Origin of the sequence: Rhizobium sp. R339 (assembly GCF_002211395.1) — a bacterium.
GTDB lineage: Bacteria > Pseudomonadota > Alphaproteobacteria > Rhizobiales > Rhizobiaceae > Rhizobium.
The window spans coordinates 505,836-562,797 of the sequence record NZ_LOKV01000001.1; the positions used below are offsets into that span (position 1 = coordinate 505,836).

Annotated in this window: 51 protein-coding genes and 1 pseudogene (1 of these 52 running past the window's edge); 29 read left to right on the forward strand and 23 right to left on the reverse strand. The window is 62.1% G+C overall.

All coding sequences use genetic code 11. The features are described from left to right. The 8 genes from ATY76_RS02460 to ATY76_RS02495 all read left to right on the forward strand — a co-directional run. Positions 1–545: the final stretch of a PotD/PotF family extracellular solute-binding protein gene (locus ATY76_RS02460; RefSeq protein ID WP_088673175.1), read on the forward strand. Its footprint begins 754 nt before the window's first position; only the last 545 of its 1,299 coding nucleotides appear in the window; its start codon lies beyond the left edge, outside the window; it ends in the stop codon at positions 543–545. A 271-nt stretch (positions 546–816) separates the two neighbouring features. After that, positions 817–1,722: an ABC transporter permease gene (locus tag ATY76_RS02465; protein WP_088673176.1), complete on the forward strand. Its 906-nt coding sequence runs from the start codon at positions 817–819 to the stop codon at positions 1,720–1,722. A 1-nt stretch (position 1,723) separates the two neighbouring features. After that, entirely contained in the window at positions 1,724–2,545 is an 822-nt protein-coding gene (locus tag ATY76_RS02470; RefSeq protein WP_088673177.1) for an ABC transporter permease, read from the forward strand. A 1-nt stretch (position 2,546) separates the two neighbouring features. Next, positions 2,547–3,290, forward strand: coding sequence for an aspartate/glutamate racemase family protein (locus ATY76_RS02475; RefSeq protein ID WP_088673178.1), 744 nt, complete (start codon positions 2,547–2,549; stop codon positions 3,288–3,290). Between the two features lie 2 nt (positions 3,291–3,292). Next, the gene (locus ATY76_RS02480) at positions 3,293–3,904 is read left to right on the forward strand and encodes a flavin reductase family protein (RefSeq protein WP_088673179.1); all 612 of its coding nucleotides are present in this window, start codon (positions 3,293–3,295) and stop codon (positions 3,902–3,904) included. Positions 3,905–3,981: 77 nt separating this feature from the next. Next, positions 3,982–4,476: a heme-degrading domain-containing protein gene (locus ATY76_RS02485; protein ID WP_088673180.1), complete on the forward strand. Its 495-nt coding sequence runs from the start codon at positions 3,982–3,984 to the stop codon at positions 4,474–4,476. A gap of 124 nt (positions 4,477–4,600) precedes the next feature. Next, entirely contained in the window at positions 4,601–5,224 is a 624-nt protein-coding gene (locus tag ATY76_RS02490) for a DUF2799 domain-containing protein (RefSeq protein ID WP_088673181.1), read from the forward strand. Positions 5,225–5,402: 178 nt separating this feature from the next. Further along, the gene (locus ATY76_RS02495) at positions 5,403–5,999 is read left to right on the forward strand and encodes a DUF2799 domain-containing protein (RefSeq protein ID WP_088673182.1); all 597 of its coding nucleotides are present in this window, start codon (positions 5,403–5,405) and stop codon (positions 5,997–5,999) included. Between the two features lie 36 nt (positions 6,000–6,035). Here ATY76_RS02495 and ATY76_RS02500 read toward each other — a convergent pair whose 3' ends face one another. After that, positions 6,036–7,295 carry an AGE family epimerase/isomerase gene (locus tag ATY76_RS02500; protein WP_088673183.1) on the reverse strand — a complete coding sequence of 420 codons (1,260 nt, stop codon included), beginning with the start codon at positions 7,293–7,295 and terminating at the stop codon, positions 6,036–6,038. A 204-nt stretch (positions 7,296–7,499) separates the two neighbouring features. Here ATY76_RS02500 and metH point away from each other — a divergent pair, with 204 nt between their 5' ends. Both metH and ATY76_RS02510 read left to right on the forward strand, forming a co-directional pair. Beyond that, positions 7,500–11,273 (forward strand): methionine synthase, encoded by a 3,774-nt coding sequence (gene metH / locus ATY76_RS02505; protein WP_088673184.1) that lies wholly within the window; start codon positions 7,500–7,502, stop codon positions 11,271–11,273. A gap of 340 nt (positions 11,274–11,613) precedes the next feature. Beyond that, positions 11,614–11,847 carry a type II toxin-antitoxin system prevent-host-death family antitoxin gene (locus ATY76_RS02510; RefSeq protein ID WP_088673185.1) on the forward strand — a complete coding sequence of 78 codons (234 nt, stop codon included), beginning with the start codon at positions 11,614–11,616 and terminating at the stop codon, positions 11,845–11,847. A gap of 27 nt (positions 11,848–11,874) precedes the next feature. On the opposite strand, the pseudogene ATY76_RS34505 reads toward ATY76_RS02510, so the two are convergent. The 3 genes and pseudogenes from ATY76_RS34505 to ATY76_RS02525 form a co-directional block, all read right to left on the reverse strand. Further along, positions 11,875–12,073: pseudogene (locus ATY76_RS34505) on the reverse strand (type II toxin-antitoxin system prevent-host-death family antitoxin). 57 nt (positions 12,074–12,130) lie between these two features. Further along, entirely contained in the window at positions 12,131–12,895 is a 765-nt protein-coding gene (locus tag ATY76_RS02520) for a GntR family transcriptional regulator (RefSeq protein WP_088673186.1), read from the reverse strand. After that, positions 12,892–13,776 (reverse strand): N-acetylglucosamine kinase, encoded by an 885-nt coding sequence (locus tag ATY76_RS02525; protein ID WP_088673187.1) that lies wholly within the window; start codon positions 13,774–13,776, stop codon positions 12,892–12,894. The genes ATY76_RS02520 and ATY76_RS02525 overlap by 4 nt, the downstream gene beginning before the upstream one ends. Positions 13,777–14,304: 528 nt before the next feature. Between ATY76_RS02525 and ATY76_RS02530 the strand changes: the two genes are divergently transcribed. From ATY76_RS02530 to ATY76_RS02550, 5 genes are all read left to right on the forward strand, one after another. Then, a complete protein-coding gene (locus tag ATY76_RS02530; RefSeq protein WP_088673188.1) occupies positions 14,305–15,564 on the forward strand; it encodes an ABC transporter substrate-binding protein in 1,260 nt (419 codons plus the stop codon). A 273-nt stretch (positions 15,565–15,837) separates the two neighbouring features. Further along, positions 15,838–16,785, forward strand: a complete 948-nt coding sequence (locus tag ATY76_RS02535; RefSeq protein ID WP_088673189.1) for a sugar ABC transporter permease — start codon at positions 15,838–15,840, stop codon at positions 16,783–16,785. A gap of 9 nt (positions 16,786–16,794) precedes the next feature. Beyond that, positions 16,795–17,634 carry a carbohydrate ABC transporter permease gene (locus ATY76_RS02540; protein ID WP_088673190.1) on the forward strand — a complete coding sequence of 280 codons (840 nt, stop codon included), beginning with the start codon at positions 16,795–16,797 and terminating at the stop codon, positions 17,632–17,634. After that, positions 17,631–18,692 (forward strand): Gfo/Idh/MocA family oxidoreductase, encoded by a 1,062-nt coding sequence (locus ATY76_RS02545; RefSeq protein WP_088673191.1) that lies wholly within the window; start codon positions 17,631–17,633, stop codon positions 18,690–18,692. Before ATY76_RS02540 ends, ATY76_RS02545 begins: the two co-directional genes overlap by 4 nt. Positions 18,693–18,702: 10 nt before the next feature. After that, complete coding sequence (locus tag ATY76_RS02550) at positions 18,703–19,704, forward strand: ABC transporter ATP-binding protein (RefSeq protein ID WP_088673192.1); 1,002 nt, start codon at positions 18,703–18,705, stop codon at positions 19,702–19,704. A 209-nt stretch (positions 19,705–19,913) separates the two neighbouring features. Here the strand turns inward: ATY76_RS02550 and ATY76_RS02555 are convergent, their stop codons facing one another. The 6 genes from ATY76_RS02555 to ATY76_RS02580 all read right to left on the reverse strand — a co-directional run bounded on the left by ATY76_RS02555 (position 19,914) and on the right by ATY76_RS02580 (position 25,468). After that, positions 19,914–20,294 (reverse strand): pentapeptide repeat-containing protein, encoded by a 381-nt coding sequence (locus ATY76_RS02555; RefSeq protein ID WP_088673193.1) that lies wholly within the window; start codon positions 20,292–20,294, stop codon positions 19,914–19,916. 183 nt (positions 20,295–20,477) lie between these two features. Beyond that, positions 20,478–21,539, reverse strand: coding sequence for an ABC transporter ATP-binding protein (locus ATY76_RS02560; protein WP_088673194.1), 1,062 nt, complete (start codon positions 21,537–21,539; stop codon positions 20,478–20,480). A gap of 12 nt (positions 21,540–21,551) precedes the next feature. Next, entirely contained in the window at positions 21,552–22,340 is a 789-nt protein-coding gene (locus tag ATY76_RS02565; RefSeq protein ID WP_088673195.1) for an ABC transporter permease, read from the reverse strand. Continuing rightward, positions 22,337–23,230 carry an ABC transporter permease subunit gene (locus tag ATY76_RS02570; protein ID WP_088673196.1) on the reverse strand — a complete coding sequence of 298 codons (894 nt, stop codon included), beginning with the start codon at positions 23,228–23,230 and terminating at the stop codon, positions 22,337–22,339. The genes ATY76_RS02565 and ATY76_RS02570 overlap by 4 nt, the downstream gene beginning before the upstream one ends. 72 nt (positions 23,231–23,302) lie before the next feature. Beyond that, complete coding sequence (locus ATY76_RS02575; protein WP_088673197.1) at positions 23,303–24,406, reverse strand: ABC transporter substrate-binding protein; 1,104 nt, start codon at positions 24,404–24,406, stop codon at positions 23,303–23,305. A gap of 189 nt (positions 24,407–24,595) precedes the next feature. Continuing rightward, positions 24,596–25,468 (reverse strand): MurR/RpiR family transcriptional regulator, encoded by an 873-nt coding sequence (locus ATY76_RS02580; RefSeq protein ID WP_088673198.1) that lies wholly within the window; start codon positions 25,466–25,468, stop codon positions 24,596–24,598. 176 nt (positions 25,469–25,644) lie between these two features. Between ATY76_RS02580 and ATY76_RS02585 the strand changes: the two genes are divergently transcribed. The 6 genes from ATY76_RS02585 (at position 25,645) to ATY76_RS02610 (ending at position 33,308) form a co-directional block, all read left to right on the forward strand. Next, entirely contained in the window at positions 25,645–26,415 is a 771-nt protein-coding gene (locus tag ATY76_RS02585; RefSeq protein WP_088673199.1) for an N-formylglutamate amidohydrolase, read from the forward strand. 120 nt (positions 26,416–26,535) lie between these two features. Continuing rightward, positions 26,536–28,092, forward strand: coding sequence for an amino acid permease (locus tag ATY76_RS02590; protein ID WP_088673200.1), 1,557 nt, complete (start codon positions 26,536–26,538; stop codon positions 28,090–28,092). Positions 28,093–28,236: 144 nt separating this feature from the next. After that, positions 28,237–29,604, forward strand: coding sequence for a glutamine synthetase family protein (locus tag ATY76_RS02595; RefSeq protein WP_088673201.1), 1,368 nt, complete (start codon positions 28,237–28,239; stop codon positions 29,602–29,604). A 242-nt stretch (positions 29,605–29,846) separates the two neighbouring features. Beyond that, positions 29,847–31,232 (forward strand): aldehyde dehydrogenase family protein, encoded by a 1,386-nt coding sequence (locus ATY76_RS02600; RefSeq protein ID WP_088673202.1) that lies wholly within the window; start codon positions 29,847–29,849, stop codon positions 31,230–31,232. Further along, positions 31,229–32,383, forward strand: a complete 1,155-nt coding sequence (locus ATY76_RS02605) for an iron-containing alcohol dehydrogenase (protein ID WP_088673203.1) — start codon at positions 31,229–31,231, stop codon at positions 32,381–32,383. The genes ATY76_RS02600 and ATY76_RS02605 overlap by 4 nt, the downstream gene beginning before the upstream one ends. A gap of 226 nt (positions 32,384–32,609) precedes the next feature. After that, the gene (locus ATY76_RS02610) at positions 32,610–33,308 is read left to right on the forward strand and encodes a ParA family protein (protein ID WP_088673204.1); all 699 of its coding nucleotides are present in this window, start codon (positions 32,610–32,612) and stop codon (positions 33,306–33,308) included. 71 nt (positions 33,309–33,379) lie between these two features. Here the strand turns inward: ATY76_RS02610 and ATY76_RS02615 are convergent, their stop codons facing one another. After that, positions 33,380–34,780, reverse strand: coding sequence for a L,D-transpeptidase (locus ATY76_RS02615; protein WP_088673205.1), 1,401 nt, complete (start codon positions 34,778–34,780; stop codon positions 33,380–33,382). Between the two features lie 255 nt (positions 34,781–35,035). On the opposite strand from ATY76_RS02615, the gene ATY76_RS02620 reads away from it, so the two are divergent. The 3 genes from ATY76_RS02620 (at position 35,036) to ATY76_RS02630 (ending at position 36,703) form a co-directional block, all read left to right on the forward strand. Further along, on the forward strand, positions 35,036–35,875 hold the full coding sequence (locus ATY76_RS02620; RefSeq protein ID WP_088673206.1) for a DUF4432 family protein: 840 nt from the start codon (positions 35,036–35,038) through the stop codon (positions 35,873–35,875). Positions 35,876–35,948: 73 nt separating this feature from the next. Beyond that, positions 35,949–36,287, forward strand: a complete 339-nt coding sequence (locus tag ATY76_RS02625; RefSeq protein WP_088673207.1) for a TIGR01244 family sulfur transferase — start codon at positions 35,949–35,951, stop codon at positions 36,285–36,287. Between the two features lie 71 nt (positions 36,288–36,358). Next, on the forward strand, positions 36,359–36,703 hold the full coding sequence (locus ATY76_RS02630; RefSeq protein ID WP_088673208.1) for a RidA family protein: 345 nt from the start codon (positions 36,359–36,361) through the stop codon (positions 36,701–36,703). Positions 36,704–36,772: 69 nt separating this feature from the next. Here ATY76_RS02630 and ATY76_RS02635 read toward each other — a convergent pair whose 3' ends face one another. Genes ATY76_RS02635 through ATY76_RS02650 form a run of 4 tightly spaced genes read right to left on the reverse strand, consistent with a single transcriptional unit; the run spans position 36,773 to position 41,566 of the window. Next, the gene (locus tag ATY76_RS02635) at positions 36,773–38,431 is read right to left on the reverse strand and encodes a thiamine pyrophosphate-binding protein (RefSeq protein WP_088673209.1); all 1,659 of its coding nucleotides are present in this window, start codon (positions 38,429–38,431) and stop codon (positions 36,773–36,775) included. Continuing rightward, complete coding sequence (locus ATY76_RS02640; protein ID WP_088673210.1) at positions 38,428–39,630, reverse strand: CaiB/BaiF CoA-transferase family protein; 1,203 nt, start codon at positions 39,628–39,630, stop codon at positions 38,428–38,430. The genes ATY76_RS02635 and ATY76_RS02640 overlap by 4 nt, the downstream gene beginning before the upstream one ends. A gap of 17 nt (positions 39,631–39,647) precedes the next feature. Then, complete coding sequence (locus ATY76_RS02645) at positions 39,648–40,604, reverse strand: DMT family transporter (protein ID WP_088673211.1); 957 nt, start codon at positions 40,602–40,604, stop codon at positions 39,648–39,650. Between the two features lie 17 nt (positions 40,605–40,621). Then, positions 40,622–41,566 carry an alpha/beta hydrolase gene (locus ATY76_RS02650; protein ID WP_088673212.1) on the reverse strand — a complete coding sequence of 315 codons (945 nt, stop codon included), beginning with the start codon at positions 41,564–41,566 and terminating at the stop codon, positions 40,622–40,624. A gap of 158 nt (positions 41,567–41,724) precedes the next feature. Here ATY76_RS02650 and ATY76_RS02655 point away from each other — a divergent pair, with 158 nt between their 5' ends. From ATY76_RS02655 to metF, 4 genes are all read left to right on the forward strand, one after another. Beyond that, positions 41,725–42,465: a ribonuclease gene (locus ATY76_RS02655; RefSeq protein ID WP_088673213.1), complete on the forward strand. Its 741-nt coding sequence runs from the start codon at positions 41,725–41,727 to the stop codon at positions 42,463–42,465. Positions 42,466–42,563: 98 nt separating this feature from the next. Further along, positions 42,564–44,213: an energy-dependent translational throttle protein EttA gene (ettA, locus tag ATY76_RS02660; protein ID WP_088673214.1), complete on the forward strand. Its 1,650-nt coding sequence runs from the start codon at positions 42,564–42,566 to the stop codon at positions 44,211–44,213. A 398-nt stretch (positions 44,214–44,611) separates the two neighbouring features. Further along, on the forward strand, positions 44,612–45,637 hold the full coding sequence (locus ATY76_RS02665) for a metalloregulator ArsR/SmtB family transcription factor (RefSeq protein ID WP_088673215.1): 1,026 nt from the start codon (positions 44,612–44,614) through the stop codon (positions 45,635–45,637). A gap of 1 nt (position 45,638) precedes the next feature. Further along, positions 45,639–46,541: a methylenetetrahydrofolate reductase [NAD(P)H] gene (metF, locus tag ATY76_RS02670; protein ID WP_088673216.1), complete on the forward strand. Its 903-nt coding sequence runs from the start codon at positions 45,639–45,641 to the stop codon at positions 46,539–46,541. A 457-nt stretch (positions 46,542–46,998) separates the two neighbouring features. Here the strand turns inward: metF and ATY76_RS02675 are convergent, their stop codons facing one another. The 5 genes from ATY76_RS02675 to ATY76_RS02695 form a co-directional block, all read right to left on the reverse strand. Continuing rightward, the gene (locus ATY76_RS02675) at positions 46,999–47,904 is read right to left on the reverse strand and encodes a DMT family transporter (RefSeq protein ID WP_088673217.1); all 906 of its coding nucleotides are present in this window, start codon (positions 47,902–47,904) and stop codon (positions 46,999–47,001) included. 97 nt (positions 47,905–48,001) lie between these two features. After that, complete coding sequence (locus ATY76_RS02680) at positions 48,002–49,225, reverse strand: lytic murein transglycosylase (RefSeq protein ID WP_088673218.1); 1,224 nt, start codon at positions 49,223–49,225, stop codon at positions 48,002–48,004. 88 nt (positions 49,226–49,313) lie between these two features. After that, positions 49,314–50,111, reverse strand: a complete 798-nt coding sequence (locus tag ATY76_RS02685; protein ID WP_088673219.1) for a GH25 family lysozyme — start codon at positions 50,109–50,111, stop codon at positions 49,314–49,316. 127 nt (positions 50,112–50,238) lie between these two features. Next, complete coding sequence (locus ATY76_RS02690; protein ID WP_088673220.1) at positions 50,239–50,913, reverse strand: class I SAM-dependent methyltransferase; 675 nt, start codon at positions 50,911–50,913, stop codon at positions 50,239–50,241. Further along, on the reverse strand, positions 50,910–52,154 hold the full coding sequence (locus tag ATY76_RS02695; protein WP_088673221.1) for a DUF3419 family protein: 1,245 nt from the start codon (positions 52,152–52,154) through the stop codon (positions 50,910–50,912). Before ATY76_RS02695 ends, ATY76_RS02690 begins: the two co-directional genes overlap by 4 nt. 193 nt (positions 52,155–52,347) lie before the next feature. On the opposite strand from ATY76_RS02695, the gene ATY76_RS02700 reads away from it, so the two are divergent. After that, positions 52,348–53,772 (forward strand): serine hydrolase, encoded by a 1,425-nt coding sequence (locus ATY76_RS02700; protein WP_088673222.1) that lies wholly within the window; start codon positions 52,348–52,350, stop codon positions 53,770–53,772. Positions 53,773–53,800: 28 nt separating this feature from the next. On the opposite strand, the gene ATY76_RS02705 is transcribed toward ATY76_RS02700, so the two are convergent. The 3 genes from ATY76_RS02705 to ATY76_RS02715 all read right to left on the reverse strand — a co-directional run bounded on the left by ATY76_RS02705 (position 53,801) and on the right by ATY76_RS02715 (position 56,768). Then, positions 53,801–54,748: a lytic transglycosylase domain-containing protein gene (locus tag ATY76_RS02705; protein ID WP_088673223.1), complete on the reverse strand. Its 948-nt coding sequence runs from the start codon at positions 54,746–54,748 to the stop codon at positions 53,801–53,803. 115 nt (positions 54,749–54,863) lie between these two features. Next, positions 54,864–55,499, reverse strand: a complete 636-nt coding sequence (locus tag ATY76_RS02710; protein ID WP_088673224.1) for a LysE family translocator — start codon at positions 55,497–55,499, stop codon at positions 54,864–54,866. A gap of 57 nt (positions 55,500–55,556) precedes the next feature. After that, positions 55,557–56,768, reverse strand: coding sequence for a pyrophosphate--fructose-6-phosphate 1-phosphotransferase (locus ATY76_RS02715; RefSeq protein ID WP_088673225.1), 1,212 nt, complete (start codon positions 56,766–56,768; stop codon positions 55,557–55,559). Between the last annotated feature and the right edge of the window lie 194 nt (positions 56,769–56,962).

The following is a 56,962-nucleotide window of genomic DNA, read 5'->3' on the forward strand; positions in this document are numbered from 1 at the left end:
TCCTGATCAAGGCCAAGGGCGACGGCCAGTTCCGCGCCTTCTGGAAGAGCTTCGACGAGTCGGTCAACCTGATGGCCTCGGGCGAAGTCGTCATCCAGTCCATGTGGTCGCCGGCTGTGGCCGCCGTCCGCTCCAAGGGCATCGCCTGCAAATATCAGCCGCTCAAGGAAGGCTACCGCGCCTGGGGCGGCGGCCTCGGCCTTGCCTCGCACCTCAAGGGCGCTGAGCTCGACGCGGCCTATGAATATATCAACTGGTACACGTCGGGCTGGGTCGGCGGCTACCTCAACCGCCAGGGCTACTATTCCGCCTGCATGGAGACGGCGAAGAACTTCATGACGGCAGACGAATGGGGCTACTGGATCGAAGGCAAGCCAGCCGCCGGCGATATCCTCTCGCCGGAAGGCAAGGTCATGGAGAAGGCCGGTGCAGTGCGCGACGGCGGCTCCTTCGAAGCCCGCATGGGCGCCGTCGCCTGCTGGAACTCGGTGATGGACGAAGACCGCTACATGGTTCGCCGCTGGAACGAGTTCATCGCGGCGTAAGGCAAAGTCGGCGATTGCCGCTTTTCCCCTCCCCAACCCTCCCCACAAGGGGGAGGGAGTCCGGCGAGGGCGCGGCAAAAAACTCCCTCCCCCTTGTGGGGAGGGTTGGGGAGGGGTCTTTTTTGCCCCTCCCTGTTCGAAAACAAGGTTCGCGGTGGCCGAGACGTTGCTGCGATTCCTCTTCTCCCCAGCGGGGAGAAGGTGCCGGCAGGCGGATGAAGGGGCTGCATGCGCCTTCGTTCACTGACGTAATCAGAACGGAGAACGGGATATGGCAACGATCGCAGTAGACACGGAAGAGGGTGCCCGCCGCAGCCGCGCGTTGCGTCTCTCTCCCTCGGCCATCTCCTATCTCCAGGCGACGCCGCTGATCGGCATCCTCGGCTTCTTCTTCCTGCTGCCGATCGCCATGATCGCGGTCGTCAGCTTCTGGGACTACGACTTCGCCGGCCTCTATCCCGATTTCCTGACGATGAACTACACCGATACGCTCGGTTCGTGGGTGACGTGGAAGACCTATCTCAACACGCTGAAATTCACGGCTCTCGTCTGGGGCCTGACGCTCGTCATCGGTTTCTGGGTCGCCTATTTCCTGGCCTTCCACATCCGCAAGACCTCGACGCAGATGATCCTCTTTCTCGTCTGCACCGTGCCGTTCATGACCTCGAACATCATCCGCATGATCTCGTGGATCCCGGTGCTCGGGCGCAACGGCCTCGTCAATTCGACACTGATCGAGATGGGCGTCATTCCGCAGCCGATCGAATGGCTGCTCTATTCCGATTTCGCCGTCGTGCTCGCGATGGTGCATCTCTACACGCTGTTCATGGTGACGCCGATCTTCAACACGCTGATGCGCATCGACCGGTCGCTGTTCGAGGCGGCGCGCGATGCCGGCGCGTCGGGCTGGCAGGTGCTGTGGAATGTCGTCATTCCGCTTGCCAAACCCGGCATGGCGATCGGCACGATCTTCGTCGTCACCCTGGTCATGGCCGATTTCTCCACGGTGCAGGTGATGTCCGGCGGCCAGAGCGCCTCGGTGGCGCTGATGATGAAGAACCAGATGTCGCTGCTGCAATATCCGGCCGCTGCCGCCAATGCGGTGGTGCTGCTGGCCGTCGTGCTGCTGATGGTCGCGGCGATCCTGCGCGTCGTCGACATCCGCAAGGAGCTTTGAGATGAACCACGAAAAACGCGGCCTGGAATTCTATATTCTGGCGATCGTCTTCGCCGTCTTCGTGCTCTTCCTCTACGGTCCGCTCTCGGCGATCCTGATCCTCTCCTTCCAGGGACCGGACGGCGGCCTGACCTTCCCGATGAACGGGGTTTCCACGCACTGGTTCTTCAACCTGTTCGAAAAGCAGGCGGTCGGCGATTTCGGCGCCTCCTTCCGGCGCTCTTTCTCGCTCGGGCTGATGGTGATGATCGTGACCGTCGTCGTGTCGCTGCTTGCCGGCCTTGCATTCCGCCGCCGCTTCCGCGGTTCGACGGTGCTGTTCTATGCGACGGTCGCGAGCCTCGTCGTGCCGTCGATCATCGTCTCGCTAGGCATCGGCGTCGTCTTCCAGGAGGGAGGGCTGAAGCCCGCCTGGTATTCCTCGGCCTTCGGCGCACATCTCACCTGGACGCTGCCCTTCGGCGTGCTGATCATGTTTGCCGTCTTCAATCGTTTCTCGCCGGCCTATGAAGAGGCGGCGCGCGACCTCGGCGCCACTTCCTGGCAGACGTTCCGCCATGTCGTGCTGCCGATGATTGCGCCGAGCTTGATCGGTGTCGGCCTGTTCGGCTTCACGCTGTCCTATGACGAGTTCGCCCGGACGTTGATGACGTCGGGCACTTACAATACGCTGCCGCTCGAAATCTACGGCATGACGACGAATGTCACGACTCCGGTGCTCTATGCGCTCGGCACGGTCACGACACTGTTTTCCTTCACCATCATTCTCATTGCGCTCGGCATCATGACCATGCTCAGCCGGCGACAGGCAAAGATCAACTGACATGCGCATTCTCATCGTCAATCCCAATACCACCGCCTCCATGACCGAGAAGGTGGCGACCGCCGCGCGTGCGGTGGCCGCGCCCGGCACGGAAATCATCGCCGCCACTTCGCAGATGGGGCCTGTCTCCATCGAAGGCCATTATGACGGGGCGCTCGCCATCCCCGGCCTGCTTTCAGAGCTTAAGGCGCGGCAGGGGGAGGGCTATGACGCTGCTGTCATCGCCTGCTTCGACGATACCGGGCTTGAAGCGGCGCGAAGCTTCGCCGATGTGCCGATCCTCGGGCTTTGCGAATCCGCAGTGGCGACGGCGGGCTTTTTGGCGCAGCGCTTCACCGTGGTGACGACGCTGGAGCGGTCGCGGGTGCTGATCGACAATCTGGTGCGGCGCTACGGCATGGGCGAGCGGGCCAAGGTGCGCGCCTCCGATATTCCGGTGCTGGAGCTGGAAGATGCGGCATCAGGTGCGATCGGCAAGCTCAGGGCCGAGATCGAGCGGGCGCTTGAAGAAGACGGCGCCGAGGCGATCGTGCTCGGCTGCGCCGGCATGACGGATCTCGCACGGGAATTGCAGGCGATCTACGGCGTGCCTGTGGTCGATGGCGTTGCGGCCGCCGTCAAGCAGGCCGAGGCGCTGGTGTCGCTCGGTCTTTCCACCAGCAAGCGCGGCTCCTACGCCTCGCCGCTGCCGAAGCCCTTCGCCGGCGCGATGAGCGCCTTCTCGCCGATCCGTTCGGACGGTTGATCATGCCGATCTGCTTCGATTTCAAAGAACTCGGCGAGCGCGAGCGCTACAAGCTGATGATCGGCACGATCATTCCGCGGCCGATCGCGCTGGTAACGACGGTCGACGAACACGGCCGGATCAACGCGGCGCCCTTCAGCTTCTTCAACTGCCTTTCGGCCGATCCGCCTATCCTGGCGATCGGGGTGGAGAATCATCCCGACATGTCGTTCAAGGACACCGGCCACAACATCCGCATGACGGAGGTCTTCACGGTCAACATCGTCTCCTTCGCCATCGCCGAGGCCATGCATGTCTGCGGCGCCAAATATCCGCGCGGCGTCGACGAATTGAAGGAGGCGGGCTTGACGGCGGTGCCGGGTGAGAAGGTGGCCTCTCCCTTCATCGCCGAGGCGCCGGCGGCCTTCGAATGCAAGCGGCATGTGACGCTCGAACTCGGCCGTTCGCGGCAGATCATCATGGGCGAGATCGTCTATGCGCACTACCGGGACGGCGTCGTCGACCCGGAAAGGCTGCATGTCGATCCGGCCGCGGTCGACGCCATTGCGCGGCTCGGCGGCGATAGCTGCGCCACAACACGCGACCGTTTCGAGATGCTGACGCCGAAGCTCTGACATCAAGTTTCTGCTTTACTTTTTTGCCTTCCGCGAGAATGGTCTGCGGCGGTTCAATGCGGCAGGAGGGCTTAGCCATGACAATCGAGAACGATCTCAGCCGGATCGCGGAGCAGGAGGAGGCGCTGAGCTTCGACGCTTTCGACCTGACGACGGCATGGCAGCTCGGCAAGCTTCTGCAGGAACTCGGCACCGAACGCGGCCTCGGCATCGCGATCGACGTGACCTTGCATTCGATGCCGGTCTTCTACGCGGCGCTTCCAGGTGTGACGCCCGATAACGTCAACTGGGTTCGCCGCAAGCGCAACATGGTGCTGCGCTATTTCCGCAGCAGCTATGCCTCCGGTTTGAAGCTGAAGAAGGACGGCAAAACGGTCGAAGACAACGGGCTTCCCGGCGACGACTATGCGCCGCATGGCGGCAGTTTCCCGATCAATGTCAGAGGCACCGGCTGCATCGGCGCGGTCACCGTTTCCGGCCTGCCGCAGCGCGACGATCACAATCTGGTGGTCGAGGCCCTGGCGCTGATGCTGGCGAAGGACCTGGACACGCTGCGGCTCGCCCCGCTCTGACTTGCGCCCCAATTTTGACAGAAAAAAGCCATGAAAAGTGCAAAATCGCGCCGCTGCTCCGGTGACGCGGCTTTGTTCGGTGGTTAAGGTGCGGCATTGCCCTCCTTAACCTTCCCGGGACGCCATGATCCGCCTCTTCTCCGCGCTTGCCGCCACCATCGGTTTCGGTCTTTTCCTTGCCTCCTGCAACACGCTCTCCAAGGAAGAATGCGTCGCCGCCGACTGGCGGGTGATCGGCGAGAGTGACGGTGCCGCCGGCCACGAGCCGCAGCAGCGCTTTGCGGCGCATGCGAAGTCCTGCGAGCGGGTCAAGATCGTGCCCGACCAGACGATCTGGTTCCAGGGATATCAGGCAGGTCTCGTGCGCTACTGCACGCCGCTCAGCGGGCTGGCGCGCGGCCAGGCGGGCAGCGGCTACGCCAATGTCTGCCCGCCGGAAACAGCGCCGGGCTTCCTGCGCGGCTTCAACCTCGGAGCCAAGCAGCATGGGCTGCAGCAACGCCTCACCTCGATGCAGAACGACTACAGCTTCAAGGAGGCAAGCATCGACGAGCTTTCCGACAAGCTGAGAGACGCCAAGGACGAGGAGAGATCCGACTTGCGCCGGCGGATCGAGGATCTGGAAGACGACATGCACGACATCCGCCGCGACCAGCGCGATGTGCAGGACGAGCTCGACCGCGTCAACGAGGATGTCGAGTGGTTCGAGCGGAATCCGAATGTCGCATTGCCCGCGCCGGGTCACTGACTCGGCCTCGAAGCTTCCCGCTGGTTTCAAGGATACGTCGCTCCGTTCTGTCCGGTGCCGCGGCCGGAGCGGCTGTTTCCTGGCCTGAAAATAAAACGCTGGCATTGCCGCGTGGCAGTAGACGGATAGATGCGGAAATGGTATTGCGTTCTTGTTTTGTTCTAAATTCGAGAGCGTCATGCTGCGTTTGTTTTGTATCTTTTCCGCCCTCGGCATCAGTCTGTTTCTGACCTCCTGTTACACGATCTCCAAGAAGGATTGCCTTGCTGGTGACTGGAAGGGAATTGGTTTCACCGACGGGTTCAACGGTTATCTGCCGAAAGAACGGTTTGAAGGGCATACCAAGTCTTGCAAGCGAGTGAAGGTCGTGCCGGACCTCACTCTTTGGAAACAAGGCTATAAGAAGGGTCTGCTACGCTATTGCACCGCAGGGAGCGGCCTGTGGGAAGGACAGCATGGGCACAGCTATAACGGTCTGTGCCCGCCTCAGACGGAAGCTGAGTTTCTGCGCGGCCACGTGATTGGTTATCGCCAGTATGCGCTTAGATCGAAACTGGAGCGGCTTGAAGATAATTACAAACGTAAAGAAGAGGAGCTTGAAGAATTACAGGAGAAAATGAAGAAAGATCGTAATGAAGAGTATTCCCTTTTGAACTACTGGAAGGTTAAAGATCTCAAAGAGGATCTTAGCGATATAAGGGACGAAGAGGATCGTGTGCGAGACGACCTCAGCGAGGCAGATCAACAGGTGCGTCTGTTCGAGAGCCAGCTGTAAACGCAAAATCGGCGCAGCGCTGCTGAGGTTCTCGCCTCAGAGCCTGCCGCCGGCCTCCAGGATGCCTTTCGTCAGGCTGCCCGTCGCCGGGAAGAGCGGGATGAGGCAGGCCTGCAGGGCGTGGTAGATGTCGCCCTTGCCGGGGAAGAGCGAGTGCGAGGGGACGAGATCCTCCGTCAGTTCCTCGTGCCAGCCGCCGTTCTTGTGGTCGATGAAGGCGCGCTCGATGACGTTCCAGATCTTGCGGTAGCATTCCTCGTGATAGTCGCTCGGCAGGTGCTCGTTGAGGAAGTGTGCGGCGGCAGCACCTTCGCAGGCCGGCCACCAGAGCTTGTTGCGCTTGGCGGGCTTATCGTCCCAATCGAGCGTATAGAAGAAGCCGCCCTTGTCGTTGTCCCAGCCGAGGACCATGGACTGCTCGAAAAGGGCTTTCGCCGCATCCGGCATCCATTCGATGCGTTTGCCGCCGAGGGCCCAGAGCTGCAGCATGAGGCGAGCCCATTCCAGCCAATGGCCGGGCGTCGTGCCGGCCGGGCGGAACATTTCGTTCGGATGATAGTAATCCTTATCGAGGTTCCATTCGGCATCGAAATGTTCGGCGACGCGCCAGTCGACCGAACCGGCCGAACGGCGGATGACGAGATCGGCGATGCTTTCGGCCTTGGTCAGGTATTGCCTGTCGCCGGTGGCTTCGAAGGCGGCCATCAGCGCTTCGGTCAGGTGCATGTTGGAATTCTGGCCGCGATAGGCGCCGCCGTCGAGCGGCTGCCAGTCGGCGGTGAATTCCTCGGCGATCGCGCCATGGCGCGGTTCCCAGAATTTCGAGTTCAGGATCTCGGTGATGTCGGCGAGCATGCCGTCGGCAAGCGGATGGCCGATTGTCTTGGCGGATGAAGCGGCGAGCAGCACGAAAGCATGGCCATAACCCTGCTTGTTGGAATCGACCGGGCCTTTATTGTCGAGCGACCAGAAATAGCCGCCATTCTTGCGGTCGCGATGATGGTTCCAGATATAGTTCATGCCGTGGTCGACGACGTCGGAGGCACCGGGACGGCCGAGCAGGGCGCCGATCGAGAAGCAATGCACCGCGCGCGCCGCGATATGGATGCCGCGAACCTGGCCCTCGGCATCGAGCGGCCCGCCGGTATCGTCGAGATCGTAGAAGCCGCCCTTGGGATTGACCGAATTGTGCTGGAAGAAATCGAAGAGGCCGTTTGCCTGGTTGAGCAGCCAGCCGCGATGATAGGCGCGGCTCGTCCAGTTTCCGAGTGCGGCGGTGCCGGTTGCCAGTGCCATGATGCTCCTCCGATTTCCTGCGCAATGCTGTTGAATTGCCTATATAGAGGCCATGCGAGTCTGTCATCCCTGCAGCGCCCGGCGTCTGAAAAGACGGTCGGCGCTGCCGGCTTGCAAACCATGAAATCGACAGGCATATATTGACATAAAGATATCTTTATGTGATTTGGACTGTCTGGTCTTACGACGTCAAGGAGCCCTCCCGTGTTTGACAATCTCTTTGGTCCCGAAGGGGGCAAGCGTGACGGCAGTGAAGTCTTTGCAGCGCTGAAGAAGGCTGCGAGCGAACGTATCCTTGTTCTTGACGGTGCGATGGGCACGCAGATCCAGGGGCTCGGCTATGACGAAGACCAGTTTCGCGGCACGCGATTCATCGGCTGCGCCTGCCATCAGAAGGGCAATAACGACCTTCTGATCCTGACCCAGCCGGATGCGATCGAAGAGATCCATTACAAATACGCCAAGGCCGGCGCCGATATTCTCGAGACCAACACCTTCTCCTCGACCCGCATCGCGCAGGCCGATTACCAGATGGAAGGCGAGGTCTATGCGCTGAACAAGGAAGGCGCGGAAATCGTGCGCCGCGCGGCGATCCGCGCCGAACGCGAGGATGGCCGCCGCCGCTTCGTCGCCGGGGCCATCGGCCCGACCAACCGCACCGCCTCGATCTCGCCCGATGTCAACAATCCCGGCTTCCGCGCCGTCACCTTCGACGACCTGCGCGCCGCCTATGGCGAGCAGATCGACGGTCTGATCGACGGCGGCGCCGACATCATCCTCATCGAGACGATCTTCGATACGCTGAACGCCAAGGCGGCGATCTTCGCCTGCGAGGAGCGTTTCGAGGCCAAGGGCGTGCGCCTGCCGGTGATGATCTCGGGCACGATCACCGACCTTTCCGGCCGCACGCTGTCCGGCCAGACGCCGACCGCTTTCTGGAACTCGGTGCGCCATGCCAATCCCTTCACGATCGGCCTCAACTGCGCGCTCGGCGCCAATGCGATGCGCCCGCACCTGCAGGAGCTTTCCGGCGCCGCCGACACCTTCATCTGCGCCTATCCGAATGCCGGCCTGCCGAACGAATTCGGCCAGTATGACGAAACGCCGGAACTGATGGCGGCGCAGATCGACAGCTTCGCCCGCGAGGGCCTCGTCAACATCGTCGGCGGCTGCTGCGGCTCGACGCCCGAACATATTCGGGCAATCGCCGAGACCGTGGCGAAATATAAGCCGCGTCCGATACCCGAGCATCGTCCCTTCATGTCGCTGTCGGGCCTCGAACCCTTCGAGCTCACCAAGGACATTCCCTTCGTCAATGTCGGCGAGCGCACCAACGTCACCGGTTCGGCGAAGTTCCGCAAGCTGATCACCAATGCCGACTACACGGCGGCGCTCGATGTGGCGCGCGACCAGGTCGAGAACGGCGCGCAGGTGATCGACATCAACATGGACGAGGGCCTGATCGATTCCGAAAAGGCGATGGTCGAGTTCCTCAACCTGATCGCCGCCGAACCCGACATCGCCCGCGTGCCCGTGATGATCGACAGTTCGAAATTCTCGATCATCGAATCCGGCCTGAAGCGCGTCCAGGGCAAGCCGATCGTCAATTCGATCTCGCTGAAGGAAGGGGAGGAGAATTTCCTCGCCCAGGCGCGGCTCCTGCATAATTATGGTGCTGCCGTCGTCGTCATGGCCTTCGACGAGACGGGGCAGGCCGACAATTACGACCGCAAGGTCGAGATCTGCACGCGCGCCTACAAGCTGTTGACCGAAAAGATCGGCTTCCCGCCTGAAGACATCATCTTCGACCCGAACATCTTCGCGGTCGCGACCGGCATCGAAGAGCACAATAATTACGGCGTTGACTTCATCGAGGCAACGCGGACGATCCGCGAGCGCATGCCGCTCGTTCATATCTCCGGCGGCGTCTCCAACCTCTCATTCTCCTTCCGCGGCAACGAGCCGGTGCGCGAGGCGATGCATGCCGTGTTCCTCTACCACGCCATCCAGGCGGGCATGGACATGGGCATCGTCAATGCCGGCCAGCTTGCCGTCTACGACAACATCGACCCCGAGCTGCGCGAGGCCTGCGAGGACGTGGTGCTGAACCGCCGCCCCGACAGCACCGAGCGGCTGCTTGAAGTGGCCGAGCGCTTCCGTGGCGCGGGTGCAAGGGAAGGCCGCGTCCAGGATCTTTCCTGGCGCGAATGGAGCGTCGAGAAGCGCCTTGAACATGCGCTGGTCAACGGCATCACCGAATATATCGAAGCCGATACCGAGGAGGCGCGCCAGCAGGCCGCACGACCGCTGCATGTCATCGAGGGGCCGCTGATGGCCGGCATGAACGTCGTCGGTGATCTCTTCGGCTCGGGCAAGATGTTCCTGCCGCAGGTGGTCAAGTCGGCGCGCGTCATGAAGCAGGCTGTTGCCGTTCTTCTTCCTTATATGGAAGAGGAAAAACGCCTCACCGGCGGCGACGACCGGCAATCGGCCGGCAAGATCCTGATGGCGACGGTCAAGGGCGACGTGCACGATATCGGCAAGAACATCGTCGGCGTCGTGCTCGCCTGCAACAATTACGAGATCGTCGATCTCGGCGTCATGGTGCCGGCGACGAAGATCCTGGAAACGGCGATCGCCGAGAAGGTCGATGTCATCGGCCTTTCCGGCCTGATCACGCCGTCTCTCGACGAGATGGTACATGTCGCGGCCGAAATGGAGCGGCAGGGCTTCGAGATCCCGCTCTTGATCGGCGGGGCGACGACCAGCCGCGTGCACACGGCGGTGAAGATCCACCCCGGCTACAACAAGGGTCAGGCGATCTACGTCACCGATGCGAGCCGCGCCGTCGGCGTCGTCTCGGCGCTGCTCTCGCCGGAAACACGGCAGGGTTATGTCGATGATGTCAGGGCCGAATATGCCAAGGTAGCGGCCGCTCATGCCCGCAGCGAAGCCGAGAAGGTGCGTCTGCCGCTGCCGCGGGCTCGCGAAAATGCCCATAAGGTCGACTGGTCCGCCTACAAGCCGACGAAGCCGCAATTCTTCGGCACCCGGGTGTTCGAGGATCACGATCTGGCCGAGCTTGCGAAGTACGTCGACTGGACGCCGTTCTTCCAGACCTGGGAACTGCGCGGCCGCTACCCCGCCATTCTCGAGGACGAGAAACAGGGCGAGGCGGCGCGTGCGCTCTGGGCCGACGCCCAGGCCATGCTCAAGAAGATCATCGACGAGAAGTGGTTCCGCCCGCGCGCCGTCATCGGCTTCTGGCCGGCCGGCGCCGTCGGCGACGATATCCGCCTGTTTACCGACGAGAGCCGCAGCCAGGAGCTTGCCACCTTCTACACCCTGCGCCAGCAGCTGTCGAAGCGGGACGGGCGGGCGAATGTGGCGCTTTCCGACTTCGTCGCGCCTGTGGCAAGCGGCGTGCAGGATTATGTCGGCGGCTTCGTGGTAACGGCCGGCATCGAGGAGGTCGCCATCGCCGAGCGCTTCGAGCGGGCGAACGACGACTATTCCTCGATCCTCGTCAAGGCGCTGGCCGACCGCTTCGCCGAAGCCTTCGCCGAGCGCATGCACGAGCAGGTGCGGCGCGAATACTGGGGCTATGCGAGGGATGAGCAGCTCAGCAACGAGGATCTCATCGGCGAAGCCTATGCCGGCATCCGTCCGGCGCCCGGTTATCCCGCGCAGCCGGATCACACCGAGAAGAAGACGCTCTTCAAGCTGCTCGATGCAGAATATACAGCAGGCGTGAAGCTGACGGAGAGCTACGCGATGTGGCCCGGCTCCTCCGTCTCGGGTCTCTATATCGGCCACCCCGACTCCTATTATTTCGGCGTCGCCAAGGTGGAGCGCGATCAGGTGGAAGACTATGCCAAGCGCAAGGGCATGGAGGTTTCCGAAGTCGAGCGCTGGCTCGGACCGGTGCTGAATTACGTGCCGCGCAAGGCGGATGAGGATATCGAGGACGCGGCATAATTGCCGAGTCTTCGCAGTCGCTTGAGGCGCCGTATTCAGAGATCGATTGAATGAATGGCAAGCCGAGAAGTGTTCACTTCCCGGCGCAGTTTGATGAAAAATCTCGTTACTCGGCGTCATCCTCGGCCTTGTGCCGAGGATCTGCTGCCCTATCGACCGGAGGCAGATGCTCGGGACAAGCCCGAGCATGACGAAGGAGAAGTTGGCGGACTTTGTCAGCAGTTTCCGGCATCATGCTTTTGATACGGCTCGATAATTGCCGCGGTCAGGCTGTTTGAATTCGATAGCGGAAATGACGATGGGATGGCATTCTTAAGCCAAGTTTGCAAATGAGGCCGCAATGCAAGTGACCATCCGGGCGGCAAAGGCCAATCTATCGAAATTGATCGATGCCGCTCTTTCCGGTGAGGACGTGGTGATCGCCAAGGGGCGCAAGCCCGTGGTGAAGATCATTCCGATTGGACGGTCTCCCTTCAAAGTCGGCCTGCTCAAGGGGCAAGTTACTGGAAATGGGCCGGACTTTTTCGCGCCTATGAACGAGGGCGAACTCGCGGTCTGGAAAGGGAGGGAGTGAACCGCTTCTGCTCGACAACGCTTTATGTCAGCAGCTTGCAGCATCCATCTCAGCTTTCTCGATGGCATCGATGACGACGGGCAAGGCGTCGGCGGTTTTAGTGCTCGGCCGACATCAGCACGAATTCGCATCGGCCATGACAGGTGATCTCGACGGGCTCACGCTGCGCCTGACGCTGAAATTCGCTGAATTTTCGCTGAAATTCCAGAGACGTGGTCCGAGCCATGATAGGTTTCCAGCCTTCGATATCCGGATATACGTATAATTGGATAAGCTCAAGCCGCTATGTCACCCCGATCGTCAGCTCGGCGACGAAATCATAGGCGTCGCCGCGATAGAGCGAGCGGGTGAATTCGACCGCGCGGCCGGAGCCGAGATAGGAGATGCGCTCGATCGACAGGCCGGCGGCGCCGACGGGGACGCCGAGAAGCTGGGCGTCGGCTTCCTTCATGTTGGTCGCCGAAATGCGCTGTACGGCGCGTACCGGGCGGACGTGCAGGCGTTCGAGCTCGGCGTAGAGCGAATTGGTAACGGCCGCGGGATCGGGGAGGAATTCGCCGGAGACGCTGGCGTTCTCGATCGCCAGCGGCTGGTCGTCGGCGATGCGCAGGCGCGAGAGGCGCGACACCTTCACGTCGGTGCCGAGGCCGAGAATCATCATCTCGTCGGGTGAGGGCGTGTGGACGCCCTTGTGCAGCCATTCGGAGCGGGAGGACATGCCGCGGCGCGCCATGTCCTCGGTGAAGGAGGTGAGCTGCGACAGGCGCTGCTCGACTTTCGAGACCGGCTTGGCGACGAAGGTGCCGGAGCCGTGGCGGCGCACCAGCAGGCCGTCGGCGACGAGTTCATCGATCGCCTTGCGCACGGTGACGCGGCTGACGGCGGCAAATTCGGCGATGTCGCGTTCCGGCGGCAGCGCATCGCCGTGGCCGAGCGTGCCGGTGCGCACCGCCTCTTCGAGCGTGCGGCGCAGCTTGACATAGAGCGGGCCGGTGCCGGCGGCCTGCAGGCGCTGCAGGGAAAGGAGAGTGGCGAGGTCGTCGGTCATGCCGCACCTCTCTGCCTGTCGTTGAGGAGCTTGACCGCAAGCTCCACCGCGCCTTGCTGGGCATCGTTCTTGGGCCGGGCAAGCCGCGACCTATAGCGTTCGGAAAGCCAGGGCTCATAGGCTTCGGCAAGACCGCCGAGCAGGCAGATGGAGGGGCATTCGGGCCAGAGCAGCGCCTCGAGGCTTTCGCCGATCGCTGCTGCCGCATCGCTGATGATGCCGGCGGCGACCACATCGCCCCTTGTCGCATGTTCGAAAACAATCGGCGCGTAGCGGGCAAAATCCTTGGGCCGTGCCGTATGGGCGAATTCGACGACGCGCTCGGGGTCGTTGCCATATTCGGCCAGGATCGCTTCGGTGATCGGCGAAGCCGGGCGCACGCCGTCATGGGCGAGCAGCGACCGCTCCATGAGATCGCGACCGAGGCGGGCGCCGCTTGCCTGGTCGCCGACGACGAAGCCCCAGCCGCCGATGCCGCGCAGGCGGCCGTCCCGCCGGGCATTGTAGACCGAGCCGGTGCCGAAGGCGCCGACAATGCCGTCGCCATCGCCAAGCGCGCCCTGAAGGGAGATCAAGGCATCGGTAACGACGCGGCCTTCGGCAAAGGGCAGGGCTCTTTCGATTCGCTCACCGTAATCCATGACATTGGCGCCGGCGACGCCGACGACGGCCGAGACGGAGGAAACGTCTTCAGTGTCGAGGCCGGCGTCGCCGAGCGCCTGCCGGGCGGATTCGACGATGTTGAGAAGAGAGTTTTCCAGATCGGACAGGATGTTGGCGGGGCCGGATTTGCCGCGGCCGATGACATTGCCGTTTCTATCCGCGACCGCCGCCCGGCAGCTCGTTCCGCCGCCATCTATGCCGATTGCAAGCTCCGTCATCGGGCCTCCGATACGCCGTTCCTTTTGGTTTTTTTATACAATACCAAAAAAATACCATTTACCAAGCGGAAAAGGTCGAGAAAATTCATCTTTTTATCATATTGATTTTGCTTGATAAAATTTTTTTAGAGGATTTTCTCGGTTCCAAAAGTTAAAATCGGCTGGACAATTGGTATTTTTTTGGCATTAATTTGGTAAAAGGGAACAGCGTTGCGAGGCCCACGAAAACCGGCAGCTACGCAAGCCGGAGCCGCTTCGAGGATAACCATGAGAGCGACCCATGGCCCGTGAGGCTGATGGCAAGTTCGGGCGTCTATCAGCTTTCCCATCCATTTGCCGCGGCCGGTGCACATTGCCGGGACGGGGCGCAGTCGGCCGCAGGCGATCCGCCTTCGCGTCCATCGAGCTTTCGGGACCGGCAGCCGCTGGCGGTCCTCCAAGGGGCGTTGGGTGTTTCCTCAAGCACACCAACTGCTTGTTTCAGATCGAAAACGGCGCCTTGCGGCGCTTAAAACACAGGAGAGGGAAATGAAAAACACTGCTCTGAAAAGCCTGCTGCTTGCCTCCAGCCTGCTGACATCGGCCGGTCTCGTCCATGCCGCCGACGTCACGCTGACGGTCGAAAGCTGGCGTAACGACGACCTGCAGATCTGGCAGGAGAAGATCATTCCGGCCTTCGAAGCGAAGAACCCGGGCATCAAGATCGTCTTCTCGCCGACTGCGCCGACGGAATACAACGCTTCGCTCAACGCCAAGCTCGATGCCGGTTCCGCAGGCGACATCATCACCTGCCGTCCGTTCGACGCCTCGCTCGAGCTTTTCAACAAGAGGCAGCTCGTCGACCTCACCAGCCTGCCCGGCATGGAGAACTTCTCGCCGGTCGCCAAGGCCGCCTGGACCACCGACGACGGCAAGTCGACCTTCTGCGTGCCGATGGCTTCGGTCATCCATGGTTTCATTTACAACAAGGATGCCTTCGACAAGCTCGGCATCTCCGTGCCGAAGACCCAGGACGAGTTCTACGCAGCGCTCGACAAGATCAAGGCCGACGGCACCTACATCCCGCTTGCCATGGGCACGAAGGACCTCTGGGAAGCTGCCACCATGGGCTACCAGAACATCGGCCCGAACTACTGGAAGGGTGAAGAGGGCCGCGAAGCCCTGATTGCGGGCAAGCAGAAGCTGACCGATCCGGAATGGGTCAAACCCTACGAGGAGCTTGCCAAGTGGAAGCCCTATCTCGGTGACGGTTTCGAAGCCCAGACCTATTCGGACAGCCAGAACCTCTTCACGCTCGGCCGCGCCGCGATCTATCCGGCCGGCTCCTGGGAAATCGCGCTCTTCAACACGCAGGCGCAGTTCAAGATGGGCGCCTTCCCGCCGCCGGTTCCGAAGGCCGGCGACACCGGCTACATCTCCGACCATCCCGATATCGGCGTCGCCTTGAACGCGAAGAGCACGCATGCAGAGGAAGCCAAGAAGTTCCTCAGCTGGGTCGCTTCGCCCGAATTCGCCGATATCTACGCCAACGCGTTGCCGGGCTTCTTCAGCCTGAACTCCAACCCGGTGAAGATGTCCGATCCGCTCGCTCAGGAATTCGTTTCCTGGCGCGGCCCGTACAAGTCGACCGTGCGCTCGACCTATCAGATCCTGTCGCGCGGCACGCCGAACCTCGAAAACGAGACCTGGGTCGAGTCGGCCAACGTGATCAACGGCACCGATACGCCGCAGGTCGCTGCCGAAAAGCTCCAGAAGGGCCTCGACAGCTGGTACAAGCCGGCGAAGTAACCGTGAAACCCCTCCCCAACCCCTCCCCACAAGGGGGAGGGGCTTAGGCTGCCGCAAATGCGCGGTTTTGGTGGAGAGGGGATCATGCCGCGAGTCTTCTTCCCCCTTGTGGGGAAGATGGCCGGCAGGCCAGAAGGGGTCTTTCGTCATGCGGAAGCATGGCGGTTCGCGATAGCGAAGACGTGCCCTGCCGTGTGGATGAACCGAATTCCCAGCCCCAGGATCTATCTGTGCTGTGCTTCAATGCCAGCCGATAACAACAAGGCAAAAGCCATGAGCCAAACCGACAACGCGGCCGATATCGTCCCGATCAAGCGCCCGGTGCGCTGGCACATCTTCGTTTTTATGCTGCCTGCGGTGATCGTCTACTCCGCCGTTATGGTGCTGCCGCTCATCGAAACGCTCAGGCTTTCGCTCTACAATGTGGTCGACGGACAGCCGGCCTTCGTGGGCCTGGCGAATTTCAAGGTACTGTTCGGCGATCCGCGCTGGGCGCATGATTTCTGGAATGCGCTGGTCAACAACCTGATCTTCTTCGCCATCCATATGTGCGTGCAGAACCCGATCGGCATTGCGCTTGCCGCTCTGCTTTCGGTGCCGAAGCTGCGCGGCGTGGCCTTCTACCGCACGGCGATATTCCTGCCGACGCTGCTTTCCTTCGTCATCGTCGGCTTCATCTGGAAGCTGATCCTGTCGCCGATCTGGGGTGTGGCGCCCTGGATGCTTGATCTCGTCGGGCTCAAATTCCTGTTCGCGCCCTGGCTCGGCAAGCCCGGCTCGGCGCTGATCGCCGTGTCGCTCATCTCCAACTGGCAATATATCGGCATTCCGATGATGCTGATCTATGCCGCGCTTTTGAGCATCCCCGAAGAAGTGATCGAGGCGGCCGAATGCGACGGCATCACGGGCTGGGCGCAATTCTGGAAGATCAAGCTGCCGCTCATCCTGCCGGCGATCGGCATCATCTCGATCCTCACCTTCGTCGGCAATTTCAATGCCTTCGACCTGATCTACACCGTGCAGGGGGCGCTCGCCGGGCCCGACATGTCGACCGACATTCTCGGCACGCTGCTCTACCGCACCTTCTTCGGTTTCCAGCTTCAGCTCGGCGACCGCTCGATGGGCGCTACGATCGCCACCGTGATGTTCCTCATCATCCTCGCCGGCGTCTCGCTTTATCTCTTCGTCATCCAGCGGCGCATGCGTCGCTACCAGTTCTGAGGAGCGCGCATGTCCAAGGCACGCACATCTCCCATCCGCACCGGCCTCGTGCATCTGGCGCTCAGCGCCTACACGCTGGTCGCGCTGTTTCCGGTTTTCCTGACGGTGGTCAACTCGTTCAAGGATCGCGCCTCGATCTTCCGCGAGCCGCTGATGGTCCCGACGCCGTCGACCTTCAGCCTGGTCGGCTACCAGACGGTGCTGGGGCAGGGCGATTTCGCCACCTATTTCCAGAACAGCTTCATCGTGACGATCGTTTCGATCCTGCTGGTGCTGCTGTTCGGCGCCATGGCGGCCTTCGCGCTGTCGGAATACCGCTTCCGCGGCAATATGCTGCTCGGGCTCTATATGGCGATCGGCATCATGATCCCGATCCGCCTCGGCACGGTGGCGATCCTGCAGGGCATGGTGGCGGCCGGCCTCGTCAATACGCTGACGGCGTTGATCCTCGTCTATACCGCGCAAGGCATACCGCTGGCGATCTTCATCCTGTCGGAATTCATGCGCACGGTTTCGGACGATCTCAAGAATGCCGGGCGTATCGACGGGCTTTCCGAATATGCGATCTTTTTCCGCCTGGTGCTGCCGCTGGTACGCCCGGCCATGGCGACGGTCGCCGTCTTCACCATGATCCCGATATGGAACGATCTCTGGTTCCCGCTGATCCTGGCGCCCGCCGAGGCCACCAAGACCGTGACGCTCGGCTCGCAGATCTTCATAGGCCAGTTCGTTACCAACTGGAATGCGGTGCTGGCGGCGCTGTCGCTGGCGATCCTGCCGATCCTCGTCCTCTACGTCATCTTCTCGCGGCAGCTTATCCGCGGCATCACCTCGGGAGCCGTCAAATGAGCCAGGAAAAACCGATCCGCGTTCTCGTTGCCGGTCTCGGCAATATGGGCCGCAGCCATGCGCTCGCCTATCACAACAATCCCGGTTTCGAGATCGTCGGTCTCGTTAACCGCTCGACGCCGAAGCTGGAGCCCGAGCTGGAGGCCTATACGGTTCATCCCGATTTCACGACGGCGCTAGCCGAGCTGAAGCCTGACCTCTGCTCGATCAATACCTATTCGGACAGTCATGCCGATTATGCCGTCGCCGCCTTTGAGGCCGGCTGCGACGTCTTCGTCGAAAAGCCGCTGGCGACCACCGTCGCCGACGCCGAACGTGTCGTGGCGGCGGCGAAGAAGGCGCGGCGCAAGCTGGTGATCGGCTATATCCTTCGCCATCATCCGTCCTGGACGAAGCTGATCGAGGAGGCGCGTAAGCTTGGTCCGCCTTACGTCTTCCGCATGAATCTCAACCAGCAGTCCAGCGGCCCGACCTGGGCGACCCACAAGTCGCTGATGCAGACCACTTCGCCGATCGTCGATTGCGGCGTGCATTATGTCGACGTCATGTGCCAGATCACCGATGCGAGAGCCGTCGAGGTGCGCGGCATGGGGCTGCGCCTCTCCGACGAGGTCGCCGCCGGCATGTATAATTACGGTCATCTGCAGGTGCTCTTCGAGGACGGTTCGGTCGGCTGGTACGAGGCCGGCTGGGGGCCGATGATTTCGGAGACCGCCTTCTTCGTGAAGGACGTGATGTCGCCCAAGGGCGCGGTGTCGATCGTCATGGATCCGAACGCCAAGTCCGACGATATCGACACCCACACCAAGACTTCGGTGATCCGTCTGCACACGGCCGAAACCGGCCCGGACGGCAAGTTCATCCGGCCCGACCAGGATATGCGGATGACGGGCGAGCCCGGTCATCAGGCGCTCTGCGACCTGGAACAGGCCTTCATGCTGAGGGCGATCCGCGAGGATCTGAACCTCGACCGCCATATGGCGGATGCCGTGGCGTCGCTGCGCATCTGCCTTGCCGCCGACGAGAGCGTGCGCACCGGCCAGCCGGTCAGATTGTAAGGAAAAGATAGTGGGATCGCTTCAACTCAAATCCATCCGCAAGACCTATGGCACGCATGAGGTGCTGAAGGGCATCGACCTCGAAGTCAAGGACGGCGAATTCGTCATCTTCGTCGGCCCGTCGGGCTGCGGGAAATCGACGCTCCTGCGCAGCATCGCCGGCCTCGAGGACGTTACCTCGGGCGCCGTCGTCATCAACGGCCGCGACGAGACGCTGACGCCGCCGGCCAAGCGCGGCATCGCGATGGTGTTCCAGTCCTATGCGCTCTATCCGCATCTGACGGTGAAGGACAATATGGGCCTCGGCCTCAAGCAGGCGGGTACACCCAAGGACGAGATCGACAGCCGTGTCGGCAAGGCCTCCGGCATGCTGTCGCTCGCGCCCTATCTGGCGCGGCGTCCAGCCGAACTCTCAGGCGGTCAGCGCCAGCGTGTCGCAATCGGCCGCGCCATCGTGCGCGAACCGGAACTCTTCCTGTTCGACGAGCCGCTGTCGAATCTCGACGCGGCGCTGCGCGTCCAGACCCGTCTCGAAATCGCCCGGCTGCACCGCAGCCTGAAGGCGACGATGATCTATGTCACCCACGATCAGGTCGAGGCGATGACACTGGCCGACAAGATCGTGGTGCTGAATGCCGGCGCGATCGAGCAGATCGGCTCGCCGATGGAACTTTACAATCGTCCGGCCAATGTCTTCGTCGCCGGCTTCATCGGCTCGCCGCAGATGAACTTCATCGCCGGCGAGAAAGTCGGCGACCACAGCGCCAAGACGATCGGCGTGCGTCCCGAACACATGACGCTGTCGCGCGAGCAGGGGAGCTGGGCGGCGAAGGTCGTGCATGTCGAGCATCTCGGCGCCGACACGATCATCTATCTCGAATCCGACCAGTGCGGCCTGCTGACGGCGCGCCTCTTCGGCGAGCACCAATACGAGCCCGACGAGATCGTCTATGCGACGCCGGATCAGGCGCGGGTGCATCGCTTCGATGCGGACGGCCGAGCGATCCGTTGAGCGGATGATGCAATGAAAAAAAGCCCGTCCTTAATCGTGCCGAATCCATTTGCGGCACGGGCAATCAGGGCGTTTTTCTTCTCGTGAAGCATTCTGCACATTCATCTGCTGCAGAAATCCGATTTGGCGACACTGCGAAATTCAATAGCAAAAGTGTCGCTTTAATCGGGATTTGCGCGGCATTACGCATGATTTGGGAAAAATGGCCTTCAGATTTTCGCCCGCTCATAGGCCATAAATAGATCGGTTACGAGAACGCCATTGATCCGCATCCCCGTTAAATCGGCATCTTGAATGTCTGAATCTGCCAACGTAACGCCGCTTATGCTCAATCGCGATAGGTTTGCATTCGTGATGGCGGCACCAGACAGATTCACGTTGTTAAAGCGCGCATCTGCAAGGCTTATATCGTCAAAAACCGCTTCGCTTAAATTGGTGTCGGTGAACCTTGCTTTGGTCAAAACAGCGTAAAATCGTGCGTCCGCGAGGTTTACGCCATCGAAATGAGCGCCTGACATATCGGCCCGCTCGTAATGCATTCCCTGCATCTGAGGGCCATCAAATGGGTTTTGTTCCTGGTGATCGCTCATTGTCGTTTCCTCCGGTCAATCATGATTGCAACCCAAAGAATGCCAGACTGCATGATCATATACGACCCCTTGAATCTGAAATAGAAACGAGCTCACGCCATTCTGGCCATGCCGTTGGTCGGGCGAGCAGAAATGAAAAGGCGCCGCGTCGGCAGCGCCTTTCGAGCAAATCCCGTTGCCGGATCAGTCACGGATGATGAGCAGGTCGGCCGCCATGAAGCGCAGCGTCACGGTTTCGCCGGCCTGCGGCGGGGTGACGCCGGGGCTGTTGAACATGTCGAAGGAGATGACGTTGCCGCCGACATTCATGCGGGTGCGGATGACGGAGCCGAGGAAGTGGGCCGAGACGACCTGGCCGGTGAGCGCCGTATCGCTTTTGGCGGTGTCGGAGAGCGAGCCCGCTTCCGGGCGCAGCGCCAGGGAGATGGTTTCGCCGGCCTTGTGGGCTGCGACCGACTGCTTCAGCGTGATCTTCTGATCGCCGATCTGGATGAGGTTGGCGTCGGGATCGACGACCTGAGCTTCGATCAGGTTCAGCGTGCCGACGAAGGAGGCGACGAAGCGCGTGGCCGGCTTGTTGTAGATCTCGAAGGGCGAGCCGATCTGGTCGGCCTTGCCGGCATTCATCACCACGATGCGATCGGAGATAGATAGGGCTTCTTCCTGATCGTGGGTGACGAAAACCGTGGTGATGCCGAGCTGCTGCTGGATCTGGCGGATTTCCTCGCGCAGCGACACGCGGATCTTGGCGTCGAGGGCCGACAGCGGCTCGTCGAGCAGCAGAACCTGCGGCTTGACGGCGAGCGCGCGGGCAAGTGCGACGCGCTGCTGCTGGCCGCCCGACAGCTGGTAGGGATAGCGGTCGGCCAGGTGATCGAGTTTGATCAGGCCGAGCATTTCCTTGACGCGGGCGTCGATCTCGGGCTTCGGCGCGCCGGCGACCTTGAGGCCGAAGGCGACGTTGTCGTGCACGGACATGTTGGGGAACAGGGCATAGGCCTGAAAGACCATGCCGATATTGCGCTGGTTCGGCTTCAGCGCGCTCTGGTCCTTGCCGTTGATGGTCAGCGTGCCGCCGGTCGGCGTCTCGAAGCCGGCGATCATGCGCAGAACCGTCGTCTTGCCGCAGCCCGACGGCCCGAGGAAGGAGATGAATTCGCCCTTCTCGATGTTCATGTTGAAATTTTTGACGACCTGGACCGGGCCGAAGGATTTCTGGATGTTGTTCAGTGTGAGAAAAGACATGAGCCGGTTACCTTAAGCCTTTGCCGGGCGGGCTTTGCCGAAGCGGGAAACGAGATTGAGCAGGCCCATGCTGAGCCAGGTGATCGAGAAGGCGATGACGGCGAGCGCCGAAGGCTCATAGGCCTTGTTGGCGCCGACGAGCTGCAGGTAGGGGCCGAAGGCCGGGCGGTTGAGCAGTGCGGCGAAGGTGAACTCGCCCATGACGATCGCGAGCGTGATGAAGGCGCCGGAGAGCACGCCGCTCATCACATTCGGGAAGATGCAGCGGAACATGATGGTCGTCCAGCGGGCGCCGAGGCTTTCGGCCGCCTCCGTCAGCGTGCGCACGTCGATGGCGCGCATGGCGGTATCGACGGCGCGGTACATATAGGGCAGCGACAGCGTGATATAGGAGAAGACCAGCAGGGCGTTGGTGCCGGTCGTCGAACCCGTCAAGGGCAGGTAGGACGACGAGTTGTACATTCTGAGGTAGCCGAAGACGATGACGATCGCCGGAATGACCAGCGGCAGCAGCGTGATGAATTCGACGACCGGGCGCATCTGCGGCAGGCGCAGCCGCACCCAATAGGCCGTCGGCACGACGAGTAGCATGCCGAAGACGATGGTCAGAAGCGCCATCAGCATCGAGTAGCCGAAGGTTTCGCGGAACTGGGCGTCCGAAAAGACCGACTGATAGGCGTCGAGGCTGTATTCGCCGCGGCGCATGCGCAGCGAAAACTCGATCGTGCCGATCAGCGGAATGATGAAATAGGATGCGCCGAGAATGATGGCGATCCAGGCTCCAAGGCGTTGTGTTTTCATTTCTGCCACCGCTCGGCGCGCATGCGCAGCATGAGGTAAAGGACGTTGGAGACGCCTGTGATGACGATCATGCCGAGCGCGATGGCGTAGCCAAGATTGGCATTGTGCAGCACATCGCCGCGGATCTGCGCGTAGAGCAGGATCGGCACGATGTTCAGCGAGCTGCCGGTCAGCGCGAAGGCGGTGGCGATGGCGCCGAAGGCATTGGCGAAGAGCAGGAGCGTGGTGCCGAGCAGGCTCGGCCAGAGGATCGGCAGGGCGACCATCGTCCAATATTGGCGGTTGGTGGCGCCGAGAATCTCAGAGGCCTCGCGCCATTCCTTCTTCATGCCGTCGAGTGCCGGCGTCAGGATCAGCACCATCAGCGGGATCTGGAAATACATATAGGTGATGGTGAGACCGAAGAAGGACAGAAGGTTGAAGCCGGTGCCGTAGAGATTGAAGCCGAACCATTCCCTGAGGAAGACCGTGACGAGGCCGGTGCGGCCGAGCGTCGCCAGGAAGGCGAAGGCGAGCGGCACGCCGGCGAAATTCGAGGCGACGCCGGAGAAGGTCAAAAGCGTCGAGCGTACCGAGGCGGGCAGGCCGCCGAGCACGACGGCCCAGGCGAGGAAAAAGCCGATCAGCGCGCCGCCGAGAGCGGATGCCACCGAGACCTTGATGCTGATCCAGTAGGCGCTCATGATCGATGGCGTGAAGAGATCGCCGATATTCTTCAGCGTGAAATCGCCCTCGGGCGTCAGGAATGCGCCCGCCACGAGATAGAGCGTGGGGATGATCAGGAACAGCAGAGAAAAAATGATGAAGGGCGCAATGCCCAGCCAGTCGATCACGCGTTCTTTGTTGATCAAGGGGGCGCTGCTCACCATCGGCGTTGAAACGGTACTCATGAAAAGCTCATCCTGGGCATCGGAGTGAGAAAACCTCCCCGCCCTTTGGGGGCGGGGAGGCCGGATCATAGTTTACTTAACGTTGGCGCCGACGACGCTATCCCAGTTCTTGGTGATGGCTTCCTTGCCGGCGGCCTGCTCTTCGAGCGTCGGGAAGACAGCCTTTTCATAGGCTGCTGCCGGCGGCAGCTTGTCGAGCAGTTCCTTCGGGATCTTGTTGTTCTTGGCAAGATCGTTGAAGCGGATCGGGTGGCAATAGCCCTTCAGCCAGCCGAGCTGACCTTCGTCGGAATAGAGATATTCCATCCAGAGCTTGGCAGCGTTCGGGTGCGGAGCGAAGGCCGAAATCGCCTGGACGTAAACGCCGGCAACGACGCCCGTCTTCGGAACGACGACTTCGAACGGCGGGTTGCCCTTCAGGCTTTCGCCCCAGGACATGGCGTTGTAGTCCCAGGCGACGATGATCGGCGTGGAGCCCTGTGCGAAGGGAGCGGCCTTGCCGACGACGGGCACGAAGTTGCCGTTCTTGTTGAGCTCGGCGAAGAACTTCAGTCCTTCTTCGCCTGCCTTGGCGGCGTCGCCGCCCGCTGCGGAAAGACCGGCGGCATAGACGCCCTGGACAGCCTGGTTGGCGGTGCGCGGGTCACCTGCCAGCGCGACGCTGTTTGCATAGTCGCTCTTCTTCAGGTCGGCCCAGTCGGCCGGCGATTCCTTGACGAGATCCTTGTTCACGAGGAACGAGAGAACGCCATAATAGTCGCCGTACCAGTAGCCTTCCGCATCCTTTGCCGTATCCGGGATCGAATCCCAGGTGGAAACCTTGTAAGGCTGGATCAGGCCGTCCTTCTTGGCGGACGGGCCGAAGGAGAGGCCGACGTCGATGACATCGGGGGCCTGCGGACCGGTGTTGCCCTTGTTTGCCTTGATGGCTTCGATTTCGTCGCCCGAACCGGCATCCGGGTTCAGCTCGTTGACTTCGAGGCCATACTTGGCCTTGAAGCCGGCAATGACCTCGCCGTAGCCGCACCAGTCGTGCGGGAGAGCGATGGTGGTCAGTGTGCCTTCCTTCTTGGCGGCGGCGATCAGTTCAGCGCTCGGTTCTGCGGCGGCAATCGCGGTCGTAGCCACGATCATCGCAGTAGAAAGCGACAGCAGTCGAGAAATGTTAGAGATCACTGTTGTTCTCCTTCGGGTTTTCAGTGTCTGGCGATGCTGTTAATCAGCTTACATGAAGCTTGTGTGACGGCTGCGTGACGGTGATTTTGCATGAATAGCAGGCGCTTGTGACAGATGTTCCATTTGCGACAGCGCGGTTTGTTTCCGCAAAGATCCGCCGTTGTTTTTCTCCCTCTTGGTCTTGTCCTCCTAACCCGGTTTGCGGAAGAGTTTGGTTTGCTCGAACAGACCCTCCAGTGTCTTCATGCGTTCCTTCGTCTCGTCCCAGGTCGAATTCTGGACGGCTTCGATCAGCGCCTCGACGATGAACAGGGTGACGACGGAGGAATCCCAGGCCGAGGGCGCCTCGATCCGCACACGGAAGGCATGTCGGGCAAGCTTGGCGGCGGGGGAACCCCATTGGTCGGTGAAGACGACGATTTCGGCGCCGCGCTTGCGGGCGGCGGTGGCAAGGCTGACCATTTCCTGCTCATAGCGGCGAATGTCGAAGATGATCAGGATATCGCCGGCATTCATGTTGAGCGCATATTGCGGCCAGCTGCTGGAATTCGACGACAGCAGGGTCGTCGCCGGCCGGATGACCTGCATGTGGGTGAAGAAATACTCGGCCAGCGCGCCGGTGATGCGGCCGCCGACGAAATAGAGGCCGCGCTTGCGATCCGACAGCAGCGAGGCGACGCTGTCGAAGGTCGCGGTGTCGAGATCGGTCAGCGTCTGGCGCAGATTGCCCATGATCGCATCGGCAAAACGGTTGAGGATGTGGGTGCCCGGCGCGTTCTGGGCCCAGCGGTCGTGCTTGGCGATCGGGTTGGAGATCGTCGCCTCCACCTCCAGATGCAGACGCGCCTGAAAGTCGGGATAGCCCTTGAAGCCGAGCTTCTGCACCATGCGCACGACGGTCGGCGTCGAGACGCCGGCATTCTCCGCGATCGTGGTGATGCTGCCGAGGCCGGAAACCGGATAATTGTCGAGAAGGCTTTCCGCCAACTGCTTCTCGGCACGCGTCAACACGCCGAGATGCGAATGTATGACGTCCGAAACCGTCTTCGACGCGGTGGTCACTGATCTTGCTCCCCGGGGGTGGTCTGGCGCCACTCCTCCGACCAAATTTAACAACGCTGTCACAATCCATGTCAACCACTGTCATGAAAAGAAATTTTCAGCGGATGCTTGACAGTCGCCAAAAGCTGAAGAATTCTTTTCTGTAAAGCTTTCATTAAGGGATAGGAGTGGCGCCGTTGGTGCTGGCCCGGCCGAAAATCCTCAGCGAAGCGGACGGCGATTGCGTCGGGATCGAACGCACCGGCGGACGGAGCGAGGTGCTGCTCGTCTGCGAGCATGCCTCGAAAACGCTTCCCGCCCGTTTCGGTGATCTCGGCCTGCCCGCGGAGGCGCTGTCGAGCCACATCGCCTGGGATCCCGGGGCTTTGGCGGTTGCCCGCGGCATATCGCAGGCGCTCGACGCGACGCTCGTCTACCAGCGCTTTTCCCGGCTCATCTATGACTGCAACAGGCCGCCCAGTTCACCCGGCGCCATGCCCGAGACCAGCGAGATCTACGCCATTCCCGGCAACACGGATCTGACCGACGAAGAGCGCCTTGCGCGCACGGATGCACTCTATGTGCCCTTCCACGACACCATTCGCGGGCTGATCCGCGATCGCAGGGCGAGGGGGCAGGACAGTATCATCGTGACAATGCACAGCTTCACGCCGGTCTATCACGGCCGCGAACGTGCTGTCGAACTCGGCATATTGCACGATGAGGACAGCCGGCTTGCCGATCGCATGCTGGACGCTGCGGCCGAAGCGCCGCTTTACAGGACTGAACGCAACCAGCCTTACGGGCCTGCGGACGGCGTGACCCACACGCTGATCCTGCACGGTCTTTCGAACGGCTTGCGCAATGTGATGATCGAGGTCCGCAACGACCTCATCGCAGACGATGGCGGCCAAGGGGTCATGGCCGACTATCTGACAGGGCTTCTCCAGCAAAGCCTGGAAGCCTGACAAAAGAAAAGAAGACCCGAGGGAGCAGTTTATCTGCGGACGTCCGCATGGCGCAAATGCCGCGGGCAATTGGCACTGAATGGCCGCAATCCCGCGGCCGATCGTGAACAGGGGGAAGTCATGTCGGACTATACCGATTTAGACAAGAAGCAGGATGTGCACATCCTGCATTCGATGGGCTATGCCCAGGAACTCGAACGGCGAATGAGTTCATTCTCGAACTTCGCCGTATCGTTCTCCATCATCTGCATCCTTTCCGGCGGCATCAATTCGCTGGCGCAGGCGACTTCGGGCGCCGGCGGCGCGGCGATCGGCATCGGCTGGCCGCTCGGCTGCTTCATCTCGCTCGTCTTCGCCGTCGCGATGGCACAGATCAGCTCGGCCTATCCGACGGCGGGCGGCCTCTATCACTGGGGCTCGATCCTCGGCAACCGCTTCACCGGCTGGCTGACCGCCTGGTTCAACCTGCTCGGTCTCGTCACCGTGCTCGGAGCCATCAACGTCGGCACCTATTATTTCTTCATGGGCTCCTTCGGCACGACCTATCTCGGGCTGACGGATTCGACGACGGTGCGCATCATCTTCCTGGTGATCATCACCGGCGCGCAGGCGCTGGTGAACCATATGGGCATCGGATTGACCGCGAAGCTGACCGATTTTTCGGGTTATCTGATCTTCGCGACCTCGATCGCGCTGGCGGTCGTCTGCCTCATCGCAGCGCCCTCCTATGAATTCGGCCGTCTCTTCACCTTCGCCAACTATTCCGGCGAAGTCGGCGGCAATGTCTGGCCGTCCACCTCGGGCGCCTGGGTCTTCCTTCTCGGGCTGCTGCTGCCGATCTACACCATCACCGGCTATGACGCCTCGGCGCATACCTCGGAAGAGACCGTCAAAGCCGCCGAATCGGTTCCGCGCGGCATGGTTTCGTCGGTGCTGTGGTCGGCGCTGTTCGGCTACATCATGCTGTGCGCCTTCGTGCTCATGCTGCCGAATATGGACGAGGCGGCCAAGCAGGGCTGGAACGTGTTCTTCTGGGCGATGGACAGCCAGGTCAACCCTGTCGTCAAGGACATCCTCTATCTCGCGATCTTCGTCAGCCAGTGGCTGTGCGGCCTTGCGACCGTCACCTCGGTTTCGCGCATGATCTTCGCCTTCTCGCGTGACGGCGGCCTGCCGGCATCGAAGGCGCTGTCGAAGGTCAGCCCGCAGTACCGTACGCCGGTCGCTGCGATCTGGACCGGCTCGATCCTGTCGGTGCTGTTTGTCTGGGGCTCTTCGCTCGTTACGATCGGCGACACGCCGGTTTATACGATCGTCGTCTCGTGCACGGTCATCTTCCTGTTCTTCTCCTTCGCGATCCCGATCACGCTCGGCCTCTTCGCCTGGGGTACGTCGAAGTGGGACAAGATGGGTCCGTGGAATCTCGGCGAGGGCGTCTTCAAGCTGTTTGCCGTGCTGACGATCATCGCGATGGTGCTGATCTTCATTCTCGGCATCCAGCCGCCGAACGAATGGGCGCTCTACATCACCGTCGGCTTCCTCGTGGTCACCGGGATCGTCTGGTTCGGCTTCGAAAGCCGCCGCTTCAAGGGGCCGCCGATCGGCGCCGAGGTGGCAAAGCGCCAGGCCGAAATCGCGGCGGCCGAAGCGGCCGTCGGCGAAAGCCGCGAACGCTAAGCATCGAAGCTTCCCTCTCAACGGCTGGGCCGCCTCGCGGCCCAGCCACCGGATCAACGAAATGGCATCGGGCCGCAGCGTCCGGCCGAGCGAATGCGATTTCGTTGCCCCGATTTCTCAATCCCAGTTTCAGGCGGATCAATTATGAGCAGCAGCTACACGATCGACGATCTCAGGAAGGATGTTGCCGAAGGGCGCATCGATACGGTTCTCGCCTGCCAGGTGGACATGCAGGGAAGGCTAATGGGCAAGCGTTTCCAGGCGGAATATTTCGTCGAAAGCGCCTGGAAGGAGACGCATAGCTGCAACTATCTGATCGCCACCGACATGGAGATGGAGACCGTCTCCGGCTACAAGGCGACGAGCTGGGAAAAGGGCTACGGCGACTATACGATGAAGCCGGATCTTTCGACCTTGCGCCGCATCCCCTGGCTGGAGGGCACGGCACTGGTGCTCTGCGACGTGCTCGACCATCACACACACGAAGAGGTCGCCCATTCGCCCCGCGCGATCCTGAAGAAGCAGGTGAAGCGCCTCGAAGACATGGGCATGAAGGCCTATATGGCTTCCGAGCTCGAATTCTTCCTGTTCGATCAGAGTTACGAGACGGCCCATAGCTCGGGCTACCGCAACCTGAAGCTCGCCAGCGCCTATAACGAGGATTACCACATCTTCCAGACCACCAAGGAGGAAGAGGTGATGCGGGCGATCCGCACCGGCCTGCAGGGCGCCGGCATTCCGGTCGAAAACTCCAAGGGCGAGGCTTCCGCCGGCCAGGAGGAAATCAACGTGCGCTATGCCGACGCGCTCGCCATGGCCGACCGGCACGCGATCATCAAGAACGGCTGCAAGGAGATCGCCTGGTCGAAGGGCAAGGCCATCACCTTCCTTGCCAAGTGGAACTACAATGCCGCCGGCAGCTCCTCGCATATTCACCAGTCGCTCTGGAGCCTGGAGGAAAAGCCGCTGTTCTTCGACCATACCGGCAAATACGGCATGTCGCCGCTGATGCATAATTATGTTGCCGGGCTTCTCGCCCATGCGAGCGAGATCACTTATTTCCTGGCACCCTACATCAATTCCTACAAGCGCTTCATGGCCGGCACCTTTGCGCCGACCAAGGCGATCTGGAGCAAGGACAACCGCACCGCCGGCTACCGCCTCTGCGGCGAGGAGACCAAGGGGATCCGCATCGAATGCCGCGTCGGCGGCTCCGATCTCAACCCCTATCTCGCCTTCGCCGCGCTGCTTGCCGCCGGCATCGACGGAATTGAAAACAAGCTGGAACTCGAAGCCCCCTTCGTCGGCGACGCCTATGGCGGCAAGGATATCCGCGAAATTCCGCGCACGCTGCGCGCAGCCACGACTGCGATGACGGAATCGGCAATGCTGCGCAAAGCCTTCGGCGACGATGTGATCGACCACTATACGCGTGCTGCCGAATGGGAGCAGGAAGAATACGACCGCCGCATCACCGATTGGGAAGTGGCGCGCGGGTTCGAAAGAGCTTAATAGCATTTTGCGAGTTGCTTGCCCCTCACCCTAACCCGACCGGGGTCGAGCCGCGGGTCTCGACCCGTCCTTCGGACCCCCGTGAACGGGGAGAGGGGACGTGCCCCGCGAGAGGTTAGTGGGGAACAGCGAGGTTGCGGCATATCCCCTTCTCCCCGCAAGCGGGGAGAAGATGCCGGCAGGCGGATGAGGGGCTACGGCTCCGACGGAATTTTTGATCAATACGAGGACGGAAATCGATCATGGCAATGATCCAATGCATTTCACCGATCGACGGATCGGTTTACGCGGAGCGCCCGGCGCTTTCGCTCGACGCCGCCAAGGATGTGGTGGCGCGCGCCCGCAAGGCGCAGAAGGCCTGGGCGAAACGGCCGCTCGAAGAGCGCGTTCAGCTCGTGCTGAAGGGTGTCGCGCGGCTGAACGAGATGTCCGACATCGTCGTGCCGGAGCTTGCCTGGCAGATGGGCCGGCCGGTCAAGTACGGCGGCGAATATAAGGGCTTCAACGAGCGCTCCAATTATGTCGCTTCGATCGCGGCCGATGCGCTGGCACCTCTCGTCGTCGAGGAAAGCGAGCGTTTCGAGCGCCGCATCGAGCGAGAAGCGCATGGCGTCGTCTTCGTCGTCGCGCCGTGGAACTATCCCTACATGACGGCGATCAACACGATCGCGCCGGCGCTGATGGCCGGCAATACCGTGGTGCTGAAACATGCGTCGCAGACGTTGCTCGTCGGCGAGCGGCTGATGCAGGCTTTCGTCGAAGCGGGTGTGCCGGAAGATGTGTTCCAAAACGTCTTCCTCGATCATCAGACGACCTCGGCGCTGATTGCCGCCGGCAGCTTCAATTTCGTCAACTTCACCGGATCGGTGGAAGGCGGGCGGTCGATGGAGCGGGCCGCCGCCGGCACCTTTACCGGCCTCGGCCTCGAACTCGGCGGCAAGGATCCGGGTTATGTGATGGAAGACGCCGATCTCGATGCGGCCGTCGATACGCTGATGGACGGCGCCACCTATAATTCCGGCCAGTGCTGCTGCGGCATCGAGCGCATCTATGTGCACGAATCCCTCTACGACGCTTTCGTCGAGAAGTCGGTCGCCTGGGTTTCGAACTATAAGCTCGGCAATCCCCTCGATCCCGAGACGTCGCTGGGGCCGATGGCGAACAAGCGTTTCGCCAAGGTGGTGCGCGAGCAGATTGCCGATGCGGTTTCGAAGGGCGCCAAGGCGCTGGTCGATCCGAAGCTTTTCCCGCAGGATGACGGCGGCGCCTATCTGGCACCACAGGTCCTCGTCGATGTCGACCATTCCATGGCCTTCATGCGCGAGGAGACCTTCGGTCCGGCGGTCGGCATCATGAAGGTGAAGAGCGACGAGGAGGCACTCGCCTTGATGAACGACAGCCAATACGGGCTGACGGCTTCGCTCTGGACCAAAGATGCCGAGCGGGCAGGGCGTCTCGGCCGCGAGATCGAAACCGGCACCGTTTTCATGAACCGCGCGGACTACCTCGATCCGGCGCTCTGCTGGACCGGCGTTAAGGAGACCGGCCGCGGCGGCTCGCTGTCGATCATCGGCTTCCAGAATCTGACGCGCCCGAAATCCTTCCACCTGAAGAAAGTCACAGCATGAGCAGCAGCAACATCACCGCAAACTGGAGTTATCCGACATCGGTCAAGCTCGGCCGGGGCCGCATCAAGGAACTGGCCGATGCCTGCAAGAGCCTCGGCATGAAGAAGCCGCTGCTCATCACCGACCGCGGCCTCGCCTCGATGGCGATCACCAAGAACGCGCTCGATATCCTCGAAGATGCCGGCCTTGGCCGGGCGACCTTCGCCGAAGTCGATCCGAACCCGAACGAGAAAAACCTCGAAGCCGGCATCAAGGCCTTCAAGGACGGCGGCCATGACGGCGTCGTCGCCTTCGGCGGCGGCTCGGGTCTCGATCTCGGCAAGTGCGTCGCCTTCATGGTCGGCCAGTCGCGCCCCGTCTGGGATTTCGAGGACGTCGGCGACTGGTGGACGCGCGCCAGCGTCGAGGGCATTGCGCCGATCGTCGCCGTGCCGACGACGGCGGGCACCGGCTCGGAAGTCGGCCGCGCCAGCGTCATCACCAATTCCGAAACGCATGTGAAGAAGATCATCTTCCATCCGAAGTTCCTGCCGGGCGTTGTCATCTCCGACCCCGAGTTGACGGTCGGCATGCCGAAGATCATCACGGCCGGCACCGGCATGGATGCCTTCGCCCATTGCCTGGAAGCCTATTCCTCGCCCTTCTATCATCCGATGTCGGCGGGCATTGCGCTGGAAGGCATGCGGCTCGTCAAGGAATTCCTGCCGCGCGCCTACAGGGAAGGAACCGACCTCGAAGCCCGCGCCAACATGATGTCGGCCGCCGCCATGGGCGCGGTCGCCTTCCAGAAGGGGCTCGGCGCCATCCATGCGCTGTCGCATCCGATCGGCGCGGTCTACAACACCCATCACGGCATGACCAATGCGGTTGTCATGCCGGCGGTGCTGCGCTTCAATCGCGCCGCGATCGAGGAGAAGATCGGCCGTGCGGCCGCCTATCTGGGCATATCAGGCGGCTTCGACGGCTTCTACGATTATGTGCTGAAGCTTCGTTCCGACCTCGGCGTGCCGGAAACGCTGACGGCGATGGGAATCGCCCCCGACCGCATCGACGAATTGTCGGCCATGGCGATCGAGGACCCGAGTGCCGGTGGCAACCCGGTTGCGATGACGCTCGAAAATACCAAGGCGTTGTTCAGGGATTGCTTCTGAGAATTGACGGCGGATCTCATACTGGCCCGGAAAGCTCGGCTTTCCGGGCTTTTTTGTTCCGGTGGCATCCTGAGTTTTAGGGATGTGAAAAATACCGGCTGCAATTTCGCCGGGCGCGTTCGGAATTTGTTAACCATGATTGTAAAGGATGGCTTAACCGCACGATGCTCCGACAGTGCGCAAAAGAGCGATGCCGGCTCGCGCCATTTCCCTCCGAGGACCTGATATGCCAGTCATTACTTTCGCAAACACCAAGGGCGGCGCCGGCAAGACGACCGCTGTTCTCCTGCTCGCGACAGAGCTTGCCCGCAAGGGTTTCCGCGTCACCATTCTCGACGCCGATCCGCAGCACTGGATTTCACGCTGGCATGAGATCTCGGGCCATGTGCCCAATGTGTCGGTGATCGATTTCGTGACCACCGCCTCGCTGCCGCAGCATATCAGCGAGAACAAGCACAATACCGACTATTTCATCGTCGACCTGCCGGGCGCGCGCAATCCGCTGCTCGCCACCGCCGTCGGCCTTTCCGACCACGTGCTGATCCCGATCCAGGGCTGTGCGATGGACGCGCGCGGCGGCGCACAGGTGCTCGAACTGCTGCAATATCTGGACGAGAAGGCAGGCATCAAGATCGGCCATTCGGTGGTGCTGACCCGCGTCAATTCGATGGTGACGACCCGGGCGCTGCAACTCGTCAAGTCGCTGCTCAGCGAGCGTCACGTGCCGGTTCTGGATACGGCGATCATCGAACGCTCGGCCTTCCGCGACATCTTCGACTGTGGCGGCACACTACACACGATCGATCCCACGCGCGTCAGCAATCTCGACAAGGCGCGCGAGAACGCCACCTGTTTCGCCGAGGAAATGATGCGCAAGCTGCCGGTCCGGCTGCCGGCCTCGGCCCGCATGGCGACGGCGGCCTGACTATCTCTGCATTGAAACGAAAAGGCCGCCGGATTGATCCGGCGGCCTTTTTCACATTGCAGCGATGGAGGTCAGTCGACGAATTCCACCGTCACGCCCGGCTTGACCATCTTGGCGAGTTCGGTCGCATCCCAGTTGGTCAGGCGGATGCAGCCATGGCTCTGGGTGCGGCCGATCTTGGAAGGCTCGGGCGTACCGTGAATGCCGTAGGTCGGCTTGGAGAGCGCCATCCAGACGGTGCCGACCGGGCCGTTCGGGCCGGGCGGGATGTTGAGGATCTTGTCGTTGGCGCCCTGCTGGAAATTGATCTTCGGATTATAGGTATAGCCGGGATTGAATGCGACGCGCTCGACCGTCACGGTGCCCGAGGGGGAGGGCGTGTCGGTGGAACCGATCGATGCCGGATAGGCGGCGAGCAGATTGCCGGCGCCGTCATAGGCGAAGACCTGCTTGCGGCCCTTGTCGGCGATGATGCGGGCAACTTCGCCAGTCTTCGCTTCGCCGGGATTGACGACCTTGATCACCGTGCCGGGAACGCTGAAATCGGCGCCGGGGTTCATCTCCTTGAGGAAGGCCTCGTCCATGTGGAAGCGCTCGGCGAGCATTTCCGTGGTCGAGGTAAAGGCGAGCGACGGCAGCAGCGCCTTATGCGAATAGTCTTCCGGGATCTCCGCGACGAAGGGACCGGCGGCATCGGCCGGGGTGATCGTGTAGCTGACGACGGGCAGGCCGCCGGTCATGCGCAGTTCTTCGAGAATGGCGTCGGTATTGTTTGGATCGAGCTTGGAGCCGGTCATCTGGTCATAGGCATAGATCGCCTTGGTGACGTTCGATCCCATATGGCCGTCGATGACGCCGGGGGAGATGCCGGCGCGATCGAGGAAGACCTGCAGCGCGACGATCTCCGGCTTCGATTTGTCCTTGAGCGTGATGACGGGCTCTTCGGGCGCGGTTCTCGGCGCATCGGCGGGCGGGATCTGCTGGTCGGGATCGATTGAGGCATAGTCGTCGCCCGACTGCGGATTGCCGATGCTGTTGTCGTCGGGATAGGGCTGCTCGCCGAGCGGCTGGCGTTCGATCGCCGCATCGCGCGGGATGCCGCCGGTGACTGCGCCGCGCTCGGAATAGCGCGTATCGCCGTATTGGTTGTCATCGGCATAATAGGGATCGTTGCCGTACTGGTCGGCATAGCCGTCGCGCGGGCCGGGGCGCGGCGGATAATAGCCGCGGGCGCGCATCTCGGTGGCGACGATATTGCCGTAGCCGTCGATCAGCACGCGGTTGCCGCTGCGGTCGCGGGCATAGGCAAAACCTTGCGGAACGTAATCGAGGATCTCGCCGTTCGGCGTGACCAGCACGATGTCGCCCTGGCGCCGGTCGCGGAACTGCTGCGCGCCTGCCTCGGGCGCTGCGGCAGCAAGGGCCGCCAGCACGGCCGCAACGGAAAATGCCGACTTCAAAAAGCGATTCACGTCTCACACCTCGAACAGTGACTGGGCAGACACACACCCGCGAATTTTGACGCTAGTGTGGAATTTATGAAACCGTGCTGAACAAAATATGAAAATCACTAAGATTTCCTTTTACTCATAAACGTTTGCCTCTTCGCCTCAGTTCCGCAAAATCCATGGTTGCGGCAAAAGCGCAAGACGGGAACCGCGCCGATTGACGAATGGCAGTGCAAAACCTAACCGTACGACGGCCGATAAAGCTTTGAGGAGACTGCGATGATCGAATTTGCCGCCGCAAGCGGGCCGCGCCTGATGCTGGATGAAACATCGGTGCTGGATATCGGCGGATGCGTCGTCGAGGGCGTCGATATCGCGCCGAAGCGCGCCATTCCAGACGATGGCGATCCGCGAATCGATCACTCGCTCGAAGGCTTCCTCTTCACCTGCGGGCCGGACCATATCCGCCATCGCCAGCCGATCGCCGGCCGGGCCGACGGCAAGGTCTATCCGCTGCACGGATCGGCCTCCGGCCATGCGGCGAAGGTGCTGTGGACGAAGTTCGAGAACGGCAATGCCGAATGCCGCGCCGATATCGACATCACCACCGTCGAGGGGCTGCCGCAGCGCATCGAGCGGCTCTGGCGGATCGACGGGGCGACCGGCGAGGTGCGCCTCGACGACCGCGTCGTCAATACCAGCGACCAGACGGTGCCGACCTTCCTGATGTATCACATCAACACCGGCGGCAAGTGGCTGGACGACGGTACGCGGCTCGAAGGGCCTATGCTGGAGAACGGCGGCTTTCCATGGACCTTCGGCGAGGAACCGGGTGGCATCTTCTGCGTGCCGGCGACAGCGACGGAGGAGGGGTTCGCGGAAGTCCAGCTCGGCCCGATCGCCGCGATCGGCGACAGGACGCTCTGTGTGCGTTTCCGTGCCGATACGCTGCCCTATCTGCAGGTCTGGCGGAACCAGAAGGCGCCGGCCCATATCATCGGCATCGAGCCCGTCTCGCACCGCTGGGTCCTGCGCGACGAACTCGAGGCCGCCGGCGAGTTCAACATGCTGGCATCAGGCGAAAGCCGCAGCTATGCGCTGAGCTTTGCCTTCCGGTAAGCGAAGTGTTTGTTGACGCTCTACGGCCTCCCGTCGTAGACCTTCAGCCCACGATTTATCAGGAGACAAGACGATGGATATTCGCCAGATCGACGATGAATATTCGGTTTCGGGTCAGATCACCCTCGAGGATCTCGACGAGATCAAAGCGATGGGCTTCAAATCGATCGTCTGCCACCGTCCCGACCACGAAAGCCCCGACCAGACGTCGTTTTCCGTGATCGAGGCGCGCGCCAAGGAGCTCGGTCTCGAGATCTCCCACGTGCCGGTCGGGCCGATGGGCGTGACCGAGGAAGCGGTGCAGGGCATGGTCGATGCGCTCGACGAATTCCCGCGGCCGATGCTCGGCTATTGCCGCTCGGGCGCCCGCTCGACGGCGATCTATCAGAAGACGCACCATATCCGCAGCTAAACCGCCATTAGGCGCTGATTTCCGGCGCTGCACTGCAGCGCCGCCACTTTCCATTCACTCAGGAGACTATGATGAGCATTAAGCGTATCGACGTCGGCGCGCGCATGAGCGGCGCTGTCATTCACGGCAACACGGTTTATCTCGCAGGCCAGGTCGGCGAAGGTGAAAGCGTCACCGATCAGTGCAAGTCCGCGCTGGCCGAGGTCGACCGCCTGCTGGCCGCCGCCGGCAGCAACAAGTCGAAGATCCTGCAGACCCTCGTCTATATCTCCGACATCGCTTATTTCGGCGAGATGAACGCAGCCTGGGAAGCCTGGATCGATCCGGCCAATCCGCCGGCCCGCGCCACCAGCGAAGCCAAGCTCGCTGCGCCGAAGTACAAGGTCGAGTTCATCGTCACGGCCGCGCTCGACTAAAAGTCCTGCCGTTTGATCGGCTGAAGCCGGTGGGTTCCGGACTGACTCTGAATGGAGCCAGCCACGGACTCACCGGCTTTTTGTTTGCGCGATTTCCGAGAGCGTTCTGGTCGGCGTGATCGCTTCGGGGTCGAGCTTGACTTCGATGATCGCCGGCTTGCCGCTTTGGCGCGCCCGCTCGAAGGCCGGGGTGAATTCCTCAGTGGTTTCCACGGTTTCGCCGTGGCCGCCATAGGCGCGGGCAAGGGCGGCGAAATCGGGATTGGTCAGATCTGTGCTGCTGACGCGGCCGGGATATTCGCGCTCCTGATGCATGCGGATCGTGCCGTACATGCCGTTGTTGACGACGATTGCGATGATCGGCAGGCCGTAGCGGATGGCGGTGGCGAATTCCTGGCCATGCATCAGGAAACAGCCGTCGCCGGCAAAGCAGATGACCTCCCGCTCGGGAAAGAGCCGCTTGGCGGCGACGGCGGCCGGCAGGCCGTAGCCCATCGAGCCGGAGGTCGGGGCGGCTTGCGTGTTGAAGCGGCGGAAGCGATGGAAGCGGTGCAGCCAGGTCGCGTAATTGCCGGCGCCATTGGTGAAGATCGTCTCCGGCCCGGTGTTGGCCTCCAGCCATTCCATGATCGGCCCCATATGGACGGCGCCTGGACCCGTCGCCGGCGGCTTCGACCAGGAAAGATAGGCCTGATGCATACGCTCGGTGCGCTCCGCCCAGTGCGGCTCGGCCGGCGCTTCCAGATCGGCGAGTGCCGCGACGAAATCGGAAGGCGCTGCGCAGATGGCGAGATCCGGGCGGTAGATGCGGCCGAGTTCGGAGGCATCGGGATAAATATGGACCAGCGATTGCTGGGGGTAGGGGATGTCGAGCAGCGTGTAGGAGGAGGACGGCATTTCCGACATGCGGGCGCCGAGCAGGATCAGAAGGTCGCTCTCCCTGATCTCCTTGGCGAGCGCCGGGTTGATGCCGATCCCGACATCGCCTGAATAACAGGGATGGAGATGATCGAACAGCATCTGCCGGCGGAAGGAGCAGCCGACGGGCAGTTGGAAGCGCTCGGCGAAGCTTGCGAAATCGGCGACGGCATCGGCATCCCAGCGGGTGCCGCCGAGGATCACCATCGGTCGCTCGGCTTTTAGCAGGCGCAGATAGAAATCGTCGATCTGCCTGCGGCCGGGATGGGCCTCGACGCGGGTGTAGCGCTTGGCGCGGGGTGCCTCCACCTCGTCGCGCAGCATGTCCTCCGGCAGCGTCAGCACGACGGGGCCGGGACGGCCTGAGGTGGCGACCGCGAAGGCGCGGGTGACGAATTCGGGAATGCGGGCGGCGTCGTCGATTTCACCCACCCATTTGGCGAATTCGGTGAAGGCGCGGCGGAACTCGACCTCCTGGAAGGCCTCGCGCTCGCGCGCTTCCCGCTGCACTTGGCCGATGAAGAGAATCATCGGGATCGAATCCTGCCTGGCGATGTGCAGCCCGGCGGAGGCGTTGGTGGCGCCCGGGCCGCGGGTGACCATGCAGATGCCGGGTTCGCCGGTCAGCCGGCCCCAGCAATCCGCCATCATCGCCGCGCCGCCTTCCTGGCGACAGACGAGGACGTCGATATCGCTGTCGCGCAGCGCATCGAGGACGGCGAGGAAGCTTTCTCCGGGCACGCAGGAGAGGCGTTTGACGCCGTTCGCCTTCAGCGCCTCGACGATCAGTTCCCCGCCGGTCTTCTTCATGACGATGCCTTCCTCTCGCGCTCTTCGAGTTCGGTGAGAATTTCTTCGTTATGTTCGCCGAGACGCGGACTCGGCCTGATGTAATGCAGCGGCGTCTCGGACAGCACGATCGGCGTTCTGACGCCCGGGATGAGGGTGCCGGCGGCATCGGCAAGGTCGATGCGCAAGCCGCGGGCCTGCACCTGCGGGTCGGCGAACATCTCTTCGATCGTGTTGATCGCGCCCGATGGAACCGCATTCTCCTCGCAGGCCTTCAGGAGATCCGCCTTCTGCCATTTCAGCGTCTCGGTGGAGATGAGGCGGCGCACCTCGCCGCGATTGGCAACGCGGGCCTTGTTGGTGGAAAAACGCTCGTCGCCTGATATCGCGTCCAGGCCGAGGATGGCGCAGAGGCGGCGGAACTGGCCGTCGTTTCCGACCGCGAGAATGAAATAGCCGTCGGCCGCCGGCACGACCTCGTAAGGCGAGATATTCGGATGGGCATTGCCGAGGCGGGTCGGCGCGGCGCCGGAGATGAGGTAGTTCATGTTCTGATTGGCGAGCACGGCCGACTGCACGTCGAGCAGCGCCATGTCGATCAGCTGGCCTTCGCCCGACTTCAGCGCATGGATCAAAGCGGCTTCGATGGCGGAGACCGCATAGATGCCGGTGAAGATATCGGCGATCGCGACACCCGCCTTCATCGGCTGGCCGCCCGGTTCGCCGGTGATCGACATGAAGCCGGACATGCCCTGGACGATATAGTCGTAGCCGGCGAGGCTGGCATAGGGGCCGGTCTGGCCGAAGCCGGTGATCGAGCAATAGACGAGTTTTGGATTTATCCGGCGCAGGCTGTCGTAATCGAGCCCATATTTGACGAGGCCGCCGAGCTTGAAATTCTCGATAACCACATCGGCTGACGCAACCAGGCGGCGGACGAGATCCTGGCCTTCCGCGCTTTTCAGGTCGGCGGTGACGGAGCGCTTGCCGCGATTGGCGGCGTGGTAATAGGCGGCCGAGAGGTTTTCGCCGTCCGCACCCTCGACGAAGGGCGGACCCCATTGGCGCGTATCGTCGCCGCCGTCGGGATTTTCGACCTTGATGACATCGGCGCCGAGATCGGCAAGCATCTGCCCTGCCCAGGGACCGGCAAGCACGCGGGCAAGCTCGATCACCCTGATGCCGGCAAGCGGCGGCTTTTTGGTCACGGTCTCCGTCATGTTCCTCCCGGCAATGTCTATGGCGCCAGCGTCACCTCAGATGTATCGGATACGGGCTTTGAAGCAAAGCGGCGCTCGCGCCAGAGGATGTAGAAGCCCGACGCCATGATGATCATGATGCCGAGCCATTTGATGGCGTCCGGGAAGTCGCCGAAAACAAGCCAGGCGAAGATCGTCGCCGAGACGATCTCGAAATATTGCAGTGGCGCGAGCGTCGAGGCCGGTGCTGCACGATAGGCATAGACGCCGAGGATGCCGGCCGTTGCGGCCGTGGCGCCGACGCCGGCGAGATAGAACCAGGCGCTGCCTTCGGGCATGACCGGATCGAAGATATCGGAGCCGCTTCCTTCGCCGACGAGAAGCAGGATGGTGCAGAAGATGAGGCCCCAGATGCCCATCTGGAACTGCATCGACCAGGGGTCTTCCCGATGCGAGAGGACACGGGTCATCAGGACGAAGGTCGCGATGCAGAGCGCACTGACGACGGGCAGCAGCGCGACGTAGCCGACCTCCTGGAAGCTCGGCTGGATGATCAGCATCGCCCCGAAGAAGCCGACGCCGCAGGCCGTATAGCGCCGCCAGCCGATCGTTTCCTTCAGGAAAATGCCGCCGAGGATCGTCAGCATGATCGGCTCGACGAAGAAGATGGCGATCGCATCGGCGACCGCCATATATTTCAGCGTGGTGACGAAGGAGACCATCGAGACGGTGATGATCGCGCCGCGGATGGCGTGGAACAGGTTCTGGCGCCAGGAAAAATCGATGAAGCAGCGCCGCCAGATCACGATCGGCAGCATGCAGAGCGCCTGGACGGCGAAACGGGCAGCGGTGATCTCGGCGGAGGGGACGGTCACCACCGCGAGCTTGGCGAAGATATCGATGAGGGGCGAGACCATCACCGAGAGAAACATCAGCGCAAGCCCCGTCGTCACCTCGGAGGCGGAAGGAGCGGGGCGGGCGGCGGTGCTCGGCATGATGGGTTCCCTGTTGCTCAGGATTTGGTCGCGCGCAGCCCGGCGACGGTTTCATCGCACCAATCCGCGAAGGCTGCGATCGCGGCATCCGCGCCGAGTTCGTTCAGCGTTTCATGCCGCATATCCTGATATATCAATGTGCTGATACGGGAGAAGCCCCGGCCTTTCAAATGGTTTGACAGCCAGAGGATGGCTTTTCCACCTTCCGTCGCCGGGTCCTGTCCACCGCCGACGAGATGGATCGGCATGTCGCGCGGCAGCCGGTCGAGGTGGATCCTCTGCGGGGCGCGGAAGGTCAGTTCGAAGACGTCGAGCCAGAGCGAGACCGATGCCTCGAAACCGCAGAGCGGATCGGCGACATATTTGTCGACTTCGGCGGGAAGACGCGACAGCCAGTCGAATTCCGTGCGGCGGCCGGGAATGGATTTGCCCCAGGCGCCGAAGGTGAGCCTGGGAAGGAGGCCGCTCGGCACGTCCGAGCCTTTCAGCATGCGCTCGGCAAGGAGGATAACCTGGGCGGCGCGACCGGCAAGGCCGGCGGCGAAATTCGAATTCCACACAGCGACGGCGTCGAAATCGGCCGGCGCCGTGACGGCGGCGTTGAGGGCAATGAGGCCGCCCATCGAATGGCCGAAAAGGATCACCGGCAAGCCGGGATGGCGGGAGACCGCATGGGTGCGCATGGCGATGACGTCGCTGATCACCCTGTCGACGCCGCCGCGCCGGGCGAAGCGGCCGATCGGCGCGTCGGGCGCCGTCGTCTCGCCATGGCCGCGGTGGTCATGGGCATAGACATGATAGCCGCGCGCCGCCATCGCCTCGGCGAAGACCGGGTAGCGTTTCGAATGTTCGGCAAGCCCGTGCGATATCAGCAGGATCCCGCGCGCCGGGCCGGCGGCCTCGGCATTGTGATAGGCGAGCGACGCCTCCGGCAAGGCCAGCCTTTGCGTATCTGAAAACATGCAGATCCTCCCTGTCGCAAGAGACCAGATCGGCCAGTAAATGCAACATCAGCGCTTGATTTATCCGATAACAATTTTACGGCCTTGCTGCGATTCAGGGTTGCGGGCTTTCATGCTTCGTGCTTATTTGTTCCTGTATTGTTCTTTTGGGGGTTGAAATGATCAGCATGCAGTTGCGTTCCCTGGCGTTTGCCGTGTCGATGGTTCTTGCCGGCGCCGCCACGGCGCAGGAGGGCGGCGGACGCACCCGCTTCATTCTGGCTGCGAGCTGGCAGCCCGCCTTCTGCCAGACCAACCAGAAGAAGGCTGAATGCGCGAGCCAGACAGGTGAGCGTCCTGATGCGACGAACTTCTCGCTGCACGGGCTCTGGCCGATGAAGCAGGATTACTGCGGCGTGAGCGACGACCAGAAAAGCGTGGACAAGGACGGCGACTGGAACAAGCTGCCGGCGGTGACGCTGGCGTCCGAGACGCAAGCCGCCCTCGCAAAAGCGATGCCCGGCACGCAATCCGGCCTGGACCGGCATGAATGGGTCAAGCACGGCACTTGCACGAAGATGAGTGCGGAAGATTATTTCGGCGTCAGCATGCATCTACTAACCGCACTCAATGCCTCGGCCGTGCGCGATCTCTTTGCCGCCAATATCGGCAAGACGGTCAAGGCCGAGGCGATCAAGGCGGCTTTCGACAAGAGCTTCGGCCCGGGGGCCGGCGACCGCGTCAAGATGAGCTGCCGCCGGGCCGGCAATGTCAGGGTGATCAGCGAGCTGACGATCGGGCTTTCCCAGGACGCGGGGACGGCATCGGCAAAAACCGCGGCGCTCGGCGATCTGATCCAGGGAGCGGGAAAAACCTCGTTCGGCTGCAATGAGGGCGTCGTCGACGCTGCGGGCTTCTGACCGGAAATCCTGCGTAAACCGGGTTTCGGCGTTGCCCGCAGGCGCTGTTTCGCCTACATAGCGGCACAATCGAAGTTTCCCGCCCGGAGCAGCGCAGTATGGCACGTCAGTTCATCTATCACATGTCCGGCCTCAACAAGGCCTATGGCAACAAGAAGATCCTGGAGAATATCCACCTTTCCTTCTACCCCGATGCCAAGATCGGTATCCTCGGCCCGAACGGCGCCGGTAAATCCACCGTGCTGCGCATCATTGCCGGCAAGGACAAGGAATATACCGGCGAAGCCTGGCTCGCCGAGGGTGCGACGGTCGGCTATCTCGAGCAGGAGCCGCAGCTCGATCCCGCCAAGACCGTGTTCGAGAACGTCATGGAAGGCGTTGCCTCCAAGACGGCCATCGTCGATCGCTACAACGAATTGATGATGAACTATTCGGACGAGACGGCGGAAGAGGGGGCGAAGCTCCAGGATATCATCGACAGCCAGAATCTCTGGGATCTGGAAAGCCAGGTCGAGATGGCGATGGAAGCCCTGCGCTGCCCGCCGCGCGATGCGGATGTGACCACGCTTTCGGGTGGTGAGCGCCGCCGTATCGCGCTCTGCCGCCTGTTGCTGTCGCAGCCGGATCTGCTGCTGCTCGACGAACCGACCAACCACCTTGACGCCGAAACCATCGCCTGGCTCGAAAAGCACCTGCGCGACTATCCGGGCGCGGTGATGATGATCACCCACGACCGCTACTTCCTGGATAACGTCACCGGCTGGATCCTGGAACTCGACCGCGGCCGCGGCATTCCTTATGAAGGCAACTACTCGGCCTACCTGCAGGCGAAGGCCAAGCGCATGCTGCAGGAAAACCGCGAAGAGGCCGGGCGTCAGAAGGCGATCAGTCGCGAACAGGAATGGATCGCCTCCAGCCCGAAGGCCCGTCAGGCCAAGTCCAAGGCGCGCATCAAGTCCTACGAGCAGCTGGTGGAGGCCGCCGAGAAGCAGCGTCCCGGCGACGCGCAGATCATCATCCCGGTCAGCGAGCGTCTCGGCCAGGTGGTCATCGAGATGGAAGGCATCACCAAGGGCTTCGAAGGCCGCACGCTGATCAACGACCTGTCGATCAAGCTGCCGCCGGGCGGCATCGTCGGCATCATCGGCCCGAACGGCGCCGGCAAGACGACGCTGTTCAAGATGATCACCGGTCAGGAAAAGCCCGACGGCGGCTCGATCCGCATCGGCGAGACCGTGCATCTCGGCTATGTCGACCAGAGCCGCGACGCGCTTGCCGCCGACAAGACGGTCTGGGAAGAGATCTCCGGCGGCGCCGAAATCATCAAGCTCGGCAAGTTCGACATGAACTCCCGCGCCTATTGCGGCGCCTTCAACTTCAAGGGCGGCGATCAGCAGCAAAAGGTCGGCAATCTCTCGGGCGGCCAGCGCAACCGCGTGCACCTCGCCAAGATGCTGAAATCAGGCGGCAACGTTCTGCTGCTCGACGAACCGACCAACGACCTCGACACGGAAACGCTGGGCGCGCTTGAAAACGCGCTGGAGAACTTCGCCGGCTGCGCCATCATCATCAGCCACGATCGCATGTTCCTCGACCGCCTGGCGACGCATATCCTCGCTTTCGAAGGCGAGGGCCATGTCGAATGGTTCGAAGGCAACTTCGAGGATTACGAACAGGACAAGGTCCGCCGCCTCGGCCCCGATGCGCTGAACCCGGGCAGCCAGGCTCATAAGCGCTTGACGCGCTGATTGCCTCCTGTCGGTCAGGCCTGCGACCGAGGTCGCCAACTCCTCTTTCGTCATGCTCGGGCTTGTCCCGAGCATCTGCGACGGTCGATGCGGAGCAGATCCTCGGCACAAGGCCGAGGATGGGGTCGCGACAAAAGAGAGGTTTTCAACAAGCTGAGCCCCGGTTCGTCCGGGGCTTTGTTGTATAAACGTGCCGCCTCGAATCTCACTCATGCGGCGCGTCTAAATCTTTGTTTCTGATGGATATCGGCCTCTTGAAATCGCTGCGCGCGCTCGGGCATTATGCATTGGGGCTCTGTCGCAATTTGAGCAGGCAATTTCGCGGAGAGTGCGAATTGTCGCTTGCCACCGCTTTTCAAATCACATAAAGATATCTTTATATCTTGATTGGGCGGGTAATGAGCGAACCTTTGAAGCTGGGACTGGATGGGCTGGTGGACGTCTTGAAGGCGGCCGGGGAGCCTACGCGTCTGCGTCTTCTGGCGCTTCTCGATGGCGGCGATCTGACGGTCACCGATCTAACAGAAATTCTCGGCCAGTCTCAGCCGCGCATCTCCCGCCACCTGAAGCTGCTCGGCGAAGCCGAGCTGATCGAACGCTATCAGGAAGGCGCCTGGGCCTATTTCCGGCTCAAGCAGGACGGCAAGGCGGCCATGCTGGTGCGGGCGCTGCTGAAGCATGTCTCGGAGAACGATCCGACCATCCTTCGCGACGGCGAGCGGCTTTCGCAGGTCAAGCGCCAGCGCGCCGAACGCGCCCAGGCCTATTTCAGCCGCAACGCCGCGGAATGGGACGAGCTTCGCCGGCTGCATGCGGCCGACGAAGAAGTGGACGCCGCAGTCATCCGGCTGCTCGGCAACCAGCCGATCGATTCGCTGCTCGATCTCGGCACCGGCACCGGTCGTATCCTCGAGCTGCTGTCGGGGCTTTACCGCCGCGCCATCGGCGTCGACGCCAGCCGCGACATGCTGAGCGTGGCGCGCGCCAATCTCGACAAATCCCGCATCACCAAGGCGACGGTGCGCCACGCCGATATCCTGAACCTTCCGTTCGAGGGACAGGATTTCGATCTGGTGACGATCCATCAGGTGCTGCATTTCTTCGACCAGCCGGAGATTGCGATCGCGGAAGCGGCGCGCATGCTGCGGCCGGGCGGCCGGCTGGTGGTCATCGACCTCGCGCCGCACGCGCTCGAATATCTCCGCGACGAACATGCCCATGTCCGTCTCGGCTTCTCGCACCAGGCGATGTCCGACTGGCTGCGCAAGACCGGGCTCGATGTCGAGCAGGTCGTCGATCTTCATCCGGGTCAGCAGAGCGGGCAGGGGCTGACGGTCACCGTCTGGCTCGCGCGCGATCCGAGGCGCCTCATGGCTTCGCATCTAAGCGAAGGCGCCGAACCTACATTTGCCGGGAGAGTATGACATGGCTTTGAACAACGAAGCACGCGGGCGCAACATCGGGATCTCCTTCGAATTCTTCCCGCCGAAATCGGAAGAGATGGAAGGCCAGCTCTGGGAGACCGTCAGCAAGCTGCAGGACTGGGACCCGGATTTCGTCTCGGTGACCTATGGCGCCGGCGGCACCACCAAGGCGCCGACGCTGTCGACCGTCACGCGCTTCCTGGGGCAGACGCCGCTTGCCACCGCTTCGCACCTGACCTGCGTCGGCGCGACGAAGGAAGAGACGCATCAGGTGATCGACACCTTCCGCAAGGCTGGCGTGACGCATTTCGTGGCGCTGCGCGGCGATGCGCCGGGCGGCGCGGGGGCGCCCTACCAGCCGCATCCCGGCGGCTACGCCAATGCGGCCGAGCTGGTGGCCGGCCTGAAGGCGATCGGCGATTTCGAGATCTCGGTCTCCGCCTATCCGGAAAAACATCCGGAAAGCCGTGATACGGCCGCCGATATCGAGATGCTGAAGCGCAAGGCCGATAACGGCGCCGACCGGGCGCTGACGCAGTTCTTCTTCGACAATGACAATTTCGAACGTTATCTGGAGCGGGTGCGGGCTGCCGGCGTCTCGATTCCCATCGTGCCCGGCATCATGCCGATCCAGAACCTGACGCAGCTGAAGCGCTTCGCCGGCGCCTGCGGCACGATCATCCCAGCCTTCCTCGACGAGCGTTTCGCCGGCTACGACGACAAGCCGGAAGAGCGGGCGAAGGTCGCGGCCGAAGTCGCCGCCGAACAGATCGAGGATCTCGTGCGGCGTGGCATCGATGAGTTCCATCTCTATACGATGAACCGCGCGCCGCTGGTCTCCGCCGTGCTCGACAACCTCGGCTTTTCCCGCCGCCCGGCAAAGAGCGCCGGCGCCGCTGCCTGATCTTTCGTCTCCGCTCAAAAGTGAAAAGCGCATGTCGGGCGGGACATGCGCTTTTTCATTGGCGGATTGATCAGGGGAGTTTAGGCACTATCAGCGTTACGTTTTTGTCATCCCGGCTCAGATGAAGAGCATGGATAGGACGAAAGCGAACGCCGCACTGACCAACAGAACATTCAAGGATTGCGTGAGTCCCATGTCTGTCTCCTCGCGTTAACCGGCCGATATTATGTCTGAAATATGTCGGTTGGAAAGCGGATTTTATGCTGCACCGCCGAAATGGCCGGTGGATAAGTCGAAGATCGTTTTCTCAAGCTATTGAGATAAAACGATAATTTATCGCTAATTTTTGTTCACAGATTTTAACGCGGCGTTAAATCAGGCGATTGCGGATTCACCTATGCGCCCAAAACATGGCGGCTATGCAACAGGTTGAAAAGATAGAGAAATGCAACCGTTCTTAGGCTGGTTTCGTCAACAGGCGATAGGCGCGGCCGTCGAGGATAACGAGGCCGAAACCGATCAGCGCCATGCCGGCGAATTCGGCGAGGCTGAGCCTTTCGCCGAGGAAGAGGACGCCGAGAAGGATGGCCCCCGGCGGCACCAGCAGGGTGACGAGCGAGGCGTTCGTGGCGCCGGCCATTGCCATGATCCGGAAATAGAGAATGTAGGCGAAGGCCGTCGACAGCAGCGCCAGCGCCAGGATGGCAAGCAGCGCATCGAGCGGCGGCGTGGCAAGCTCCCAGGGGCGATCGGCGAGCAGCGACAGCGGCAATGCGATCAGCGAGGAGGCGGTCAATTGGCCGGCGGCGGTAACGGGGGAGGGAACGCCCTTGAAACGTTTGCCGTAGGTGGCGGCGAAACCGTAGGAGACGGCGGCAAGCACCGGAAGCAGCAGCGCCCAGAGCGGCGCTTCGCTGCCGGTGGAGATGCTGGGGCCGATCAGCACGATGGTGCCGGCAAGGCCGACGAGGCAGCCGGCGATCTTTGCCGAGGAGAGCTTCTCGTCCGAGGTGAGGTAATTGGCGATGAGCACGGTCCAGATCGGCGTCGTCGCGTTGAGGATTGCCGCAAGGCCGGCGCCGATGCGGGTCTGGCCAAAGAAGATCAGCGCATGCGGCAGGACATTGTTGATGACGCCGAGGATGAGGAATTCCCGCCAGCGGGCCTTGAGGATCGGATAGATATCGAAGCGGCCGGCAATATAGACATGCAGCGCGGTCGCTGCGAGCAGTAGTCTCAAGAAGACGAGGGTCAGCGGCGGCACGTGCTGGACGGCGATGCGGGCAAAGAAAAAGGAGCCGCCCCAGATCAGGCCGAGCAGGACCAGCAGCCCCCAGGTCCAGGCATTCATTCTGCTGTCCACGCCGCGTCCTCCAGCTAAAACCTCGTACAGACTTAGCGCAGGCGGAAAACGGCGCCACCCGTTTCTTGCGAAGCGGGTGGCGGAAAATTGTCAGGGATCAGAGAGCGTTGAGGAGGGCAGGCGTCGCCCAGCCGTCGGCCGGCATGCCGAGGCGCTGCTGCTCCTTCTGGATCGCAACGCGCGTACCGGAGCCGAGGATGCCGTCGATCTCGCCGACATCATGGCCGAGCGATTGCAGCTTGGTCTGCAGCGTCTTCATCTGCTCGTTGGCGAGCCCCTGTTCAGGCGTGCCCTTGGAATAAGTCGGGGCGCCGGAAAGCCGGGTGGCGAAATAGGCGGCCGACGTCGTGTAGATGAACGATTTGTTCCATTCGAGATAGATCTTGAAATTCGGGTAGGCGATGAAGGCCGGTCCCATGCGGCCCTGCGGCAGCACGAGATCGCCTTCGAGATCGCCGAAGGCGGTGTTGCCGTCGCGCGGGGTGACGCCGAGCGCGAACCAGTCACTGGCCTTCATGGTGCCGCCAAGGCCGGATTTCTCGAAAGGCAGATTGTCGGGCAGGGTGACTTCCTGCAGCCAGGGCTGGCCGCGCTCGAAGCCGAGGTGCTGGATGAATTTCGCCGCCGTCAGGACGGCGTCAGGGCCGCTCTGCTTCAGGCGGACATGGCCGTCGCCATCGCCGTCCATGCCATAGGCGATGATGTCGCGCGGCAGCATCTGCACCTGGCCGATCTCGCCGGCCCAGGCGCCGGTATTGGTGGCGGGGTCGAGGTCGCCGTGCTGGACCATTTCGATGAGGGCGATCAGCTGCGGGCGGAAGAGCTCGGGGCGGCGGCAGTCATGCGACAGCGTCACCAGGGCGTTGCGGGTGTTGAAATCGCCCTGAACGGCGCCGAAATCGGTTTCCATCGCCCAGAAGGCGGTGATGACGCCCGCGGGAACGCCGAATTCCTGTTCGGCCCGGGCAAAGACATCGGCATATTGCTTCATCTTCTGGCGGCCGATGTCGAGGCGCGCCTGGCTGACGGTGCGCTGGGAGAATTCGAGGAAGGTCTGCTTGAAGACGCCCTGGGCGCGATCCCGGCTGAGCACCTTGGGATCGATCTCGGCGCCGGCAAGCGCCTCGTCGGCGGCCGCGGCACTGGCGCCGGCGGCAATCGCATCGGCCTTGACGCCCTCAAGGAAGGCGGACAGATCGCCGCCGCAGGGCGCTGCCGCCGGAGCGGAGGCGGCAGGCGCCTGCTGGGCGGCCGCGCTGTCGGCAAAGGTCAGGGCAAACAGGAGGGCGAGTGCAGAGCGGCTTGCGAGCGAGCGGTGCATGAATGCGGTCCTTATAGCAAATAGCAAATGGATGCCCGTCGCTTTCACAGAGGAATGTGACGGAAGCAAGAAAGATTGAAAGACGTTACTAAGAATTTCTATCCTTGGAAACGGTCGCGACCCAGTTGTTCCAGTTCTTTGCGTTGCCGGCAAAGACGTTGATATCGGTCGGCCCCTTGATGCCGGGAACAACGCCGGTGGAGGTATACTGCCAGAAGGCCCAGCGGCGGTCGGAATAGGTCACCTCGGGGTGCTTGGCCACGGAGCGCACCCAGAAATGATAGTCCGGGAAGTAGCCGACGAGATTCTCACGGTGGAAATCGACCGAGGTGTAGATGATCGGCCGTTTGCCATAATAGGCCTCCAGCCGGTCCATGAAACGCTGCATCTCAGCGCGCACCGTCGCCGGATCGGGACGGTAGCGGCAGGTCTTCGATTCGCCGTTCCATTCGACGTCGAGCACCGGCGGCAGGCGCATCGCCTCCTTCGGCACGTTGCTGATGAACCAGTCGGCCTGCTGGTCGGCCGAGGAGCAGAAATAATAGAAATGATAGGGGGCGTGCGGGATGCCGGCGGCGCGCGCCTCGCGCCAATATTCGTCGAATCGGGGGTCGAGCCTGTCCTTGCCCTCGGTCGCCTTGATGAAGGCGAAGGCGACGCCCGAATTCTTCACCGTCGCCCAGTCGATATCGCCCTGCCATTTGGAGATGTCGATGCCGTGCACATCATTCTGATGCGGGTGCTTTTCGCCGAAATTCTGCGGATCGGTATCCTTAAAGCGCATTTTCGGCTTGATCGATGCCGTTTCGAGGTAATCATAACCGGAGGAGGAGCAGCCGGCGAGCATGATGGCCAGAGGCAGAACGCAAAACAAAAGCCGGCGCATGGGTATCCCGTCGTGAACCGAATGATCTCTTTGCCCCACAGCCTGACCTTCGAAAATGACGAGCCCAGCAGAGGAATAACCCTCTTTTCACCATATCAACGTAAAAAATCGGTTAGTTTCAAGCGAATTATGAGCGCTTGCTGATAATTGCCGCCCGCCAGGCATAACCGCCGCCGACGGTTTCGAAGACCAATCGCGCCTTGTTCTCTTCGGCCTGGGCTTCCAGCACCTCGCGCAGATCGCAGCGCGGGGTGACGTGGAACTTGGCGAGCCAGGACTGGAGCATGCGGCGGAACCAGCGCGGCAGGTCCTCCTGCTGGCCGAAATCGACGATGTGCAACTGGCCGCCGGGATTGAGTGCGGCGATCGACGCATCGACGGCGCGCTCCCAATCCGGGATCATCGACAGGGCATAGGAAATGAGGATGCGGTCGAAGCCGCTGACGCCGAATTCGCGCGGTGTGAAGGCCGTGGCGTCGGCGACGCGGAATTCCGGGATGGTCGCCTTGGTGGCGAAGGTCTTGCGCGCCGAAATCAGCATTTCCTGGGAAATGTCGAGGCCGAACAGCTTTGCGGTCGGGAAATGCCGGTGGGCCAAGGCCATGTTGCGGCCGGTGCCGCAGCCGACCTCGAGAAGAGTGCCGCCATCAGGCACGTCGAGATTGCGGATCGTGCTGTCGCGGCCGAGGAGGTAATATTTGCGGGTGAGGTCGTAGATATGGCGCTGGTAGCGGTACATGCCATCCATCAGGGTGGCATGTTGATCGCTCTTTCCTGCCGTCTCGGCGCCGACCTTGCTCACGCCTTCTTCCCATAGATGTGGAAGCCGCCATAGATCGCCGAACGATCGAGCGCGGTGAGCTCGCGCGACTTCTCCTCGAAGTAGTCCCACTGGTCACGGATCGAAGGAGACAGGCGGCCTTCGATGATGCTCTTTTCGGCGGCGGTGCGGAAGATCACGCGGGCACCTTCGCGCGCCGTGCGGGTGATTTCCCGCCAGACGTCGTTCAGCTGCCCGTCGGTCATCCAGTCCTGCGCGTCGAGCAGGATGTAGCGGTCGCGCGAGGACGCCGGCTCGCGGGCCAGAAGCTCGGTAAAGCTTGCATGGTGAACGTTGACGCGATCGACATTGGCGCGGATCACTTCGTAGTGCTCCGGCTTCAGATAGGTCGGCAGCGGGCCTTCCTCCGCGGCCGCATAGCGGCGGCCGAAGGCCTGCCAGGCGAAATAGTTGTCGCGCATCGGGAAGTGACAGGCGAGTTTTTCCAGGCGGTGCTTCAGCACCGGCGCGATCGAATGATCGTCGGCAAGGCTTGCGAGCTCGTCATATTGCTGCGGGGGAATGCCGAGACCGAAGAGCGAGCTCTTGCGGCCGGTGATCCAGCGAACGACCGGCTTTTCGAACAGGGGGGCGATCTGTTCGTCGAAGAACTGGCGCTGCTCGCGGATCGAGCGGGTCTTGGTCATTTCGCGCAGCTTGACGCCATGCAGGCGGGCAAGAAGATGGGCCGCGCCGATGAAGCGGCCGAGCAGGCCGGTTTCGTAGATGTTGCGGTCGAAGACGGTGACGCGGCGGCGGCCGAACTTGCGGCCGTTCCAGTAGCTGCGGGTCGCCTCGTCGAGCCTGGCGGCGAGATGCCGGTCGTAGGCGCGGCTGTTCGACTTCTCGTTCGGCATCGCCAGGAAGCGGACGAGATCGGCATGGCCGGGCAGATGTTTGAAGGCGGCAAGCTTCAGGCGGTTCAGCGCGATGTGGTGCGGGTTGAGATCGACGACGTCGATCGAGGCCGGCGCCTTGGAGAGATAGGCGAGCATGTTGCAGCCGCCGGAGCCGATGGTGACGATGCGGTGATTGGGCTTCAGCTCCATCGCCTGCATGTCGAGATCCGGATCCTCCCAGATCTGCGGATAGACGAGGCCGGAGAAGAGCAGACCGAAGAGACGCTCGGAAAAACCATCCTTCGAAAAAGCCTTGTGGCGGAGAAGGGCGTCCTTGAGTTTCCGGTTCTTGCGGAAGCCGGCATCCGGTGCAAATTCCGACATGAGTCTGTCACCTTTTTAGCGTTCAGGGCGTGTAGCGCGCCACTGCTACAGTTTGATGACGTGGGCTGTGGGCCTGCGCCGTTCGAAAGGATCCTCCTCCTCGGAAAGTGATCGGGGGGACGGATCTTCTTTGCGCCGCCCCCTTTCCGGCGGGCGGAATTCCTGCTTCTCTCCGGGCATTCGGAGGAATGCCATGCGATTTGTGCTGCGTGTCCTGAAGGCGCTTGCTCTCCTTCTCGTTCTCGTCGTCGTTGCCGGCGCCGCCTGGCTATCCGTCCGGCCGCCGGAGCTTCTGCGCGTCGGCGACGGCTATGCCGCCAAGATCGTCTGCTCCAATGTCTTCATATCAGGCCGCAATGCCGACGATGTGCTGGAGGACGACGTGCAGGCGCCGGGAAACCCGCTGCTGCGGCTGGTGCGCGTCAGCGTCGATCATGACAACGGCCGGGTGACGGCGCGCTTCATGGGGCTGTTCGCATCGAGTTATGCGCTCTATCGCAATGGGCTCGGCTGCACGAGCGTGCCGGACGGCGATTTCGAGGCGGCGGAGAAGGCTGTGCCCTTCGACCCGCCGGCCAGGATGGAGACGAGTGATGCCTCCTGGCCGCAAGGCGAGGGCGTCGGCGATGCCGACGGGAAGATCGCCGCGGTGCTCGCCGATGCCAGGCTTGCCGGCCCGGCGATGCGGGCGATCGTCGTGGTGCGCGATGGCCGCATCGTGGCCGAAGCCTATGGCCCCGGCTTCTCGGCGACGACACCGCTGATCGGCTGGTCGATGACGAAGACGGTGAATGCGGCGATCCTCGGCCGGCTGATGCTCGACGGCAAGATCTCCTTCGACGACGATCATCTGCTGGCGCAGTGGAAGGACGATGCCCGCGCCAAGATCAAGGTCTCCGACCTGCTCGGCATGGAGAGCGGCCTTGCCTTCAACGAGAATTATGGCGATGTCGCCGACGTGACGCGCATGCTTTATCTCGACCCCGATATGGTATCGCTGCCGGCCAATGCGCCGATGGAGGCCGCGCCCGGCAAGCGGTTCCGCTATTCGAGCGGCGCGGCGGTTCTTCTGTCGCGCATCTGGATGGACAGGGTCGGCAATGCGCAGGCGGCCTTTTCCTATCCGCACGACGCGTTGTTTGCGCCGCTCGGCATGACAAGCGCCGTGTTCGAACTCGATGCGCGCGGGACCTTCGCCGGAAGCTCCTATCTCTATGCAACGGCGCATGACTGGGCCCGCTTCGGGCAATTCCTGCTGCAGGACGGTGTGTGGAACGGCCGGCGGCTGTTGCCGGAGGGGTTCGTCGGCGCCATGCGCACGCCGACGGCGGCCTCCAACGGCCAGTACACGCAGGGCCAGGCCTGGCTCGCGCCCGGCGGCGGCTCAAGCGCCGCGTTCGGGCTGCCGGAGGACACGTTCTGGCTGTCGGGGCATGACGGGCAGAGCATGGCGATCGTGCCGTCCGCCAATCTTGTCGTCGTCCGGCTCGGACTGACGCCATCCTGGCTCGACTATCGGCCGCGCACGCTTCTCAAGGCGATCCTGGCGGCCTTGCCGCCGTCCGGCACGCCGCAGCAGCAGGCCGGATCACAGCAGCGCAGGCAAGCGCAGCCATAGGCCGGCGCGCTTGTCTCAATCGTCGATGTCAGTAGTTGCCCTGGGCGATGTCGTTCATGCCCTTGCGCTTGGCGTCGTAGTAATAGCCGCGCGCATAGAGGCGGACCGCGTCGTCTTCCTTGCTGTCGGAGACGAGCCAGGCGCCGCGCAGATATTTCGCGGCATATTTGATGTTGGTCTCGGCGTCGAAGAGGCCGCCCGGCGCACCGTCATAGCCCATCGACTTGGCGGTGTTGTATTTGATCTGCATGAGGCCGAAATAGCCGCGCTTGTTGTAGGCCTTCGGATTGTAGCGGCTCTCGCGATGGACGACGCGGTGGAGCAGCGTTTCGGGAATTTCGTAGAGTTTCGAATATTTCTGGATCAGCTTGGAGACGAAGCTCTTCTCGACGGTCGGCGCATCGTCCTTGTCGTCGTCGCTGAACATCGGCGGCGCCGTCGGCGGATCGATCGGCCCGGATTCGTCGAAGCCGTAATCCATGGAGCGCGGCGTGGTGTCGACCGCGGCAAGAGCTGCCAGCGCGCTGTTCTGCGGGGTGGCGGCAAAGGCAAGCTGCGTTGCCGGCTGTGCCGGCGTGCCCGGGCGCGGCGTCGGCACGACGGACTGAATGGCGGTCATTTCGGGCGTCAGCGGGATTTGCGCATAGGCTGCCGGCTGCATGCCTGCCTGCATGGTGAGATCGGCGGGCTGAGAAGCACTGACCGCCGGCATCGCCGTTGCGGTCAGCGACGGACCTGCCTGCGTCTGGGGAAGGACAGCGCCGGCGACTGCCTGGCCGGCAGCGCCTTCTGCCGTGGGAACCGCGGCAAGCATGGCGTCTTCGCCGGGCTTGGGTGTCGGCACAACGGTCTGGAGAGCTGTCAGTTCGGCCTGAGAGGTGTATTCGACGCTCGTGCAGCCGGTCATCACGCCGCAGCAGAGCACCGTAGAAACGACAAGACTGCGTTTCAGGCCGGACAATCCGATCGCTACCATTCCGTCACTTTCGTGAAATCGCGCCGCCCCGGCAGCGTTATAAAAGTTACTAAAAAGCTTAAACCTGACGACCCCATTAACCTATTCGTTGCATTCCGGCAACCACGGAATGTTTCTACGCTGCAATACGGCGATACCCGGCCGTTACCGCGCCTGCGGCGATCAGCAGCGTCCCGCCGGTGCGGTTTACGGCGCGCTGGACGCTTGCCTTGCGAATCAGTCCGCGAGCGGAGTGGGCGAGAAATGCGTAGGTGGCGGCGTTGAGGATTGCCAGCACGAGGAAGGTCGCTTCCATGATCGCCATCTGCCCGAGGAAGGGCAGGGCCGGATTGAGGAACTGCGGCACGAAGGCGACGAAGAAGACGATGCTCTTTGGATTGAGGGCGGTGACGACATAGGCGTGGAGGAAGATCCTGAGCGACTTTTCCTCAGGCAGATTGTCGTTGTCGGCGACGGGTTCACCGATCACCGGAGCCCGCCAAAGCTTGATTCCAAGCCAGATCAGGTAGGCGCCGCCAATCCACTTCAGGACGGTGAAGAGGGTGGCGGAGGCCGCCAGCACCGCGCCGAGACCGAAGAGGGAAGCCGTCATCGCCGTGAAGTCGCCAAGCGCCACGCCACTGACCGTTGCAAGCGCGGTGCGGCGGCCATGGCCGAGCGCATAGGAGACGACGAGCAGTATCGTCGGCCCCGGAATGGCCAGCATGATGGCGGATGCGGCCGCAAAAGCGAGCCAGGCTTCAAGCGACATGGTGTCTCCTCCTATTCCTCAGGAATAAGCAAAGACATCATATTAACCATCCGTCAATCACGCTTCTTTGTATTTCTGGCCTATATTGTCCATGACTTCGGCAAACCATGCCGTCGACAGGTCAAAAGCCTTGCCGCCCTTGATGCGCGGGAATTCTATAGTGCGCAATTTACCGTTCTGCGCTTCATCGTGGCCGGTGACGCCGGAGACTTTATTGAGCGCGCTTTCGACGGCGAGATCGACCATGCTCTGGATCAGCCTGAGATCGTCGCCATTGGCCGGAGCCGAGCGGGCGAAATAGCCCGACTTCTGCACCAGCGAGCGCTCGGCGTTCAGGAGATTGGCGAACTGCTTCTGGAACCAGGCGCCGACATTGATCGTGTCGATCTTCACATGGCCGAAGGCGTCGCGCTTGACGGTCTCGCCGGCCGCTTCCCGCTCGGCGACGATGGCATCGAGGCAGGCGCCTTCCGAGACGAAGACGGTGGCGTGGCCGGTGCGGTCCATGACGTCCTTCAGGCGGGCGGCCTCGGCGTCGAGGTCGAAGGCCATTTCGGGCAGGTAGACGGCGTCGATGCTTTTCAGATGCGCGTCCATCATCAGGCCGTCGACATATTGGTTGCCGCTGGTGCGCTGGAGATAGGCGCGGGCGGTGGCGGCCGTCAGCCAGCCGCAATGGCGGCCCATCACCTCATGGATGACGAGGGTGCGGCGCGCGGCCGTCTGTTCGTTGCTGACATTGTCGAAGAAATGCGCGCCGACTTCGGCGGCCGTCCAGGCGCCGAGCGACTGGCGGATCGGCACGACGTCGTTGTCGACGGTCTTCGGCAGGCCGACGACGGTGAGATTGTAACCATTGGCGGCGAGATAGGCGGCAAGGTCGGCGGCGGTGGTGTTGGTATCGTCGCCGCCGATCGTGTGGAGAATGGTGATGCCGTCATCGGCAAGGCGCTCGGCGGCGACCCGGAGCGGGTTGTCGCCTTCCTTGACCAGGCCGCGCTTGACGCAGTCGACGGCGTTGGTGAGCTTGACGCGGCTGTTGCCGATCGGCGAGCCGCCGTAGCGGTGCAGGAGCGGCGCCTTTTCGCGCATGTCGCGGGTGATCTCGATACGGTCGCCGAGCAGCACGCCCTGGTAGCCGGACTTGTAGGCGACGATATCGATCTCGGGCGCGACGTCGCTGTAACGTTCGATGAGGCCGCCGACGGCGGAGGAAAGACAGGGCGCCAGGCCTCCGGCGGTCAGCATTGCGACTTTCTGTTTGGCCATGATTTCCCTCCTATGGTGCTCAGTGCGGCAGCGTTAGCTAGCGCATGGATGCGGCAGGGAGAGGGCCCTGTAAAGTAAAGAATTTACGAAAACCGTGCCTTTTGGCCGAGTTAAACGGCAAAGCCGGCGGGAAGCGGCGATATAATCGTTTCAAGCACGCGCTGCCGATCGGGAACTGTTTGTGGAAATCGGCG

What these genes read in the sequence shown, in the direction of transcription:
- ATY76_RS02465 (WP_088673176.1), top strand. Translation starts at nt 817, where the DNA reads ATGGCAACGATCGCAGTAGACACGGAAGAGGGTGCCCGCCGCAGCCGC.
- ATY76_RS02470 (WP_088673177.1), top strand. Translation starts at nt 1,724, where the DNA reads ATGAACCACGAAAAACGCGGCCTGGAATTCTATATTCTGGCGATCGTC.
- ATY76_RS02475 (WP_088673178.1), top strand. Translation starts at nt 2,547, where the DNA reads ATGCGCATTCTCATCGTCAATCCCAATACCACCGCCTCCATGACCGAG.
- ATY76_RS02480 (WP_088673179.1), top strand. Translation starts at nt 3,293, where the DNA reads ATGCCGATCTGCTTCGATTTCAAAGAACTCGGCGAGCGCGAGCGCTAC.
- ATY76_RS02485 (WP_088673180.1), top strand. Translation starts at nt 3,982, where the DNA reads ATGACAATCGAGAACGATCTCAGCCGGATCGCGGAGCAGGAGGAGGCG.
- ATY76_RS02490 (WP_088673181.1), top strand. Translation starts at nt 4,601, where the DNA reads ATGATCCGCCTCTTCTCCGCGCTTGCCGCCACCATCGGTTTCGGTCTT.
- ATY76_RS02495 (WP_088673182.1), top strand. Translation starts at nt 5,403, where the DNA reads ATGCTGCGTTTGTTTTGTATCTTTTCCGCCCTCGGCATCAGTCTGTTT.
- ATY76_RS02500 (WP_088673183.1), bottom strand. Translation starts at nt 7,295, where the DNA reads ATGGCACTGGCAACCGGCACCGCCGCACTCGGAAACTGGACGAGCCGC.
- ATY76_RS02510 (WP_088673185.1), top strand. Translation starts at nt 11,614, where the DNA reads ATGCAAGTGACCATCCGGGCGGCAAAGGCCAATCTATCGAAATTGATC.
- ATY76_RS02520 (WP_088673186.1), bottom strand. Translation starts at nt 12,895, where the DNA reads ATGACCGACGACCTCGCCACTCTCCTTTCCCTGCAGCGCCTGCAGGCC.
- ATY76_RS02525 (WP_088673187.1), bottom strand. Translation starts at nt 13,776, where the DNA reads ATGACGGAGCTTGCAATCGGCATAGATGGCGGCGGAACGAGCTGCCGG.
- ATY76_RS02530 (WP_088673188.1), top strand. Translation starts at nt 14,305, where the DNA reads ATGAAAAACACTGCTCTGAAAAGCCTGCTGCTTGCCTCCAGCCTGCTG.
- ATY76_RS02535 (WP_088673189.1), top strand. Translation starts at nt 15,838, where the DNA reads ATGAGCCAAACCGACAACGCGGCCGATATCGTCCCGATCAAGCGCCCG.
- ATY76_RS02540 (WP_088673190.1), top strand. Translation starts at nt 16,795, where the DNA reads ATGTCCAAGGCACGCACATCTCCCATCCGCACCGGCCTCGTGCATCTG.
- ATY76_RS02545 (WP_088673191.1), top strand. Translation starts at nt 17,631, where the DNA reads ATGAGCCAGGAAAAACCGATCCGCGTTCTCGTTGCCGGTCTCGGCAAT.
- ATY76_RS02555 (WP_088673193.1), bottom strand. Translation starts at nt 20,294, where the DNA reads ATGAGCGATCACCAGGAACAAAACCCATTTGATGGCCCTCAGATGCAG.
- ATY76_RS02560 (WP_088673194.1), bottom strand. Translation starts at nt 21,539, where the DNA reads ATGTCTTTTCTCACACTGAACAACATCCAGAAATCCTTCGGCCCGGTC.
- ATY76_RS02565 (WP_088673195.1), bottom strand. Translation starts at nt 22,340, where the DNA reads ATGAAAACACAACGCCTTGGAGCCTGGATCGCCATCATTCTCGGCGCA.
- ATY76_RS02570 (WP_088673196.1), bottom strand. Translation starts at nt 23,230, where the DNA reads ATGAGTACCGTTTCAACGCCGATGGTGAGCAGCGCCCCCTTGATCAAC.
- ATY76_RS02590 (WP_088673200.1), top strand. Translation starts at nt 26,536, where the DNA reads ATGTCGGACTATACCGATTTAGACAAGAAGCAGGATGTGCACATCCTG.
- ATY76_RS02595 (WP_088673201.1), top strand. Translation starts at nt 28,237, where the DNA reads ATGAGCAGCAGCTACACGATCGACGATCTCAGGAAGGATGTTGCCGAA.
- ATY76_RS02600 (WP_088673202.1), top strand. Translation starts at nt 29,847, where the DNA reads ATGGCAATGATCCAATGCATTTCACCGATCGACGGATCGGTTTACGCG.
- ATY76_RS02605 (WP_088673203.1), top strand. Translation starts at nt 31,229, where the DNA reads ATGAGCAGCAGCAACATCACCGCAAACTGGAGTTATCCGACATCGGTC.
- ATY76_RS02610 (WP_088673204.1), top strand. Translation starts at nt 32,610, where the DNA reads ATGCCAGTCATTACTTTCGCAAACACCAAGGGCGGCGCCGGCAAGACG.
- ATY76_RS02620 (WP_088673206.1), top strand. Translation starts at nt 35,036, where the DNA reads ATGATCGAATTTGCCGCCGCAAGCGGGCCGCGCCTGATGCTGGATGAA.
- ATY76_RS02625 (WP_088673207.1), top strand. Translation starts at nt 35,949, where the DNA reads ATGGATATTCGCCAGATCGACGATGAATATTCGGTTTCGGGTCAGATC.
- ATY76_RS02630 (WP_088673208.1), top strand. Translation starts at nt 36,359, where the DNA reads ATGAGCATTAAGCGTATCGACGTCGGCGCGCGCATGAGCGGCGCTGTC.
- ATY76_RS02635 (WP_088673209.1), bottom strand. Translation starts at nt 38,431, where the DNA reads ATGAAGAAGACCGGCGGGGAACTGATCGTCGAGGCGCTGAAGGCGAAC.
- ATY76_RS02640 (WP_088673210.1), bottom strand. Translation starts at nt 39,630, where the DNA reads ATGACGGAGACCGTGACCAAAAAGCCGCCGCTTGCCGGCATCAGGGTG.
- ATY76_RS02645 (WP_088673211.1), bottom strand. Translation starts at nt 40,604, where the DNA reads ATGCCGAGCACCGCCGCCCGCCCCGCTCCTTCCGCCTCCGAGGTGACG.
- ATY76_RS02650 (WP_088673212.1), bottom strand. Translation starts at nt 41,566, where the DNA reads ATGTTTTCAGATACGCAAAGGCTGGCCTTGCCGGAGGCGTCGCTCGCC.
- ATY76_RS02655 (WP_088673213.1), top strand. Translation starts at nt 41,725, where the DNA reads ATGATCAGCATGCAGTTGCGTTCCCTGGCGTTTGCCGTGTCGATGGTT.
- ettA (WP_088673214.1), top strand. Translation starts at nt 42,564, where the DNA reads ATGGCACGTCAGTTCATCTATCACATGTCCGGCCTCAACAAGGCCTAT.
- ATY76_RS02665 (WP_088673215.1), top strand. Translation starts at nt 44,612, where the DNA reads ATGAGCGAACCTTTGAAGCTGGGACTGGATGGGCTGGTGGACGTCTTG.
- metF (WP_088673216.1), top strand. Translation starts at nt 45,639, where the DNA reads ATGGCTTTGAACAACGAAGCACGCGGGCGCAACATCGGGATCTCCTTC.
- ATY76_RS02680 (WP_088673218.1), bottom strand. Translation starts at nt 49,225, where the DNA reads ATGCACCGCTCGCTCGCAAGCCGCTCTGCACTCGCCCTCCTGTTTGCC.
- ATY76_RS02685 (WP_088673219.1), bottom strand. Translation starts at nt 50,111, where the DNA reads ATGCGCCGGCTTTTGTTTTGCGTTCTGCCTCTGGCCATCATGCTCGCC.
- ATY76_RS02695 (WP_088673221.1), bottom strand. Translation starts at nt 52,154, where the DNA reads ATGTCGGAATTTGCACCGGATGCCGGCTTCCGCAAGAACCGGAAACTC.
- ATY76_RS02700 (WP_088673222.1), top strand. Translation starts at nt 52,348, where the DNA reads ATGCGATTTGTGCTGCGTGTCCTGAAGGCGCTTGCTCTCCTTCTCGTT.
- ATY76_RS02705 (WP_088673223.1), bottom strand. Translation starts at nt 54,748, where the DNA reads ATGGTAGCGATCGGATTGTCCGGCCTGAAACGCAGTCTTGTCGTTTCT.
- ATY76_RS02710 (WP_088673224.1), bottom strand. Translation starts at nt 55,499, where the DNA reads ATGTCGCTTGAAGCCTGGCTCGCTTTTGCGGCCGCATCCGCCATCATG.
- ATY76_RS02715 (WP_088673225.1), bottom strand. Translation starts at nt 56,768, where the DNA reads ATGGCCAAACAGAAAGTCGCAATGCTGACCGCCGGAGGCCTGGCGCCC.